Source organism: Tangfeifania sp., assembly GCF_055108615.1.
In genome coordinates this window covers 1-57,671 of sequence record NZ_JBSQIC010000010.1, presented here as the reverse complement: position 1 = coordinate 57,671, position 57,671 = coordinate 1, and the positions used below count along the sequence as shown (strand labels likewise).

General features: G+C 41.4%; 39 protein-coding genes and 1 pseudogene (1 of these 40 running past the window's edge). 24 read left to right on the top strand and 16 right to left on the bottom strand.

Going from position 1 to position 57,671, the window contains the following annotated elements; all coding sequences use genetic code 11:
• A protein-coding gene (locus ACTCNA_RS03895; protein WP_462946584.1) for a hypothetical protein crosses the window boundary here: on the top strand, positions 1-62 show its end. Its footprint begins 244 nt before the window's first position; the window shows 62 of its 306 coding nt (coding positions 245-306); the start codon falls outside the window, past its left edge; the stop codon is at positions 60-62.
• A 67-nt stretch (positions 63-129) separates the two neighbouring features.
• Here ACTCNA_RS03895 and ACTCNA_RS03890 read toward each other — a convergent pair whose 3' ends face one another.
• Complete coding sequence (locus ACTCNA_RS03890; RefSeq protein ID WP_462946583.1) at positions 130-2,748, bottom strand: glycoside hydrolase family 2 protein; 2,619 nt, start codon at positions 2,746-2,748, stop codon at positions 130-132.
• Between the two features lie 287 nt (positions 2,749-3,035).
• On the opposite strand from ACTCNA_RS03890, the gene ACTCNA_RS03885 reads away from it, so the two are divergent.
• Positions 3,036-4,289, top strand: coding sequence for a PQQ-binding-like beta-propeller repeat protein (locus ACTCNA_RS03885; protein WP_462946582.1), 1,254 nt, complete (start codon positions 3,036-3,038; stop codon positions 4,287-4,289).
• A gap of 53 nt (positions 4,290-4,342) precedes the next feature.
• Positions 4,343-5,344: an FAD:protein FMN transferase gene (locus ACTCNA_RS03880; protein WP_462946581.1), complete on the top strand. Its 1,002-nt coding sequence runs from the start codon at positions 4,343-4,345 to the stop codon at positions 5,342-5,344.
• 107 nt (positions 5,345-5,451) lie between these two features.
• Here ACTCNA_RS03880 and ACTCNA_RS03875 read toward each other — a convergent pair whose 3' ends face one another.
• The gene (locus tag ACTCNA_RS03875; protein WP_462946580.1) at positions 5,452-5,688 is read right to left on the bottom strand and encodes a hypothetical protein; all 237 of its coding nucleotides are present in this window, start codon (positions 5,686-5,688) and stop codon (positions 5,452-5,454) included.
• Positions 5,689-5,857: 169 nt separating this feature from the next.
• Between ACTCNA_RS03875 and ACTCNA_RS03870 the strand changes: the two genes are divergently transcribed.
• The 3 genes from ACTCNA_RS03870 to araA all read left to right on the top strand — a co-directional run bounded on the left by ACTCNA_RS03870 (position 5,858) and on the right by araA (position 9,234).
• Positions 5,858-6,130, top strand: coding sequence for an acylphosphatase (locus tag ACTCNA_RS03870; protein ID WP_462946579.1), 273 nt, complete (start codon positions 5,858-5,860; stop codon positions 6,128-6,130).
• Positions 6,131-6,200: 70 nt separating this feature from the next.
• On the top strand, positions 6,201-7,649 hold the full coding sequence (locus tag ACTCNA_RS03865; protein WP_462946578.1) for a pyridoxal-dependent decarboxylase: 1,449 nt from the start codon (positions 6,201-6,203) through the stop codon (positions 7,647-7,649).
• Positions 7,650-7,725: 76 nt separating this feature from the next.
• On the top strand, positions 7,726-9,234 hold the full coding sequence (gene araA, locus ACTCNA_RS03860; protein WP_462946577.1) for an L-arabinose isomerase: 1,509 nt from the start codon (positions 7,726-7,728) through the stop codon (positions 9,232-9,234).
• A 172-nt stretch (positions 9,235-9,406) separates the two neighbouring features.
• Here the strand turns inward: araA and ACTCNA_RS03855 are convergent, their stop codons facing one another.
• Complete coding sequence (locus ACTCNA_RS03855) at positions 9,407-11,935, bottom strand: PBP1 and LysM peptidoglycan-binding domain-containing protein (RefSeq protein ID WP_462946576.1); 2,529 nt, start codon at positions 11,933-11,935, stop codon at positions 9,407-9,409.
• Positions 11,936-12,202: 267 nt separating this feature from the next.
• On the opposite strand from ACTCNA_RS03855, the gene guaA reads away from it, so the two are divergent.
• The 6 genes from guaA to ACTCNA_RS03825 all read left to right on the top strand — a co-directional run bounded on the left by guaA (position 12,203) and on the right by ACTCNA_RS03825 (position 18,867).
• Positions 12,203-13,732 carry a glutamine-hydrolyzing GMP synthase gene (gene guaA / locus ACTCNA_RS03850; protein ID WP_462946575.1) on the top strand — a complete coding sequence of 510 codons (1,530 nt, stop codon included), beginning with the start codon at positions 12,203-12,205 and terminating at the stop codon, positions 13,730-13,732.
• A gap of 78 nt (positions 13,733-13,810) precedes the next feature.
• On the top strand, positions 13,811-15,436 hold the full coding sequence (locus ACTCNA_RS03845; protein ID WP_462946574.1) for a S41 family peptidase: 1,626 nt from the start codon (positions 13,811-13,813) through the stop codon (positions 15,434-15,436).
• A gap of 7 nt (positions 15,437-15,443) precedes the next feature.
• The gene (pnuC, locus tag ACTCNA_RS03840; protein ID WP_462946573.1) at positions 15,444-16,076 is read left to right on the top strand and encodes a nicotinamide riboside transporter PnuC; all 633 of its coding nucleotides are present in this window, start codon (positions 15,444-15,446) and stop codon (positions 16,074-16,076) included.
• A 62-nt stretch (positions 16,077-16,138) separates the two neighbouring features.
• On the top strand, positions 16,139-16,672 hold the full coding sequence (locus ACTCNA_RS03835; protein WP_462946572.1) for an AAA family ATPase: 534 nt from the start codon (positions 16,139-16,141) through the stop codon (positions 16,670-16,672).
• A gap of 105 nt (positions 16,673-16,777) precedes the next feature.
• Positions 16,778-17,704 (top strand): serine O-acetyltransferase EpsC, encoded by a 927-nt coding sequence (gene epsC / locus ACTCNA_RS03830; protein ID WP_462946571.1) that lies wholly within the window; start codon positions 16,778-16,780, stop codon positions 17,702-17,704.
• 20 nt (positions 17,705-17,724) lie between these two features.
• Positions 17,725-18,867 (top strand): THUMP domain-containing class I SAM-dependent RNA methyltransferase, encoded by a 1,143-nt coding sequence (locus tag ACTCNA_RS03825; RefSeq protein ID WP_462946570.1) that lies wholly within the window; start codon positions 17,725-17,727, stop codon positions 18,865-18,867.
• Positions 18,868-18,926: 59 nt separating this feature from the next.
• Here ACTCNA_RS03825 and ACTCNA_RS03820 read toward each other — a convergent pair whose 3' ends face one another.
• The gene (locus ACTCNA_RS03820) at positions 18,927-19,076 is read right to left on the bottom strand and encodes a hypothetical protein (protein ID WP_462946569.1); all 150 of its coding nucleotides are present in this window, start codon (positions 19,074-19,076) and stop codon (positions 18,927-18,929) included.
• Positions 19,077-19,212: 136 nt separating this feature from the next.
• Here ACTCNA_RS03820 and ACTCNA_RS03815 point away from each other — a divergent pair.
• Both ACTCNA_RS03815 and ACTCNA_RS03810 read left to right on the top strand, forming a co-directional pair.
• Positions 19,213-19,752, top strand: a pseudogene (locus ACTCNA_RS03815) (tetratricopeptide repeat protein); the annotation flags it as partial.
• Positions 19,753-20,037: 285 nt separating this feature from the next.
• Positions 20,038-22,056 carry a CHAT domain-containing protein gene (locus tag ACTCNA_RS03810; RefSeq protein ID WP_462946589.1) on the top strand — a complete coding sequence of 673 codons (2,019 nt, stop codon included), beginning with the start codon at positions 20,038-20,040 and terminating at the stop codon, positions 22,054-22,056.
• A gap of 179 nt (positions 22,057-22,235) precedes the next feature.
• Here the strand turns inward: ACTCNA_RS03810 and ACTCNA_RS03805 are convergent, their stop codons facing one another.
• The 5 genes from ACTCNA_RS03805 to ACTCNA_RS03785 all read right to left on the bottom strand — a co-directional run bounded on the left by ACTCNA_RS03805 (position 22,236) and on the right by ACTCNA_RS03785 (position 28,867).
• Complete coding sequence (locus tag ACTCNA_RS03805) at positions 22,236-23,729, bottom strand: tetratricopeptide repeat protein (RefSeq protein WP_462946568.1); 1,494 nt, start codon at positions 23,727-23,729, stop codon at positions 22,236-22,238.
• The gene (locus tag ACTCNA_RS03800) at positions 23,719-24,306 is read right to left on the bottom strand and encodes an RNA polymerase sigma factor (RefSeq protein WP_462946567.1); all 588 of its coding nucleotides are present in this window, start codon (positions 24,304-24,306) and stop codon (positions 23,719-23,721) included. The genes ACTCNA_RS03805 and ACTCNA_RS03800 overlap by 11 nt, the downstream gene beginning before the upstream one ends.
• A 307-nt stretch (positions 24,307-24,613) precedes the next feature.
• Entirely contained in the window at positions 24,614-26,407 is a 1,794-nt protein-coding gene (argS, locus tag ACTCNA_RS03795; RefSeq protein WP_462946566.1) for an arginine--tRNA ligase, read from the bottom strand.
• A 115-nt stretch (positions 26,408-26,522) separates the two neighbouring features.
• On the bottom strand, positions 26,523-27,833 hold the full coding sequence (locus tag ACTCNA_RS03790; protein ID WP_462946565.1) for an OmpA family protein: 1,311 nt from the start codon (positions 27,831-27,833) through the stop codon (positions 26,523-26,525).
• A 233-nt stretch (positions 27,834-28,066) separates the two neighbouring features.
• On the bottom strand, positions 28,067-28,867 hold the full coding sequence (locus tag ACTCNA_RS03785; RefSeq protein ID WP_462946564.1) for an aminotransferase class IV: 801 nt from the start codon (positions 28,865-28,867) through the stop codon (positions 28,067-28,069).
• A gap of 48 nt (positions 28,868-28,915) precedes the next feature.
• Between ACTCNA_RS03785 and ACTCNA_RS03780 the strand changes: the two genes are divergently transcribed.
• Both ACTCNA_RS03780 and ACTCNA_RS03775 read left to right on the top strand, forming a co-directional pair.
• Entirely contained in the window at positions 28,916-29,476 is a 561-nt protein-coding gene (locus ACTCNA_RS03780) for a hypothetical protein (protein ID WP_462946563.1), read from the top strand.
• A gap of 149 nt (positions 29,477-29,625) precedes the next feature.
• Positions 29,626-31,872, top strand: a complete 2,247-nt coding sequence (locus ACTCNA_RS03775; protein ID WP_462946562.1) for a GH92 family glycosyl hydrolase — start codon at positions 29,626-29,628, stop codon at positions 31,870-31,872.
• Positions 31,873-31,893: 21 nt separating this feature from the next.
• On the opposite strand, the gene lgt is transcribed toward ACTCNA_RS03775, so the two are convergent.
• Positions 31,894-32,712: a prolipoprotein diacylglyceryl transferase gene (lgt, locus tag ACTCNA_RS03770; protein WP_462946561.1), complete on the bottom strand. Its 819-nt coding sequence runs from the start codon at positions 32,710-32,712 to the stop codon at positions 31,894-31,896.
• Positions 32,713-32,769: 57 nt separating this feature from the next.
• Positions 32,770-36,090 carry a preprotein translocase subunit SecA gene (gene secA, locus ACTCNA_RS03765; protein ID WP_462946560.1) on the bottom strand — a complete coding sequence of 1,107 codons (3,321 nt, stop codon included), beginning with the start codon at positions 36,088-36,090 and terminating at the stop codon, positions 32,770-32,772.
• Positions 36,091-36,635: 545 nt separating this feature from the next.
• Between secA and ACTCNA_RS03760 the strand changes: the two genes are divergently transcribed.
• From ACTCNA_RS03760 to ACTCNA_RS03740, 5 genes are all read left to right on the top strand, one after another.
• On the top strand, positions 36,636-40,535 hold the full coding sequence (locus tag ACTCNA_RS03760; protein ID WP_462946559.1) for a T9SS type A sorting domain-containing protein: 3,900 nt from the start codon (positions 36,636-36,638) through the stop codon (positions 40,533-40,535).
• An 85-nt stretch (positions 40,536-40,620) separates the two neighbouring features.
• The gene (locus tag ACTCNA_RS03755) at positions 40,621-42,615 is read left to right on the top strand and encodes a cellulase family glycosylhydrolase (protein WP_462946558.1); all 1,995 of its coding nucleotides are present in this window, start codon (positions 40,621-40,623) and stop codon (positions 42,613-42,615) included.
• Positions 42,616-42,627: 12 nt separating this feature from the next.
• Positions 42,628-44,541: a glycoside hydrolase family 44 protein gene (locus ACTCNA_RS03750; RefSeq protein ID WP_462946557.1), complete on the top strand. Its 1,914-nt coding sequence runs from the start codon at positions 42,628-42,630 to the stop codon at positions 44,539-44,541.
• A 15-nt stretch (positions 44,542-44,556) separates the two neighbouring features.
• Complete coding sequence (locus ACTCNA_RS03745) at positions 44,557-45,525, top strand: glycoside hydrolase family 5 protein (RefSeq protein ID WP_462946556.1); 969 nt, start codon at positions 44,557-44,559, stop codon at positions 45,523-45,525.
• Between the two features lie 19 nt (positions 45,526-45,544).
• Positions 45,545-47,167: a glycosyl hydrolase gene (locus tag ACTCNA_RS03740; RefSeq protein WP_462946555.1), complete on the top strand. Its 1,623-nt coding sequence runs from the start codon at positions 45,545-45,547 to the stop codon at positions 47,165-47,167.
• 13 nt (positions 47,168-47,180) lie between these two features.
• Here the strand turns inward: ACTCNA_RS03740 and ACTCNA_RS03735 are convergent, their stop codons facing one another.
• A complete protein-coding gene (locus ACTCNA_RS03735; RefSeq protein WP_462946554.1) occupies positions 47,181-47,894 on the bottom strand; it encodes a head GIN domain-containing protein in 714 nt (237 codons plus the stop codon).
• 115 nt (positions 47,895-48,009) lie between these two features.
• A complete protein-coding gene (locus ACTCNA_RS03730; RefSeq protein ID WP_462946553.1) occupies positions 48,010-48,594 on the bottom strand; it encodes a hypothetical protein in 585 nt (194 codons plus the stop codon).
• An 86-nt stretch (positions 48,595-48,680) separates the two neighbouring features.
• Between ACTCNA_RS03730 and ACTCNA_RS03725 the strand changes: the two genes are divergently transcribed.
• On the top strand, positions 48,681-49,841 hold the full coding sequence (locus ACTCNA_RS03725; RefSeq protein ID WP_462946552.1) for an iron-containing alcohol dehydrogenase: 1,161 nt from the start codon (positions 48,681-48,683) through the stop codon (positions 49,839-49,841).
• Between the two features lie 7 nt (positions 49,842-49,848).
• On the opposite strand, the gene murB is transcribed toward ACTCNA_RS03725, so the two are convergent.
• The 3 genes from murB to ACTCNA_RS03710 form a co-directional block, all read right to left on the bottom strand.
• Positions 49,849-50,865 (bottom strand): UDP-N-acetylmuramate dehydrogenase, encoded by a 1,017-nt coding sequence (gene murB / locus ACTCNA_RS03720; RefSeq protein WP_462946551.1) that lies wholly within the window; start codon positions 50,863-50,865, stop codon positions 49,849-49,851.
• 102 nt (positions 50,866-50,967) lie between these two features.
• Entirely contained in the window at positions 50,968-52,104 is a 1,137-nt protein-coding gene (locus ACTCNA_RS03715) for a glycoside hydrolase family 88/105 protein (protein ID WP_462946550.1), read from the bottom strand.
• Between the two features lie 54 nt (positions 52,105-52,158).
• Positions 52,159-55,059, bottom strand: a complete 2,901-nt coding sequence (locus ACTCNA_RS03710; protein WP_462946549.1) for a glycosyl hydrolase 115 family protein — start codon at positions 55,057-55,059, stop codon at positions 52,159-52,161.
• A 485-nt stretch (positions 55,060-55,544) separates the two neighbouring features.
• Between ACTCNA_RS03710 and ACTCNA_RS03705 the strand changes: the two genes are divergently transcribed.
• Both ACTCNA_RS03705 and ACTCNA_RS03700 read left to right on the top strand, forming a co-directional pair.
• Positions 55,545-56,756: a hypothetical protein gene (locus ACTCNA_RS03705; RefSeq protein ID WP_462946548.1), complete on the top strand. Its 1,212-nt coding sequence runs from the start codon at positions 55,545-55,547 to the stop codon at positions 56,754-56,756.
• 21 nt (positions 56,757-56,777) lie between these two features.
• The coding region (locus tag ACTCNA_RS03700; RefSeq protein ID WP_462946547.1) for a quaternary amine ABC transporter ATP-binding protein at positions 56,778-57,671 on the top strand (894 nt) is incomplete at its 3' end.

The following is a 57,671-nucleotide window of genomic DNA, read 5'->3' as shown; positions in this document are numbered from 1 at the left end:
CAAAAGGAAAACTGCTGATTCGCGACCAGGCAAATATGTATTGTGTTAAAGTGGCTGAGTGAGTTTTATGAATCAGGCATTTAATTATCAGCATCCTATATGCTACTATTAAATGCCTGATTCAATAAATTATTGTTGTTTTGTATTCCACCCTTTAAAACTCAGCAAAGGTTCGCTTGTTCCAATGTCTTTTTTAAACACATAACCGGTTATCTCTCTCTTTTCACCCGGCAAAAGCGACACATAATTATCTTCCCAAAACACAGGAAGCACTGACATTCCCGTTTCTTTATTTTTTAATGAAAGTTCAATGAAAAATGCCAGTTGATCAGATGGATTGTTGAGTGTTACTTTTACCTGAAGCGTATCCTCTATTGACACAAACTCATGGTCCACATCAATTTCAATTTCTTTGAGTTCGTTAATTCCGGTCAAATCGGCATAAGAAGAATTGGGAGTGACAAACCAACTGGAGTTTTTGTAGTCAAGCACATCATCTTTTGTTGAAAGCCAGTAGAAATTCACAGCTACCGATTCATTTTGTGCATTTTTCAGTCGGAGATCGAGAAAGTATGTTTTGGAAAGATTTTTGAGTTCCGGCATATCGAAAATTTTGGCTGCTTGATTTTCACCGATAGCTGTCTGTAATGATTTTGAAAATACTTCAACTCCGGAGGTATTATAAACATGTATCTCAGCTGTTAAATCGTCAAATTTCTGAAGATGGTCATTCGATAAATAAATGTTTTTGTCTTCGTAATTATATACGATATTCAAAGGACGGCAGCCATTTTTTGCACCATAAAAAGCACCGTTGGGCATCAGGTACCAGTCGTACAATTGCCACAGCATTCCGGGCCATGCCGAGTTAAGCATCCACTGAATAACACCTGTTGCATTTGGACGATTAACTTCAAAAGCTTCAAACATCGGTCTCATAGCTTCGTAATTCGCCATTTGGGCTTTAAATGCAAAGGTTTCCACGTTATCCGCTGCACCATATCTTTCATTGAAAGGCTTCATCCAATGGTTGAAATTCTGAAATTCGTTTCTTCCGAGATGGTACATCCACATGCTGTCAACAGGCCACAAATGTCCGGGAGGAATCATTCTTTTAATGCTTTCTACCGGCGATGGCTGGATACCTGGCCCTGTTTCGGTATTGAAGCCGAAAGCGCCGCCATTTCTTTTATCTACATACCAGTAATTGGGGGTTACATAAGAATAAGGACCATTCATTTTAACCCCGCTTTTGCCGGTAATTTCACTCACAGCAGAACCACAACTGTTCAGAATAGGCCGGGTTCCATCATTGGTAGTCAACATTTCATTCAGTTTTGTTTCCAATTCGGGTACCAGCAGCTTGTCACTTCCATAAACCCACAAAAATACACTCGGATGATTCCTGAGCCAATCTACCTGATCCATGTAAGCCCTGGCATGCTGACTGATTTCCTGGGGAGTCCTGATGGCCATATATTCATCTTCCGGCCTTCCGGAATAACCTTCCCATTCCCATTGGCAACTCCAGCCAATCATAATAAGTATTCCATATTCATCGGCACAATCATATATTTTCTGATTATTTCCCCAGAATCCTTCAAGGCGAATGGTGTTGAGGTTCATGTGCTGCACATAGCGCATCTGGTCTTCCACTTTTTGGTCCGAATCGTCAAGGAATAAATCATCGACCCATCCGGCACCTTTGATGAGAATTTTTTTTCCGTTTATAATAAATCCCCGGTGCCCGTTTTCATTCACATAATCGGCCACGTCACGAATTCCGAAACGCACCGGCTTTTTATCCGTTACATGGTTTCCCTGTTTAGCGACTATGTCCATACTGTAAAGATGGGGATCTCCCAGATTATTGGGCCACCATATTTTCGGATTTTCCAGGTTTAAGTCTGCGTAATCCGATGGTCTAAAGATAATTTCTTTGCTCTCTTTGGGAGCCAGGCTAAAATTCTGATTTACAGTAATTCCTTCGATACTGGCTTCCACTTGTCCGGAAACAGCTTTGCCGGAATGGTTAACGAGTTCTGCCGAGATGGTAAGACTGGCTTCCGAAAGGGTTTCGGTATTCAGCCACGGTTTTACAAAAACGTTATTAACAGCCACAGCACCAGTTTTTATCAAATGTACAGGTCGCCAAACTCCCATGTTATTATCTGGCGGCCAGGGGTTCCAATCCACAAATCCGATGGTCAAATCTCCTTTTTTGGGTGGAATGACTTCCACGGCCAGGGTATTTTCTCCCGAATGGAGGTATTGGGTAATATCCAGATCGAACATACGAAAACAACCTTCGATGGTATCGGACGATGCGATTAAACTGCCGTTTAACCAGATGTTGGCTTTGTAGTTCAATCCTTCAAACGAAAGGTTGTAATATGATTCGTCGTAATCAGCGTCAATTTCAAATGTTTTTCTGTACCACCAGGGAACCTGGAATGGTTCATCGGGTATCTTTTTGAGGTTATCGCCGTAAAACAGATCTTTGTAAACCTCATTTCTCACCAGCGCCGCCATAACAGTAGCCGGTATTTCAACAATATATCCTTTTTTAACATTATACGATGAAGTTGAAATGGTTTTTCCATCTGCCTGAATGCCTTCAGATGAAAATACTTCCCAGTTTTTTGTAAAATCGCCGGACGGCAATTTGTTATTTGTTTTTTGCTGACAAGAAAACATGCCAATCATGAATATCCCTAAAAGTAAACCCGTTGTACCGTTTCGTCTCATAGGTATAAGTTTATAAATATTAGTAAATTTTTTAAATTCACTTTTTTGTTTAATAGCTCTTGTGCTATACCATAGCAACAAATTTAAAAAAAATAGTGCAATGGATATGAACTTTTGAAAATTATCCCAAAGATTTCGAATAATCAATCGGGGCTGAAGAGATGGTTATCTTTTTAATACATATTAATTCATCTTTTTGAAATTATGATCAATTTGAATGAAGCAGGAAATTTTCCGGCAAATTTCTTATCTTTTAGGCCTGATTAAAAACTTAAAAAAATAAAACCATGCAAAAACGAATCACACTATCCGTTATACTGATTATTTTCATATTTACAGGTATTTATACCTATGCCCAGGAAACATTTAGCTGGCGACCCGAAAACCGCACAGGAGTTTCGGCGGAAACCGGTCTTTTGAAGCAATGGCCTGAAAACGGGCCTGAATTGGCATGGGAAACCCTGGAACTTGCCAAAGGAAATTCTTCGCCCTCGTTTGGCAACAAAAAAATCTACATCACGGGGACCATCGATGACAATGATATCTTATATGCACTTGACATGAACGGAAATATTCTATGGCAAAAAGTGATGGGCCGGGCCTGGGATGGTTCTTATCCTGACAGCCGCGCCACTCCCACCGTGGAAGGGAACCGGGTATATACCTGCAGTGGCATGGGCGATTTAGCCTGTTTCGATGGAAATTCAGGCGAAATCATCTGGTCGTACAAAGCGAGCGAAGATAACCAGGGAACCTATGGAAACTGGGGAATTGCAGAATCGCTTGTTGTTGACGGCGATAAAATCTATTTCTCCCCCGGCGGTCCGGAAACCAACACGATTGCCTTGAATAAAAGTACCGGTGATATTATCTGGAAATCGGAAAGTCTGGGCGACAAACCGGGATATGTTTCGCCAATTCTCAGGGAATACGCCGGCAAAAAGATGCTCATCAATGTGTCGCTTGACCATGTGTACGCTGTGGATGTTTCCAATGGTGATATTTTGTGGAAAGTGGCCCATATAAATCCACGTGGGGGACGCGACAATATACTTTGCGTCACCCCGCTGTTTAAAGACGGTAAAGTTTACGTCACCGGTGGTTATGACATCGGAGGTTACCAGGTAAAGATTGCGGACAACGGAGAAAGTGCCAAAATTGTATGGACAGATGATGTGCTCGATGTGCACCACGGCGGTGTTGTACTTGTTGACGGGTATATTTACGGTGCCAACTGGCTGAACAATGCCAACGGCAACTGGTGCTGCATCAACTGGGAAACCGGCGAAAAAATGTGGGAAGAACACTGGAATTGCAAAGGTTCAATTATTGCTGCTGAAGGAAAACTCTATATTTACGACGAAAAAAGAGGAAACGTGGGTTTGCTGAACGCTACACCCGAAAAATTCGACCTGATAAGTTCATTTAAAATTGAACAGGGCGCCAACGGGCCATTCTGGGCACACCCGGTCATTCACAACGGTATTTTATATATCAGACATACAACTGCTTTAATGGCTTATGATATTAAGGCCGAATGAGCAATGTTTAAATTCATTTTCTTAATTTCGCCTTCAAGTCAATATCTTGTAAGATGAAATTAAAATTGCTTTTATTTTTCAGCCTTGCTGTAGTTTTCAGTTCCTGCAGCGAAGTGCCTTCAAAATACATTTACAACCAGGGATTTGTGTATGGAACGATGTATCACATTGTTTATGAAAGTCCCAATGGAAAAGATTTTCAGGAAGATATCACAAAAAAATTAAACGAATACAATCAAATCTTTTCCACTTACGAACCCACTTCCACCATTTCCAGAATCAACAACAATGAGCGGATTAAACCCGAACCGTTGTTTCTGGAATGCTATAACCGATCGATGGAAATTTCGGAAATTACCAACGGGGCATTTGACATTACTGCCGGACCAATGGTTAATGCGTGGGGTTTTGGGCCGGAGGACAAGAAAAAAATGACGCAGGAAATTGTGGACAGCCTGAAAGCAATTACCGGTTACAAGAAACTAAAACTTGAAAACGGCCGAATTGAAAAGGAAAATCCCAACATGAAACTCGATATGAGCGCCATTGCCAAAGGCTTCACCTGCGATTTGCTGGGTGAATTTCTGAAAGAGAAAGGCTGCGAAAACTACATGGTGGAAATTGGCGGCGAAGTGGTGGCAAAAGGTAAAAACGAAAAAGGACGCGTGTGGACCATTGGTATCAGTAAGCCCGATGAAACATCTTTTTTTGCTTCCAACGATTTGCAGGCGAAAGTGCAACTGCCCGAAAACGCGCTGGCCACCTCGGGGAACTACCGCAATTTTTACGAGGAAGACGGGAAAAGGTATGCCCACACCATCGATCCCAAAACCGGTTACCCGGTACAACACAGTCTTTTAAGCACCACCGTTTTAGCCGACAACTGCATGACCGCCGATGCCTTTGCCACTGCTTTCATGGTGTTAGGCCTTGACAAAAGCATTGAAATTGCAACACAGCATCCCGAAATTAAGGTTTATTTTATTTATGCAGGCGCGGATGGGAAAAACCAGGTTTACATGTCGGATAGTTTTCAGGAGTACCTGGTGAAATGAGCTTTATTGCAACAAAGTTGCAGGGATATCAAATTCAGAATCTTCTTATAACGATGTGAGATTGAAGTATTCATCTCATTTATCCCGATACGCTACGCTATCGGGATTCATTTAACTTTTATTATTTTAACATCTTTGAAATCTACCTCTTCCCTGGCATTTTTCTGTTCGATTTTATCCTGGGTTTGGTAACAATGAATGCCTTGTTTTTTCAGGTATTTGTTACCCCCCACATGGGTATTCGGAAACTTGCCCCCTTTTTTTAGTAAAATCTGTGTGGAAAGCCCCAGCAACGCAATTGAAACCAGTGCTATTGCAAGCAAAATTATTTTTAAAATTTCCATATTACTCTCCTTCTTTTGGTTTGCAAAAATACACTTTTATTTAAAACCTTTCTAAAAAAATAAACTGCTTTTTATCGCAAAATGTTGAGCAGTGAACTGAATTTTTTATGGATATCCTTTTATTCCCTGCGATTTTTGTAATTTTAATTCACTAATAAAAAAAATAGTAGTGGTACAATACAAAATTGAAATCAGCGGACGAGTGCAAGGTGTAGGATTTCGCTATTTTGTTCAAAAGAAAGCAGACGAGCTAAACATAAAAGGCTGGGTGAAAAACACGCCGCAGGGAAGCGTTGTGGCTATGGCACAGGGGGATGAAACAGCTATTGAAACTTTTATTGATTATCTGCGCATGGGCCCGTCCATGGCACGGGTAAAAAACCTCTCGAAAACCCCAATGCCCGAATTGGAAAATTTCAGCAGTTTTGAAGTAAGATATTGATTATAGAACGAAAAAACCTCCCCAGGTCTGGCCAAAATTCAAAAAAATTGATTATCAAAAAAATATTAAAATGAAGAATTATCACCTTACCCCACAACAATTCAGAGAAGAAGGGAAAAAAATTATCGACTGGATTGCCGATTACTACGAGAACATTGAAAAATACCCGGTTTTGTCGCAGGTTGAGCCGGGGGAAATTAAAGTCTCATTACCCGAACATCCACCACAAAAAGGCGAACCTTTCAGCCAAATTATGCACGACCTGGATGAGAAGATTATGCCGGGAATTACCCATTGGCAGTCGCCCAATTTTTATGCTTATTTTCCGTCCAACACTTCGTTTCCCTCTATTTTGGGTGATTTGGTTTCTTCAGGACTGGGCGTTCAGGGAATGATTTGGGCCACCAGCCCGGCAGCTACCGAACTGGAAACCCGTGTACTCGACTGGCTGGCCGAAATGATGGACATGCCTGAAAAATTTAAATCTACTTCCACCGGCGGCGGAGTTATCCAGGACACCGCCTCCACTTCGGCACTTACCGCAGTGATTGCTGCCCGAGAACGCGCTACGAAATACGAATCCAACAAAACCGGTGTACGGCAAAAACTGGTGGCTTATGTTTCGTCGCAAACCCATTCATCGCTCGAGAAAGCCATTAAAATGGCCGGAATTGGCAGCGAAAACCTGCGAATGATTGACGTGGACGACCAATTTGCCATGCGTCCCGAATTGCTTCAGCAGCAAATTCAGGAAGACAAAAAAAACGGGCTCCTGCCCTTTTTCGTGTGCGCAACAATCGGAACCACCTCCTCCACCGCCATTGATCCTGTGCGGAAAATCGGTGAAATTTGCCGGGCGGAAAATTGCTGGCTGCATGTTGATGCCGCTATGGCCGGAACTGCAATGGCCTGCCCCGAATTCAGGTACCTGAAGGATGGCGTGGAACTGGCCGACAGCTACTGTTTCAACCCGCACAAATGGATGTTTACCAATTTCGACTGCGACGTGTTTTGGGTAGCCAACCGCAACGAACTCATCAATACCTTTTCCATTTTGCCTGAATACCTGAAAAACAAAGCCACCGAAACGGGTGCAGTATTCGATTACCGCGACTGGCACGTGCAGCTTGGCCGGCGATTCCGCTCGCTCAAGCTATGGTTTGTTATCCGGCACTACGGCGCAGAAGGATTGCAATACCACATCCGGAAACATGTGGAAATGGCTCAGAATTTTGCCAACTGGGTTAGAGAATCGGATGATTTTGAAATCGTTGTGGAACCACCGCTCAATTTGGTTTGTTTCCGGCATAAATCAGATGATGATTTCAATATGAAATTAATGAACGCGGTAAACGACACCGGCAAAGCGTTTTTCACACACACCAAACTGAACGACCGGGTTGTGTTGCGCATGAGCATTGGGCAAACCCATACCGAAAAAAAACATGTGAAGGAAACATGGCAGCTGATCAGAGAAACTGCCGATCATCTGCTCAAAACCCAAAAGTCCAATAATTAATAATTTTTATAAGTGTAATTTTTACTTTTAAAGAAGTTTTTTTACATTTAGCTTCAATATTTTTAAACAATAAAACATGATATATTTTAATCAGTTCGAAATCTGGTTTGTTACAGGCAGCCAGCATTTATACGGCGAAGAAACATTAAAACAGGTAGATGCCGATTCGGCAGAAATTGTAAAGGGTTTGAATGCTTCCGGAAAATTACCGGTAAATATTGTATTTAAACCAGTGGTTAAAACACCCGACGAAATTCTGGACATTTGTGTACAGGCAAGTTCCAACCCCAATTGCATTGGTGTTATAACCTGGATGCACACTTTTTCGCCGGCCAAAATGTGGATTGGCGGATTGAAAGCGTTGAGCAAACCCTACATGCATTTGCATACCCAGTTCAACCGCGATTTGCCCTGGAGCGAAATCGACATGGATTATATGAACCTGCACCAAAGTGCGCACGGCGACCGCGAGTATGGTTTTATCAATTCGCGGATGCGCAAAAACCGCAAAGTGGTGGTTGGTCACTGGCTGGATGAAAAAGTACAGGATCAGATTGCCGTTTGGTGCCGCACGGCCATTGGCTGGGCCGATTCGCAGGGACTGAAAGTGGCCCGCTTTGGCGACAACATGCGCGAAGTAGCCGTTACTGAAGGCGATAAAGTGGAAGCCCAAATTAAGTTTGGCTGGCAAATTTCGGCCTACGGCCCCGGGGATTTGGTGGCACAAGTGGAAAAAGTAACCGATGCCGAGGTTGATGAGCTTTACAAAGAATATGAAAAGCTATACGATGTGGCAGAAAACTGCAAACCCGGAAATGAATACCACGAAAATGTCCGGGTTCAGGCACGTTACGAAATTGCCCTGAAACGTTTTATGGAAGAAGGAAATTTCAAAGCCTTTACTACCAACTTCGAAAACCTGACCGGGCTCGACCAGCTGCCGGGACTGGCATCGCAGCGGTTGATGGCTGCGGGTTACGGGTTTGGTGCCGAAGGCGACTGGAAACAGGCTGCCATGCTGCGGATTGTGAAAACGATGTCGGCCGGAATGGAAGGCGGCAGCTCGTTTATGGAAGATTACACCTACCACATGGATCCGCAAAATGAAGCCGTATTGGGCGCTCACATGCTGGAAATCTGCCCGTCGATTGCAGCCCAAAAACCACGCCTTGAAGTTCATCCGCTGGGAATTGGCGGCAAAGATGCCCCGGCACGTTTGGTTTTTGAAAGCACCACTGGAGATGCCATGAATGTTACATTAATAGATATGGGCAACCGTTTCCGCTTTATTGTAAACACGCTCGACGTGATTGAACCACTTGAAAAAATGCCCAAATTACCCGTTTCGTCAGCATTTTGGAAAACGCACCCCAACCTGGCAGACGGAGCAGCGGCATGGATTTACGCCGGCGGAACACACCACTCCACTTTCACCCTGGCCCTGACACCGGAATACATCGAGACTTTTGCCGAGTATGCCGATGTTGAATTTGTTGTTATCAACAAAAACACAAAAGTTGATGAGTTCAAAAAAGAGCTGCGCTGGAATGAAATCTATTACATGCTTGCCAACGGGCTGAAATAATTGTAAAGCAGGGTTTACCAAAATAAAAAAGCAGTTTGCCATTCAACATTATTCTTTTAATTTGAAAGCAACTGCTTTTTGTTTTTATTATGAATGTCCGGAAACCCGATTGTAGTTTCCCGGAAACTTAAACCATCCCCAAACTGATAATTCCGATTAAAAAAATCAAATACTATTGTTGTGCAATGCGGCTTTTGCCAATTATTCTTTTTCGCACCACATCGTAATCGCGCTGGTAATTAATTACCGAAACGCCCTTGTTCATGTAGCCGCCAAAAGGAGATACTTTTTCAAACCGGTAATTTCCCTGAACCAGATTGGTTCGCATGTAAGGAAGGCACGCTTCAAAGTGTTTCCCGTAATTTTTCAGCGCGTTCAGAAAATAAAAAGCAACATCGTAACCCTGCGCACCAAAATTGTCAGGTTCAGTATGAAAATTCGCCTTGAATTTATTAATGAACCGGATGGTTGCCGGTTCTTCGTAATCAATCCAGTAAGGATCAATATAGTGCAGTTTCAAGTTGAAATAATACTCTAAATCGATGCTGCTGAATTGTTCGTACTTGTTAAAGCCGATGAGCGTAATTGAATAATCGCCGGCCATGTTATTTATATTGGAAAGTGCCACGCTAATTTCGCCTTCGTTAAGTGAAGGCACAAAAACAACATTCTCTTTAGTACGCGACAAGATCCGGCCAAAACCAAAAGGCCCTTCGCTGTTAAAATCGTAAACACTAAAGTTAACGCCCTGCTGTTGTCCCCAGTACCCTGACTGATACAATCTTTCTTTTGTCAGTTTAACTACCCTTTCGGCATCCGCGTTATTTTGGTCACCGGCTTCAAAAACAATGAAATTACTGTTAAAATATTCCTCTGCGATAAATTCAGCAGTTTTTTCAGCGAGATAATCACGCGACGGATTTATCTGAAAAAGATACGGATTGCTTTGCAGATCGGACGACTGCGATGCCAGCGGCGACACCATGTGAATGCGGTTTTTAGCGGATATTTCAGAAACCTCCTGCTGTACCTGAGGATAAACCGGGCCAATTATTAAATCGGTTTCCAAAAATTCCTCATTGTAAATAAACTTCCGGATTGAATCCGGATTTTGCTGTGTATCGAAAACATGCAACCGGATATTCATTCCTTCCTGCTCCAGGGAATCAATTGCCAGAAGTACCCCTTCGTAAAACTGAAGGAAATCTTCACTATTCCTGTAAAAGCCGTGAAACATTTCCTGGGTCAGCTCCTGTTCAATTAAAGTGTCAGTCTCTTCCGGTAATTCATCAATTAATGGATTATCAGAAAAAGCAAGGTCGTTCATTTGGGTGGTGTCCGGCATAATAATTTCCCGGTTGAGAGTATCATTCGCATACAAATAAAAAGGCAGAAACAAAGCCACATCGTAAACCTGGCCTACATAACTTTCACTGATCGCCGGAAGACAATAATCCGGTATTTGCCCGGGCAGCTCAACCTCGTAATAATCGGTATCGAACTCCGGTTCTTCAGAAGCAACAAAAACGGAATCTTTTTCTTTCTCTTCCATGAAAGTTGCAATTTCTTCATCTGGTTTTCTCGGAATTAAAATGGTTTCACCAAAAACCAGGTTTCGGTTTTCAAGGGCCGGGTTAAATTTCCGGATTTCAGGAATTGAAATATTATATTTTGTTGCCAATCCAAATAAAGTTTCGCCCCGTGCAACATTGTGCCTGATAAACGCCTCTTCGTTTTTGGGTTCCGGGCTGGTCAGTTCCTGCTCCTCAACCGGAATTTTAATTGAAACGCCTGCCGGAAAACCACTCTCCAACACCGGGTTCAGCCTTTTCAGCTCATCTCCATCAACATTGTATTTTTGAGAAATGCCCCACAGTGTTTCACCCGACACGATGGTGTGTGTAAAATATTTCCCTGAAACACTTTCAATGCCAAATCCTTCACTTTCATCAGGTACTTGTTCATCTTCCTGCAACTGCGAAATAGCTTCATCAGGCCTGCCTGTTTTTTCTGAAACGGTTTGTTCGGTTTGCGGAAGGTAAATAATGCTTCCGGCCTTTAAATCTTTGGCTCCGGGGTTATAAAAAAGAATTTCGCTTCGCGATACGTTATACTTTTTCGAAATTGAATACAGCGTTTCTCCCCTGGCAACTTCGTGTTTAATCAGCTGGTCGCCATCGTCCTGCTCCAAAGGTTTTTCTACGGTCGGTAATTGTCCGGTTTCGTCCGGCTGTTCTTCCGCGACCTGCCAACGCGGAATACGTAATTTTATACCTTTTTTGAATCGCTGTACTTCAGGATTGTAGGCATATATTTCCTCAACAGTTATCCCGTATTGTTTGGCAATAAAATAGGGCGTCTCTTTTCGGGAAGAAATGGTATGGAAAATAAATTTTGAAGGATCTCCTTTCTGGTAAATTGGTTTTTCACTGAGATCAGCTTCTTCGCGGTAAGGAATTTTTAAAATCTCACCTATTTTCAGGCCATCTGATAATTCAGGATTATGGGTAACCAGTTCATTGCTGTCCACATTAAACCGTTGGGTGATGGAATAGATTGTTTCGCCGGTGCGTACCTGGTGTAATATATATTTTTCTCCTTTTATCACCACCAGTTCGTTTTCCTTCAATTGCTGGGCATTTCCCCCGATACTAAAGGCCAAAAAGAAAAAAACGATAATTAACGGCTGAGAAAATTTCATTTTAAAAAACCGGTTTTAAAATTCGTTCAAAAATAATAATAAATGATCATCCCTTAATTGAAAACGCTGTTATTTCAAAATAATTTTAGATTCAGAAACAGTTTAAGTATAATGCTAATAAAAGAAATCCGGTCGAACCCGTTTAAAAGTAGTAATGATGCCTGCATGTTAACACTTTCAACTTTTTCAGCTGCAACGGAATATATTTTACATTGTTATTTTTACTTTTGTTTTTTGAACGGAAGCATTCATTATAAATTATTATCAATGCAGGAAAAAATTCTGATTCTCGATTTCGGATCACAGTACACGCAGCTAATAGGCCGAAAAATCCGTGAGCTCAATGTTTATTGCGAAATCCACCCATTTAACCATTTCCCGGAAATTGACGAGACCGTAAAAGGTGTGATTCTTTCCGGCAGTCCTTTTTCTGTTCGCGACAAAGCAGCTCCAAAGCCTGATCTATCAAAAATAAAAGGCAAAATACCAGTGCTTGGAATTTGTTACGGGGCACAATACATGGCTCACTTTTTTGGTGGCGAAGTGGCACCATCCGATTCAAGAGAATACGGAAGGGCAAAATTAGGATTCATCGATAACGACTGCCCGTTGTTTCACGATGTCAGCCTGCACACCCAGGTTTGGATGTCGCATGGAGATACCATCACCAAACTTCCGGAAAATTTCAAAGTTGTGGCTTCAACCGAAGATGTAAATTTTGCAGCCTATAAAATCGATAACGAATTAACCTACGCCATTCAGTTTCACCCCGAAGTTTACCACACAACCGAGGGGCAGCAGGTGCTGAAAAACTTTGCAGTTGATATTTGTGAATGCGAACAAAGCTGGACCCCCCTGTCGTTTGTAGAAACGACCGTCAAAGAACTTCGCGAAAAACTTGGCAGCGACAAAGTTGTTCTTGGCCTTTCTGGCGGAGTGGATTCGTCAGTTACAGCAGTGCTTTTAAATGAAGCCATTGGAAGCAACCTCACCTGCATTTTTGTGGACAACGGCCTGTTACGAAAAGATGAATTTAAAAATGTTTTGCACTCTTACGAAGATATGGGGATGAATGTAATTGGAGTAGATGCCAAACATAAATTCTGGAACGACCTGAGGGGAATTACCGACCCGGAGGAGAAGCGAAAAATAATTGGCCGGAACTTCATCGAAGTGTTCGATGCCGAAGCAAAAAAAATAAAGGATGTAAAATGGCTGGCACAAGGTACTATTTACCCCGATGTGATTGAATCGGTGTCGGTAAACGGCCCTTCGGCCACAATTAAATCGCACCACAACGTGGGAGGACTTCCTGAAAAAATGCACCTAAAAGTTGTGGAGCCACTTCGGTTGCTGTTTAAAGATGAAGTGAGACGCGTGGGGAAAGCGCTCAATATTAAACAAGAATTATTGGGCCGTCATCCGTTCCCGGGGCCAGGTTTGGGAATCAGAATTCTGAGCGATGTTACTCCCGAAAAAGTGCGAATTCTGCAGGAAGCCGATGCCATTTTTGTTAACGGATTAAAAAACTGGGGATTATATGACAAAGTTTGGCAGGCAGGCGTAATTTTGCTGCCCATACAATCGGTTGGAGTTATGGGCGATGAACGAACGTACGAAAACACGGTAGCGCTGCGCGCGGTTGCCTCAACCGATGGAATGACTGCCGACTGGGTTCATCTTCCGTACGATTTTCTTGCAAAAATGTCCAATGAAATCATCAACCGGGTGAGAGGAATTAACCGTGTTGTTTACGACATCAGCTCGAAGCCACCCGCAACAATAGAGTGGGAATAATCGTTTTTTGAATTAAGAACGTCAGATAGTTTGGCGTGATAATTGAAACTCAAAGTATAAATTAAAACGAAATTTAAGATGACATATCACCGGAATATAAAAAAATGGCATCAGAATTTTTTACTCCTGATAACATTGTTTGTATTGGCACCTGCCCTTTTGAATGCACAGGAATCAGTTCAAAAAAATCAGTTAAAATTTGGCCGTTTGTTGCGGCTTGTTGACAGTTATTATGTTGACACTACCAACATTGACGAACTCACAGAAAAAGCCATAGTGCACCTGTTAAGCGAGTTGGACCCACATTCGGTTTATATCTCGAAAGAAGAAGTGCAAAGAATGAACGAACCGCTTCAGGGTAATTTCGAAGGGATTGGAATTTCATTCAACATATTTAAAGACACCTTGCTGGTAACAACAACAATCCCGGGCGGTCCTTCAGAAAAAGTGGGATTACGCGCCGGGGACCGCATAGTTGAAGTGGACGGCAAAAATATTGCAGGCACAGGAATTAAAAACAGCGATGTTTTTGACCTGCTGCGTGGGGAAAAAGGAACCTCAGTAGAAATTAAAGTAGTACGGAAAAGTTCCGATGAAATGCTCGAATTTAAAATTATCCGCGACAAAATTCCTATAAACAGCCTCGATGCAGCCTATATGCTTGATGAATCAACAGGCTACATTAAACTCAATAAATTTTCGGCCACAACTACCGATGAATTTACCGAAGCGATGAATCAACTTAACCAGCAAAATATTGAAAATCTAATTCTCGATTTACGTGGTAACGGAGGTGGGTACCTTAAAACAGCTATCGAAATATCGGATCAGTTCCTGGAAGATAACAAGTTAATTGTTTACACCGAGGGAACTAATGAACCCAAAAGAGAATACAACGCTACTACTTCAGGCATTTTCGAAAATGGTAATCTGGTAGTTTTAGTTAATGAATCTTCCGCATCGGCAAGCGAAATTGTATCCGGTGCTGTTCAGGACTGGGACCGCGGTCTGATTATCGGGCGCCGTTCGTTTGGCAAAGGATTGGTTCAAAAACCCTATTTTTTAACTGATGGATCAGTCGTTCGGCTCACTACTGCTCACTATTACACGCCAAGCGGAAGATGCATTCAGAAACCTTACGACAATGGTACTGAAGATTACCTCAGGGACAGGTTTGAACGCATGGCCGCCGGAGAGTTTTTCAGTAAAGACAGTATAAATTTGGTCGATTCACTGAAATACAAAACGCTTATTAACGGCCGTACTGTTTACGGCGGAGGCGGGGTGATGCCCGATATTTTCGTCCCCATGGATACATCAAGCTATTTCCGCTACTATAACAGGTTAAGGCGCAATCAGGTTGTTTACAATTTTGTACTCGACTACGTAGATAAAAACCGTTCAAAAATTAAACGGAAATACGCTGAATTTGAAGACTTCAACACAAATTTTGAAGTGACTGACGAAATGGTAAATACAATTGTTGCCAACGGCGAAAAAGAAGGTATTGAAAGAGACCAGGAAAGCCTCGACTTTACCAGGGGGAATATGGAAAGAGAAATTAAAGCATTGATTGCACGCGATATTTTTTCGAGAGATGATTTCTATAAAATCATTAACGAAGACGATGATGCAATCCGCAAAGCTTTAGAGGTGATAAAAAATCAGGAACAATACAATAATCTACTGGTTTCGGCAGAGTAAATAAACCATGGCAGAAACTTTAACCACCTGGTTGTGGAGTAATAAAATTGAATTAATTGGTGCCATACTGGGTTTATTATACATCCTCTTTTCCATCAGGCAGCACATTTTAACGTGGGCCACAGGGCTTTTAACATCGGTGCTTTACATCGTCGTTTTTTTTCAGTCAGGTTTTTATGCCGATATGGGCCTGCAGGTTTATTATGTTTTTATAAGCATTTACGGGTGGTATTTTTGGTTAAAAGGCGAGAAAAAAGCAGCCCGGAACAGCGAACAACAGGTTCCCGTTACCAGGATAAAAAAATGGGTTTTGGTGAAATCCGCAATTGTAACCCTGCTTATTTTCCTGTTTTTAATTTTTATCCTGAAAAGATTTACCGATTCGACAGTTCCGGTAATGGACTCGTTGACAACTGCCTTGAGCATAACCGCCACGTGGATGCTGGCGAAAAAATATATTGAGCACTGGCTTATCTGGATTTTTGTTGACTTCTTTTCAGCCGGGTTATATGTTTACAAAAATCTTTGGCCAACGGTTGTGTTGTTTATAGTTTATGCCATTATGGCAATTGTTGGATACCTGGAGTGGAAGAAGGATTTGAACAAATCAGAATTAAAATCCGGTTTGGAGAAAGCATGAGTTTTTTGCACACGCTGATAAATTTAATCCAACTGTGCGCAAGTGGAGTAAATAATTGAAAGATGAAAGCATCTCAAAAAATAATTGTTATAACAGGAGCCGAATCAACAGGGAAAAGTGTCCTTACAGAATGGCTGGCCAATTATTTCCATGCCCCGTTTTTACCCGAGTTTGCCCGTGAATACATTGAAAACCTGAACAGAAAATATACCTACGATGATGTTGAGCTGATTGCACACGAACAGGTTTCACGCTTAAAAACGATACTAACCAAAAATCCAGGTGAACCCTGCATTTTTCTTGATACCTGGCTGATTATCACAAAAATTTGGTTTGAAGTGGTTTTTAACCATTTGCCCTCGTGGCTCGACGAACAAATTAAAAACACACCGGTAGATTTATTTCTGGTTTGCGACACTGATTTACCCTGGATTCCCGATCCCGTAAGAGAAAACGGTGGAGAACAACGCGAAATCCTTCAGAAAAAATACATCGAAACGATTAAAGCCTACAATTTCAATTTCAAAATTGTAAGTGGAAATAACCAGGAACGAAATAATAATGCATTGCAATACCTGCTTCAGATGAATAGTTAAGGTTAAACTGATTCATTTCAGGATTGTTCGAAAAAATAATTGCATTTATAAAAACATTACCCTATTAAATTCAGATATTGCAGTAAAGAAAAATAGTTCAATATTATGCCAAGACAAAAATTTGAAGATAGAATTTCGAAAACAGTAGAAAGTCTGAGTGACCCCAAAACCTACAATGTTGTTTGTCATGAACACCGGCTGGGAGAACCCCTGCCATCCATTGCCAAACTGCAGAAAGTTATTGATATGGTCAGGGAAATACTTTTCCCCGGTTATTTTGGCAACACATCGTTAAGGCCCAACACCACCCACTACTACATGGGAGTTTATGTGGATGAATTACACGAACTCTTAAGTGAAGAAATCCTTGCGGGAATGTGTTTTGAATGCCAGGACGATAATGCCGAAAAAATTGATAAACACAAAGCAAGGGCAAAAGAGACTGCTGCCATTTTTATTGAAACCCTACCCGAAATTCGACGGAAACTGGTTGCTGATGTGAATGCTACATACATTAACGACCCGGCAGCACGGAACCTCGGGGAAGTCATTTTTTGCTATCCGGGCATCCGGGCAATCACAAATTACCGGGTTGCCCACAAGTTACTGGAGCTGGAAATACCGCTGATTCCGCGTTTTATATCGGAAATGGCGCACAGCGAAACGGGAATCGATATTCACCCGCGCGCCAAAATCGGTGAAAATTTTACGATTGACCATGGCACAGGCGTTGTTATCGGGTCAACCAGCATCATTGGAGATAATGTAAAAATCTACCAGGGCGTTACCCTTGGTGCCAAAAGCTTTCCGCTCGACGATGAAGGAAAACCGATTAAGGGAATCCTGAGGCATCCTGTTGTGGAAGATAATGTTGTCATTTATTCGGGAGCCACAATTCTCGGCCGCATCACAATAGGGGAAGGCTCGGTTATTGGTGGTAATGTTTGGGTTACACGAGATATTCCGCCAAAATCAAGAATTGTGCAATCGCGACCTAAATCAACCACTTTTGCAGATGGCTCAGGAATCTAAATCATCAAAAAACAAATATCTTGGAAAAATATAACTTAATAGCCAAAACATTTTCAGGGCTTGAGCCTGTTCTGGCCAACGAAATCAAAAACATCGGCGGACAAAATATCAACCAGGGCCGGAGAGCAGTATTTTATGAAGGCAACAAGGAATTAATATATAAATCAAACTATTACCTGAGGACTGCGCTGCGTATTCTGAAAGAAATTGATTCGTTTCAGTTTAAAGATGTGGATCAGTTTTATTTGAAATGCAAAAAAATTAACTGGGAGAAATATTTGAACATCAACCAGAGTTTTGCCATTAACAGCACCGTAATTCATTCGAATGACTTCCGAAATTCGATGTTTGCCTCGTTGAAGGTAAAAGATGCCATTGCCGATTATTTTCGGCAAAAGAAAGGGAAAAGACCAAATGTAGATACCCAAAATCCGGAAGTCATAATTCACGCTCATATCAGTCAAAACAGATGCAGCCTTTCAATTGACAGCTCGGGTGAATCGTTGCACAAAAGAGGCTACCGCACCAAACAGGGTGAAGCTCCCCTGAGCGAAGTTTTGGCAGCAGGCATGATTTTGCTTTCGGGCTGGGACGGCAATTCTGATTTTATTGATCCGATGTGCGGTTCGGGGACTCTGCCGATTGAAGCTGCAATGATTGCACAAAATATCCCGGCAGGCAGGTTCAGGAAAAATTATGCATTCATGGAATGGGCGGATTATGATGAGTCATTATTTGAAAAAATTAAGGAGGAACAAAAAATCACTCCTTTTTCAAAACAAATTTTTGCGTCTGACATATCGCGAAGCAATGTTTTAAATGCAGAAACCAATGCACGACGGGCAAGGGTTTATGCCAACATCTCATTTCAAACTTCGGACATAAAAGACCTGGAGATTAACAGCGAAAATGCTACGTTAATCGTCAATCCTCCGTACGGCGAAAGATTAAAGCAGCAAAATATCGATAAGTTGTACAGTTTACTGGGGGAACGCATGAAACATCAGTTTGCAGGCAATACCGCCTGGGTACTGACATCATCAAAAGAGTACCTCAAAAACATAGGCCTTAAACCCGCTCAAAAAAATACGCTTTTTAACGGATCATTGGAATGTTCGTACGTAAAATATCCCTTATTTAAGGGTAAAAGGATAAAAAAATAACGGAGTGCAGGTACAAATCAGCACACATCATTCTTTTAAAACTATGAAAACCAGGTTTTTTATTCCTCGCCAAAATCGAAAATATCTTTTTCGCGGGTATTCGGTTTCACATCACTGCCACCGCGGACCTGCAGCATTTCGTTAGAAGTTAATACGTCAAAACTTTTGAAATTCTTTTTTTCTTCTGTACTTGCAAAAAACTTTTTCATCACAAATTAATTTAAACCGTTAAACTTGAAAAACACACATTCTATATATATATTCCGAAAAATGGAAAAAGGTAACCCTCGAATTGGAAAAAAATTTTAAAAGCGTAATTTTGATGACGGCCAAAACGTAATTATAATGCGAACGAAAATTGTAAAATTTCTTTTATCCCTCCTTTTAATTCAGACCAGCATAAACGCTCAGAATCAAAATCTTAAAACAGATTCATTAAGGGCAGTTGAATTCCGAAATGAGGCATTAAACCACTTCCGAAATTCCCGTTTTATTGAAGCAGAAAATTTTTTCAAAAAATCTTTAAATCTCAATAAAAAACTATTTGGGGAATTTAGTATTGAAACCGGCAGGTTGTATAATGCATTAGGAATTACTTACAGAAATTTAGGCGATTTTGATACTGCTGTCGAATTTTTTCTGTTAGCTGAGAAATCTTATCTATCAAATTCTGAAAGTAATCAAATTCCTCTTGCTAATTTATATAACAACATCGGAAATGTTTATTTAAACTCCTTGGATTACAATACAGCTCTTGACTATTACCAAAGAGCAGCTGCAATATATTTAGAACAAAAAAAAATTGATGAACAAGGTCTTGCTGACATTTATTACAATATTGCCAATATTCATTTTCAGTTAGACAATTACAAAGAAGTTCTACAAATTACAGAAAAATATATTTCACACTCCACCTCCAACACTCGATTATATTTTTTAAGTTTAAACGCTGCTACTCAGCAAGAAATAAATAATTTCAGAAAGGCAAAAAACAGTTATAATGAGGCAATAAACTACGCAAAAGAAATTTATTCTAAAACTAATTTAAATGTAGTTTTTGAATATATTAATTATGCAACATTTTTAATTTACACCAATCAATTTAATGAGGCGGAAAAAATCCTTGAAAAAATTAATCGCATTTTTGAAGAAAAAGATATTAAACAAGGAATGAATCTTGCTTTCTACTTCAAAACCCTTGGCATCTACCACGAAAACCTGAAAGTAGAAACCAAAAACATTGACGAATTCAGGCAGCAAAAATCGGCCAACCTTGAAGAGGCGATAAGAAGTTATGAAAAAGGACTGGAAGCCTTAAATTTCGATTTAAATGCGCTTTCAGGCGACACATTCGATTTGGGGCAAACGCTTTCGCTTACCCAAACCCTGGAGTTTTTAAAGCTGATTGCCGATACGTATGCCCAGATTGCCAACGTTTACGAGGATAAAAAACAGGCGCAATACACGCAGTCGCTTACCAATGCCCTCGATTACTACAAAGTTACTTCCGCCATTATTCAGCAGGCACGCAGGGAGATATATTCTGACGAAAGCAAAATTCAACTCAGCGCGCTTGAAGAGGCAACCTTCAATAAAATTATCCAGACCGCTTTCAAAGCCTATGAAGTAAATAATGAGCAGGACATAGCGGAATTCGCCTTCAATAACGCGGAAAGGATAAAATCCAGTGCCGTTTTCGACCGGATCACCGACCAGCTGGCAAAAGAAAACAGTTTAATTCCTGACAGCCTCACCCAACTGGAGCGCAACCTCAATTTCAGAATTACTTCAAACAATGAGAAGTTGTACAATTTAACTTCATCAGAAAATCCTGATCCCGAAAAAATTGCACAAACCGACTCATTGCTTTTCGAATTAAAAAAGCAACGTGAGGAACTGAACCAGTACCTCGAAAAAAATTACAGCGATTTTTATGAATTAAAATACGCCAGCTCGTCGGCAGTAATATCTGAAATTCAGCAAAATCTGACTAAAAATGAAGTAATTATTGAATATGTTTTAAACGAAACCGATTCAATTCCTGAGCTTTACACGTTTTTTATTTCACCTGAAAAATTCAGCTTTACCCAACAAAACATTTCAGCCGGTTTTATCACCGATATTGAAAGTACTTTCCGCTTCATGTCCAATCCGCGGTATTTATTCACACGAAATGAAGACTCAAAAAAATACTGTGTTTCTGCCCATAAACTCTACAACAAACTGATAGAGCCTTTTTCAGCTTTAATACACGACAAAAAAATTACAATTATTCCCGACGGCAAACTAAGTTATATCCCATTTGAAGCCTTGCTGGTTGAATTACCCGATACATCATCGCAAATACAGTTTGCACGTTTGCCCTATTTCATCCGGAATAATACGGTAAATTATGCTTATTCTGCCAATCTGCATTTTAAATTTAACGACCTGCCACGAAAAGCCAGCAACAAGGTTTTGGCCTTTGCTCCTGAATACAAAACAGATACAGTGGTATTTGAAAATGAAAAAATTAACCTGATTCCTTTGCCCGGCGTTCAGCGCGAGGTTGATTTAATAGCAAAAGAAGTTAAAACAAAGGTATTTAAGGGAAATGAAGCATCTGAACTTAATTTCAGAGAAAACAGTGGCGATTTCGAAATTTTGCACCTGGCAATGCATGCGTTCATTAATGACTCCCTGCCCGCTTTTTCGCGCTTTGCTTTTGCCCAAAACAATAACGAAACCCCTGAAAATGACGGATGGCTGAATACTGCAGATATCTACAATCTCGACCTGAATGCCCGGCTCACAGTGTTAAGTGCCTGTAATACAGGAAGTGGAAGTTTAAAAAAGGGGGAAGGCGTAATGAGTCTTGCCCGGGGATTTTTGTATGCGGGTTGTCCTTCAATTGTTATGACCCAGTGGGAAGTAGAAGACAACGCAGGTACGCAAATAATGAGTTCGTTCTACAATTATCTGAAAAAAGGCCGCCCAACAGATGAAGCGCTCCGGCTCGCAAAGCTGGAATACCTCGAAGAAGCCAATCCGCGCATGGCACACCCCCACTATTGGTTGGGATATATCAGCATTGGAAATACAACGCCCCTATTCAGAAGTTATGATATTTATTTCTTCGGACTTCTAATTTTTGCCATTTTGGGCATTGCAATTGATCAATTTATTCGATTAAGAAAATCGCGTAAATAAGTGTACTGATAGAATGTGTGGTTTTCAGTAACGATTTCTTTCATCTCAATATTTCAAAAATTTCGTACAAACTTTTCAGAATGTGTGGTTCTCAAGTGTACGTTTAAATTTTTGTTGCCAGCATTTTAAAGAACAGTTGTTTTAAAGTAAATGTGTTGAATCAAGTTTAACGGCTTAAATTATTTGAATGAATATTTTAATCTTCGTAAAACGGCTTTTGCATCGTTCTCATAAAAACCTTTCCTGTCAATTATTGCAAGTAATTGTTCTTTTGCTTTATCTTTCGAGTCCAGTTTTATGTAGCACAAACTTCTGTACCACTCAGCTTCTTCAATAAAAATATTATCGCCCTGGGTTATCACTTTTGTGTACTCAGGAACAGCTTTGTCATATTTCTGCATATTTTGCAAGCTGGCAGCTTTGTAAAAATTATACACATATTTTTCGGCGCTTCCTTTCAACGCTTGATTGTAAAGCTGTATAGCCTTTTGGTATTCTCCGTTGGCATAATGGGTGTTTGCTTCCTGTAAATAGCTTACATCGGACGAAACGGTCCTCTGGGGCGACCACTCTGGTGTTTGGTAATACCTTTCATATAATTGTTCCGTTGATGTAAACTCATTTTTAAGCAATCCGGCAAAAGCTATTAAAATTACAACAATGGCAACACCGGCCCTCCACCATTGCATTTTATGGATTTTGGCATCGGGAACAATTGATTTTAATTCCTTGGTTTCAATTTCACGCTTGGTTGCCGAGAGTTTGTCCCTGAGTGTAAGAATACCCTTTTCGCCAATCGATTTATCTACATTTTTCCGCAGGGAAACTTCAGCTTTTAAATCGGTGTTTTCATTCAACTCGTCATTAAAATTCTCCAGTTTTTCCCCTTCAAGGGTTCCTTCAATAAATTCTTCAATATCCTGTTCACTTACATTCCATGAAGTTTCAGTATTCATTAAATTTGAAATTTCATCTCTGAGGTTTAAAACATCCAGCTCTTCGAGGGCATTTTCCAGCTCGCTGTGAATTCTAACCTCCCGTTCCAGGGTGCTGTTAATTTTCAGTTCATTTTCAAACTCTTCCAGCTCTTTTCCGGTTAATTCACCACTAAGGTATTCGTCAATTTCCTCGGTTGAAAACTGCATTTGAACGGTTTGAGAAACTTTGGACAATGTATCGCGCAGGTCCAAAATATCTTTTTCAAGCAGGGCTTCTTCAAGTCCTTCAATCTCAAGATCATCAAAATCTTCATCTAAAAATTCCTCCTCCTGTTCAGCAGCTTTTTGTTCCTTGTAGAACTGGTGGATGTTTTCGTTTGAAATAAGCTCGTGTTGATAAACGTGCACTTTGGGTAGCGAGTCGTAATAATCAAGTAGTTCGTCGGGGGAAACAGAGGAAGTGAGTTGCTGGATGTCTGCAAAACCGTCGAGCATTGCGAAGGAGCCGTTTTTGTTTTTATCATCGGCATGTTTTGCAGCTTTTCCGAGTTTTTCTCTTAAAATTAGAACGTCTTCTTCAGTAATGGCGGCGTGTAAATCTTCTTCGAATTTTACTTCTTCCTGTAATTCATCATTTTTTTTCAGTTCTGTTTCAAATTCGATTTTTTCGGGTTTGTCAAGATTATTTAAGCAATAATCCTCAATCAATTCAAAAAGCTTTGTTTTAGGTACCATCTTCAAGTATTTTTTTAAATTCTGTATCTTGCTTTATCCTGCTAATCAGAATCTCTTTACATTTGAATTTTCGTTTTTTTGTATATTTTTCTCCTTTATACCCCATAATCTGAGCAATTTCCGTTAAGGGGACTTTTTCAAAAAACAACTGTAAAAGTTTCTGACAATCTGTACTCAGGGTTTTAAAATGTTTCTGGTATAAACCATACTTTTCATTTTTATTCACCAGCTCTACCAGGTTTTCGTCGTATAAATCTTCCTGGTACGGCATGGTGTCATTTATTTTCTCTTTTTCTATACGCATTTTTTCAAGCTGCTTGAGCCATAAAAAACGGCATACTGAAAATAAATATCCCTGAAAAGAACTCGCTTCGAAAACTAAATCGTTTTCTTTAATCTTCCGATAAATTACTATTATCGCTTCCTGAAAAACATCGTTAGCATCTTCCTCACTCCCACTATTCTTCTTAATAAAATGATTGACCTTGTAGTAATACTGTTTATAAATGTATTGCAATATCAAATTATCATGTCTCAGTATTCCTTTAAGGATTTGTTCATCAGTGTAACTTTTCATGTCCTTCTATTATATAATTCGGTTTATTTCAAAAAGGTAACCCTCATTTTTATAAAAAATAAAAAATATTTAGCGGGAAAGTATCAACACATTGGTTGATCCGCCTAAATTACAAGGAATTACAATCATTGCATAAAAATACAATCTATTTGTAAATAAGAAAATGGTTTGAGGTATTTTTTGCCAAAACAAAAAAAAATAGATTTTGAGGGTTACCTTCCGGCAAAATACAGAATATTATAATAACAAGGATGCTTTTCCTTTAACCATTAGATCAAATTTTAATAAAAGGGGGTGGTTCCCCTTTTTACATTCTTTCGGGCATTTCAATCCCCAGCAAAGCCATACCGCTTTTTATCACTTTCCCAACAGCTTCGGATAAAACCAGCCTGAAATCCCTTACATTATTTTCAGATGCGTTTAAAATGGAATGGTCGTGGTAAAACTGGTTGTATTCCTTCACCAGTTCGTAACAATAGTTGGCAACTACTGCGGGGCTGTAATTTTTCCCGGCTTCGGCAACAATATCAGGAAACAGCGATATTCGTTTTAATATTAACTTTTCCTTATCGGAAATGCTGATATTTTCATCGGCATCGCTTGCCAGGTTGATGTTTTTTTCTGCTGCTTTACGTAAAACCGATTGTATGCGTGCATAGGTATATTGAATAAAGGGGCCGGTGTTTCCGTTAAAATCAATCGATTCTTCAGGATTAAACAGCATATTTTTCTTCGGATCGACTTTAAGAATGAAATACTTGAGTGCTCCCAAAGCAATTATTTCAAATGTTTTTTCTGTTTCTTCAGCAGTCAGGGCATCAAGTTTGCCCAATTCTTCAGCCATGTTTCGGGCCACATCAATCATTTCTTCCATCAAATCATCGGCATCAACCACCGTGCCTTCCCTCGACTTCATTTTGCCGGAAGGCAATTCAACCATTCCATAAGAAAAGTGGTAAAGATCTTTCCCCCATGCGTACCCCAGTTTATCGAGCAAAACTGACAAAACCTGGAAATGGTAGTTTTGTTCGTTACCCACTACGTAAACCATTTTATCGATGGAATAATCGTTGTAACGCATTTTTGCAGTGCCAATATCCTGGGTCATGTAAACAGAAGTACCGTCGCTGCGTAATAGTATTTTTTTATCGAGGCCATCTTCGGTTAAATCAGCCCAAACTGAACCATCTTCTTCTTTGTAAAAAATACCTTCTTTCAATCCTCGTAATACTTCTTCTTTTCCTACGAGGTAAGTATCCGATTCATAGTAAATTTTATCAAAATCCACCCCCATCTTCCGGTAGGTTTCATCAAAACCTTTGTAAACCCAGCTGTTCATCATTTTCCAGAGCTCCACGGTCTCCGGATCCCTGGCTTCCCATTTAAGTAACATTTCGCGGGCTTCCAAAATTGATGGCGCTTTGGCTTCTGCTTCTTTCGGGGTAAAACCCTTGTCGGTTAATTCTTTTATTTCAGCCTTATAGTGCTTATCGAATTCAACATATAAATCCCCAACCAAATGATCGCCTTTGGTTCCGGTATTTTCGGGAGTTTTGCCCTCTCCCCATTTTTTCCAGGCAACCATCGACTTGCAGATGTGAATTCCACGATCATTTACAATGTTTGTTTTTACTACTTTGTTGCCGTTTGCTTTTTGGATTTCTGAAATTGAATAACCGAGCAGGTTGTTACGAATGTGCCCCAAATGCAAAGGCTTATTGGTATTGGGCGATGAATACTCAACCATGATCAACCTGGAATTCTCACCTACCTGTTTTGTTCCGTAGGTATCATCTTCCCGGGCATTTTTTAAAACACGAATCCAGTAATTATCGGCAATTACAAGGTTTAAAAACCCTTTAATTACGTTGAATGATTTTACTTCATCAACATTTGCCTGTAAATATTCCCCAATTTGTTTTCCGGTTTCTTCCGGGCTTTTGCGCGAGTGCTTCAAAAAAGGAAAAACCACCAGGGTAATATCACCTTCGAAATCTTTACGGGTAATTTGCAACTGTATTGACTTACCCGCCGGTTCAAAATTGTATAGGTTTTTTAATGTTTCTGCAACTGCAGAATGAATTACTTGCTCGATATTCATTGCCTACGATTTTTGTGAGCGACAAAGATAACAATTTACACTTTTGGCAAATGCATGCCATAGAAAAAGCCCTGCCAAAAGGCAAGGCTCTCTTTAAACTATTATTTAAACAATATTATTTTACAATTGTAGCTTCTTCAAATTCAACTCTGCGGTTTTTCCTTCTGTTCTCAATAGAAGTGTTTGGAACAGCAGGATCTTCTTCGCCATAGTAATTTGAACCAACGTAAGTGTTGCTGATACCTTTTGAAAGCAAATATTTAACAACAGCCTGGGCTCTTCTTTCTGAAAGATCCATGTTGTATTCATTTGTTCCGATGTTGCAGGTATGGCCACCAACAACAATTTCATATTCTTTGCTTTCACTCAGGGTTTCAACAAGTTCATCGAGTTCTGTTATTGCTTCAGGCCTCAATTCAGCTTTGTCGAAATCGAAGTAGATTGTCGGAATATCCAGTTCAACTTCAGCAGGGCATCCGTCGTTATCGGCAGGACCTGGTTCAGTCGGGCACCTGTCTTCGCAGTCAATTACATCATCGTTATCAGAGTCAAGCGGACATCCGTCTTCATCAACCGGGCAACCTTTAGGAGTATCGGGACATTGATCTTTATGGTCCGGAACGCCGTCCTCGTCAGTATCAGGACATCCGTTGAATTTAGCCAATCCGGCCGTTTCAGGACAATCGTCGTCTTTATCCGGGATTCCGTCGCCATCTGAATCGGGACAACCATTAAACCTGGCTTCTCCCGGTTCATCCGGACAATCATCCTTATAATCAGGTACGCCGTCGCCATCACGGTCGAGCGGACATCCTTTTTCATCTACTTCAACACCCGGAGGAGTGTCGGGGCATTCATCTAATCTGTCGGGAACGCCATCGCCGTCAGAATCTTTGGCTGCACCAATTGCAAATTCAATAATACCTGAAAGTTTAATAAAGTTATCATTGACAGTTGTTAAAATTTCATCCACATGCCTTTCACCTTCAATACCATGAATGTATCCTGCTTCCAGATAAAGCGAGGTATTGGGGCTGATGGGAAATTTTGAACCGAGTCCGGCATTAAAATTCACCCCTTCTTGCATATTGTCCATAAGGTACCCCGGGCCGGCATACAAATAAGGCTGAATTGAGCTGGTTTCAGATAAAATACTGCCGTTGAAAAATTTAAACCTGAAATTCAGGACAGGATTAAAGTAATCAACACCATCGTCATTAAAACCACCCTGGGCTTTCAACATTAAATCGAAAGAGGGGCTTAAATAGCGGCTAACATAAAAATCGCCCAGAAAACTTAATTCATTTTTTTCCAGGTTTTGCGAAACACCCGGTCCTAATCCTATTGCCCATTTTTTATCTGCATTTTGGGCAAATGCAGTTCCCATTATAAACAGGGACAAAAAGAGAAACGTAAACTTTTTCATAATTATTTAATTTTTGAGATTTTATTTCTAAAAGACCAATTTAACAATTTATTTCATCCTATCAAAACAACTATTATACAATAGATGTAACAATATATACATTTTTTAACAAATTTAGTTATTCTTTTATAATTAGAGTATATTTATTTAAAGTTTTTAATTTAAATATATGTATTGATTTTGAATGTTTTAAAATAATTCACTACTCCTAAATCAATTGAATTTAATGTCGGTTATTTTTTTGAAATGTACTCGAAAGTTAATTTTTCATATCCTTTCATAAGTAACTGTATTACATCGTTTTGAGCATCAAACATCAAGTTGTCTATTTGCGAAACAGGTAAAATTTTGGGCGATGTCCCGGTTATAAAAACCGCCTGATAGTCTGGGATGTCATTCAAAAATATGTTCTCTTCTTTACAATTTATACCTGATTCTGTTGCCAGCTGAATAGTTTTTTGCCTGGTTATTCCCAACAAAACTTCATTTTGGGGTGGCGTAACTACAATGTTATCTTTTACAAAAAACACATTACTCCGGCTTCCTTCAGTAATACGGTTGTATTTATCAACCAACATAACTTCGTAAAAACCTTTGGCTGATATCAGTTCATCAGCCTGTTGCCTCACTGAAGTTTGAAAAACCTTGGCCTGGGGGTTTTGCCGTTCGCCATGTAAAATTCCACATTTCACACCCGTATTATACCAAGAAGCTTTTGGGTACTGGTGTGCAATAAAATAAGCTTTCAGATTAACTTTGCACGAAACAAGGATATTCCCAAACGAAACATCATTCGCATCAATTAATTTCTGAATAAAACTGATGATTTTCTGCTTTTCATAAAGAATTGCCTTGCCTGCAAGTGCTGCCGATGCATAAAAACGCTCCATGTGCTCTTCGGCAAAAAGTGAAATACCTTCCACAACCCTTAAAACTTCATAAATACCCCCCTCGTTTTCTGAAGGAACAAAACCCGAAACAGGCTTTAGTTCACCATTAAAAATAAAATATTTATGTTTTGGCGTTTGCTTCATTTTTGTAATTTAAAGTAAAATTACACAAATGTTTTACCTGATGTGAAAATGGCTTATAAAATTCCACTTCCGCTAACGTTTAACCCACACAAGCACCACTTAGAATTTATATTCCAACAGCTTAAAATCTGGCAAAACAAGGAATGGCCTGCAGTAACAGCTGAAATGAAAGTTATTGGAAATAACCTGATTGATTTATATTACGGAAAATTAAATGTAACCGAGATTTGCAACGAATGTTTATATTATTTTGAAACCCGAAAAATTAATTCTCCTGAAAAATTCCAGGAATGGCTGCAGCCAAATAAATACCGGAAAATTGAGCTTTCCGACAAATCGATGTGGATTATAAAAAAAGGTGCCAGCAACCAGCGATATATCCATATTCACCCGGCAAAAAATTCGCCGTTAACAACCCGGGTAAGGGCAGCCACATTAAAAACTGCAATTGCTATAAAAATTCAGGAAAAGAAATTGTCAAAAACCAACGATTTTAATCTTCAAATTGTTAATCAGGTCAGAACAGAATTCCTGGGACTTTCGCCGGTAAAAAATATTACACGCGGCAAAGGCATATCAAAAATCTGTGCACTTTTTAATTTGTTATAATCCTGTTTTCTTATGAAATATCTTTTCGCTAGCGATCAGGTCCAGTCAACAGCAAAATCTTTTCTTTTTTAAGTTTGGTTTTACTGTTCATATTTGATCCGTTTTATTATTTTTGAACTTTCATTTATTAAACCTATAAAACCTGTTATATGAAAATTTTGCGCATTCCGGCATTTGTACTTGCTGTTGCCTTTCTGGTCAGTTGTTCACAAAAAGAAGAAAAAAATTACCTCCGGCATGTTGATGTGCTCATCGGAACCTGGAAATCAACCACTCCCGCTTCTATCGAGAAACCCGGCGACCACGTAGATTACGGGCAAACCATTCCGGCTGTTACCGCCCCATTTGGAATGACCCAGTGGACTCCGCAAACCCACGCATCAGAAGAAAAATGTATTGCTCCTTTTTACTGGGGAACTCCGGCACTGCAGGGTTTCAGAGCTACTCACTGGACCAGCGGATCGTGTGTTCAGGACTACGGCAGTTTTACATTTTTCCCAACCTCTGTTGCAAGTAATTTCAACTTCATGCCTTCACAGCGCCAAACAACATACATGTACGATGCCGACACCTCATCTCCAGCTTATTACAAAGGAATATTTCCCGAAAACAATATTATTACCGAAATTACAGCAACAAAAAGATCTGGTTTTTTCCGTTTCTCATGGTTCGAGCCTGAAAACGCCGCTGTAATCATTGATGTTAATAGCGACGAAGGAGAAGGTTATATAAAAATTGATAAGGAAAAAGGAGAAGTTACCGGCTACAATCCTGTTCACCGCATATACAACGGGAATGGCAAACCGGCAGGTTTTGCAGGGTATTTTGTAGCGCAGTTCGATAAAGAAATTGCCAGAACAGGCACTTATGCTGAAAATGAATTTTTTCATGATTCTGCAGAACAGGAACAAAAAGAAAATATTGGAGCCTATGTTTTTTTCAACCTGAATGAAGGTGAAAGTGTAAAAATGAAAGTGGGTACATCTTTCACCAGCATTGAAAATGCCCGTAAAAATCTTGCCACAGAAATTCCGCACTGGGATTTTGAAAAAACAAAAACGGAACTTGAAAATACGTGGAATACAATGCTGGCAAAAATTGATGTTGAGGGAGAAAATGAAAATGAACTTTCTAAATTTTATACCGCCCTTTATCACAGCCTTTTACACCCCCGTCTTTTTAGCGATGTGAATGGCGAATATCCCGGTTTTGATGGCGATTCAACAATTCATAAAGCGGAAGACTATGAATATTACGATGACTTTTCAAACTGGGACATCTACCGTGCCCAAATGCCGCTGGTAAGCCTGGTTGCTCCCCAACATTATGAAAATATGGTGAAATCGCTGATTGTTAAAGCTGAACAAGGAGGCTGGCTTCCAATCTTTCCTATGTGGAACAGTTATACTTCAGCAATGATTGGCGACCACAGCATTTCCATTATTTCTGATGCCCTGATGAAAGGTTTCGAATTCGATACGGAAAAAGCTTACCATTTTATGCGTAAAAATGCTTTTGAAACGCCGGAAAACATGGAAGAATACATCGACGGGAAAGGACGCCGTTCACTCACTTCGTACCTTGAGTTTGGATACATTCCAATTGAAGATGAAGTACCTCATGCTTTTCACCTGCGCGAGCAGGTTTCAAGGACACTGGAATATGCTTACAACGACTGGGCGCTTGCGCAGGTAGCAAATAAGTTAGGGAAAAATGAGGATTTCGAGGAACTCTCGGCCAGGGCGCTGAATTACATCAATGTTTTCGACACCGATAAAGGCTGGGTATGCGGTAAATTCTCAGATGGCACATTTACCGATGAATTTGATGCCAACAGTGAAATGTTTTACATTACCGAAGGCACTCCCAAACATTACAGCTGGTACGTGCCACACGATGTGGAAGGACTGACTGAACTGATGGGTGGACAACAGGAATTTCAAAATAAATTAGACGGACTTTTCGCGAATAAAGAATACTGGCACGGAAACGAACCCGGACATCACATTCCCTACCTGTACAATTATTCGGGGAACTGGCAGAAAACCCAGGAAACCGTTAAAAAACTGCTGAAAACAGAGTACAGTGTTGGCCCTGGCGGATTACCGGGAAACGATGATGCCGGACAGATTTCGGCCTGGTATGTTTTCAGCGCAATGGGATTCTACCCGGTTTGCCCTGCAAGTAACGAATACCAACTGTCATCGCCAGTTTTCAAAAAAATTACGCTTAATCTCGATAAGAAATATTACAAGGGAGGAAAATTTATTCTCGAAGCAACGCCCGGAAATCAATTCGGCACATTTTCATCTGTCAAATTGAACGGAGAAGAAATTGACCCGGTAATAAATCACGAGAATTTGCAAAAAGGTGGGAAATTGGAATTTTCAAAATAAAGCATAAAAGAGTTTCCCCTTTTATGCTTTATTTTTATATACTTTTTCAGGAAGTTTTAAAGCCCTCACCACCAAAAATATTCCCAGCAAAATAAACGGGATGCTGAGCCACTGGCCCATATTCAGTGCCATAGTTGCTTCAAATGCTTCCTGGTCCTCTTTTATAAATTCGATGAAAAAACGGGCAGTAAAAATGAAGATGAAAAATACACCGGTAAGTAAACCTTGTTTATTTTTCGATCGGGTTTTCCTGTATAAAAACGTCAGCACAGCAAAAGAGAGCAAATAGGCCAGCGCCTCATAAATTTGTGTAGGATGTTTGGGAACAGTTTCGCCGTTGTGTTCAAAAATGAATCCCCAGGGAAGGTTGGTTTCAACACCATATATTTCGGAGTTCATCAAATTGCCGGTGCGAATAAAGGCTGCCACAAGTGCTGTAGGAACAACAATACGGTCGATGGTCCATAAAACATGCCGTTTGGTTACCACCTTCGAATAAATCAGCATGGCAATTATTATTCCGATTGCCCCACCATGGCTGGCCAATCCGCCATGCCAGATTTTAATAATTTCGCCCGGGTTTTGCGAATAATAATCCCACCCGTAAAAAAACACATGCCCCAGCCTGGCACCAACGATGGTGGCAATAATTATATAAAAGAAAAGTGAGTCGATCCATTTCTGGGGCACTCCTTCTGATCGAAACATTTTTTCGCCAATGTAGTACCCAATTAAAAACCCGGAGGCAAACAGCAAGCCATACCAGCGAACGGACAAAGGTCCCAGGTTAAAAATCTCGGGGCTCACATTCCAGTGGACAAAATTTAATAGGTGTATCATTTTATTTAATTTATTTCAACCTGCAAAGAATTTAATAAACCGGAAAATGAACCCCGACTATTTGGCTCCCCTTCCGTGACAGTGTTTGTATTTTTTACCGCTCCCGCAAGGACAAGGATCGTTGCGGCCAACTTTTTTCTCAACTCGCACCGGCTGAGGCTTGGAGCGTTCACCAGTATTCGTGTTCGCGCCCTCCATCGGATTATCAACGCCTGGCAAATCAGATTTCTGCGTTTTGTACCGGCTCATGTCAATGCGTTTACGCTCTTCGGCCTGTTTTACCTGGTCCGGACTTTGAATTGGAATGTGCCCTTTCATCAGCGTTGAAACCACATCTTTATTCACTTTCTCAACCATCATTTTAAACAGGTTGAACGATTCAAACTTGTAAATCAACAGCGGATCTTTCTGTTCGTATGTGGCATTTTGTACCGATTGTTTCAAATCGTCCATCTCCCGTAATTGCTCTTTCCAGGCTTCGTCGATGGTATTCAAAACAATTTGTTTCTGATATGATTTTACCAGCTCTTTGCCTTTATTTTCATATGCCTTTTCGAGGTTACAAACAATCTGGAAGACCCTTTTACCATCGGAAATGGGAACTACAATATTTTTATAAGTCTGCGATTTTGTTTCGTACACGTTTTTAATTACCGGGAAAGCTTGTTTGGCAATGATTTCAACTTTGCGGTTGTAACCATCAATCATTTTTTCATAAATCTTTCCCGTAATTTCTCCGGGATTCATCTGCTTAAACTCTTCGTCCGAAACCGGCGATTCCATTGAAAGCAACCGCATAAGCTCCAGGTTGAAATCTTCAAACTGGTCGGAGCCGTAATAGCTGTTTACCAGTTCTTCTACCGAATCGTACATCATATTAAGCACGTCCACCTCAAGCCGTTCGCCAAAAAGGGCATGCTTACGTTTTTTATAGATAACTTCGCGCTGCGAGTTCATCACATCATCGTATTCGAGCAAACGTTTACGGATTCCAAAGTTGTTCTCTTCCACTTTTCTCTGCGCCCGTTCAATCGATTTTGAAATCATTGAATGCTGAATAACTTCACCTTCCTGCAATCCCAACCTATCCATTACGCCGGTAATTCGCCCCGAACCAAACAGGCGCATCAAATCATCTTCGAGTGAAACATAAAACTGCGATGAACCGGGATCCCCCTGGCGCCCGGCACGTCCGCGCAGCTGCCTGTCAACCCGTCGTGAATCATGTCGTTCGGTACCAACAATGGCCAATCCACCGGCTTTTTTCACTTCCGGAGCCAATTTAATATCAGTTCCCCTACCGGCCATGTTTGTGGCAATTGTAACAGCCCCGGACCGTCCGGCTTCAGCAACAATTTCGGCTTCGCGGGCATGAAGTTTGGCATTGAGCACATTGTGTTTTATGCCTTTCATTTTCAGCATCCGGCTAAGCAGCTCTGAAATTTCTACCGAAGTGGTACCGACAAGGACCGGTCGTCCTGCTTTATTCAGGTTCACAATTTCATCGCCCACAGCGTTGTATTTTTCCCTTTTGGTTTTATAAACCAGATCCTCCTTATCTTCACGAATAACAGGACGGTTAGTAGGGATAACCACAACTTCCAGTTTGTAAATATCCCAGAATTCACCGGCTTCAGTTTCGGCTGTTCCGGTCATACCCGCCAGCTTGTGGTACATACGGAAATAATTCTGCAGCGTAATGGTTGCAAATGTCTGGGTAGCGGCTTCCACTTTCACCCGCTCTTTTGCCTCAATGGCCTGGTGCAATCCATCGGAATAACGACGTCCCTCCATAATACGCCCGGTTTGTTCGTCCACAATTTTCACCTTGTTGTCGATAACCACATACTCCACATCTTTTTCGAACATGGTGTAGGCTTTCAGCAACTGGTTTATGGTATGAACCCGTTCCGATTTCACGGCGTAATCCTGGAGCAGTTTATCTTTCTTTTCAATAATTTCTTCTTCCGGCAACCCGGAATTTTCCAGCTCGGCCATTGCGCTTCCCATGTCAGGGAGTACAAAGAACTCATTATCGTCAAATCCTTGTGAAATAAGGTCGATTCCTTTGTCGGTCAGTTCAACCGAATTCATCTTTTCTTCAATAATAAAATAGAGCGGATCGGTAACAATGTGCATGTTTTTATTGTTATCCTGCATGTAAAAGTTTTCGGTTTTTTGCAGGATGGATTTCATGCCTTCCGAGCTCAAAAATTTAATTATCGATTTATTTTTCGGTAACCCTTTGTGGGCCCGTAAAAGTAAAAGCCCCCCCTCTTTTCGTTCTTCGTCAGTAGGATTTTCTTTAGTAAGCAGCCGTTTTGCATCGATAAAAATTTGGTTTACCAGCTCGCGCTGTACTTTGTATAGTTTTTCAACATAACCTTTCAGCTCCTCAAACTGCTGATGCTCGCCTTTTGGCACAGGTCCTGAGATGATAAGCGGGGTCCGGGCATCGTCCACCAACACGGAGTCAACCTCATCAACTATGGTATAATGATGCTGGCGCTGAACCAAATCACCGGGGTTTATTGACATGTTGTCGCGCAGGTAGTCGAATCCGAATTCATTATTTGTACCATAAGTAATATCGGCATTGTAAGCTTTTCGTCTTGCCTCGGAGTTTGGCTGATGCTTATCGATACAATCAACTGTAAGGCCATGGAATTCAAAAATAGGCCCCATCCATTCCGCATCTCGTTTGGCAAGGTAATCGTTTACAGTTACAATATGAACTCCCCGCCCGGCAAGGGCATTCAGGAAAACCGGCAGAGTGGCAGCCAGCGTTTTCCCCTCACCGGTTGCCATTTCGGCAATTTTCCCCTGGTGCAATACAACACCGCCAATCAGCTGAACATCGTAATGAACCATGTCCCAGGTAATTTCAGTACCTCCGGCAATCCATTTGTTCTTCCAAAGGGCTTTGTCCCCTTTAATGGAAATGCTGTCGCGCTCAGAGGCCAAATCTTTATCGTATTCCCGGGCAGTTACTTCTACGGTTTCATTTTCAAAGAAACGGCTGGCGGTCTCTTTTACAATAGCAAAGGCCGTGGGAAGTACTTCATTTAAAACTTCTTCAATTTTCTCGTTGATTACTTCCTCTAACTTGTCAACTTGTTCGTATAGCTTTTCGCTTTCCTGTATTTCAACCTCATCAGCTTGTGCCCTCAGGCTTTCTATTTCTTTTTCTTCGGGTTCAATTCTTTCCTGTATCGTTTTCCGAACTTCATCGGTTTCCTCCCTCAGTTCATCATTCGACTTACTGTTCAGGCGTTCATATTCTTTTTTAATTTGTTCAATCAATGGAGATATTTCCTTGATGTCCCTTTCCGATTTATTGCCGAGAATTTTACCCAGTATTTTAGTTACAAATGCCATTTTGCTTAAATTTATTCTTTACTTAAAATGCGATTGCAAATTTAGTTAATTGGACAGGGTAAAAAAACGATTAAAATGTTTTTAACTGAAAATAGATATAAAAATAAAAATGATGAAAAAAAAATACTCCGGTTCAATTTCAGGTTTTAATACCTAATTTCAAACAAATGTTTAATATAGTTTGAGAATTTAGTGCTAACACACATCATTCACTTCAAAAATAATAATTTTAAATTTAATCAAATTGTAATTAGCACAGAGAGGTTTACACTGAAGTACAATTAACATTAATCAATAGTTCTCAAATATACTGAAAGATTAATAGTTAGAAAAATTCTCATTAATTATAAAGTTTATTAAAAGTAATAAGGGATAACAGAAAATCGAAAGGAAAGAAACTTTTCAAAACGGAGTAAGATATGTTGCATTGATGTAATATTTTTTATATTTTTAATAAAACTAATTGACTGATGTATCATAAATAATTTTAATATTTGCTTATAACATATAATGTAGATTTTTTTAACATTTAAACTTTATGTACTATGAAATTAAAACTTTTACTTCTTTTAATGTTGATTGGTGGAATGCTGAATGCTCAGGATACCATTCGATCATTTATTATTACGGAAACCCGCGTGGACCGGAATGACCAGTCGTACGTGGAACTGACCAATGTTGGCGAAGATGATCTCGACATCAGCCAGTTTGAGTTTGGTAAGGTTGGCGCATGGACAACCCCATACGAACCAACCGCAGAAAACTTTTTACGGTTGCCGGAAGTAACCTTAGCCCCTGGCGAAACTTATGTGATGGCTGCTGTTAAAGAGTTTACAGAAGAAATGCACCCAATTAAGCCGGATTTATTCGGACACCGGATCACCAAAAAAGAGTGGTGGGATTTGGCCGATATGGTAATTCACATGCCGGAAGATAATGTTAATTACGCTTCTCCCGGTATTACCGACAGTGTTTCTCCCAACTATGGAATTATGGAAACATGGGGAAGCCGTGAAACGTGGTACATTGAGCAACACTTTGAAAATGGTGACTCGGTAGTTGTGGATCAGGTTGGCGGTTTGTTTGCACAGGATGACGGCACACAGGAGGATTCTCCTACCATTGATGTAGCAGGGGTAACCAATGCCTGGGGAACGCATATTCTGGTACGTAAAGCCAGTATTAAACAAGGAACAACCGATTTCGATGCCGCCCGCGGTATCGACATTGATGATTCAGAATGGATGCCAATTCCGCGCCTGTTCAATGACTGGGAACCCTACCGGGCCGTATTCTGGACCGTTGGATTCCACGGCGATGTGACACTCGACGAAAACACGCTTCAGTCGGATGTACTGGAAGTGGACTGGGCCAATAAAACCATAACTGCTCCCTGGGGAGTGAGAAATAACGATGATTTTATGTTGCAGTTTGAAAAAGTACCGGGACTGGCCTGGCATTATGATTTATCAGAAGCCCGTGCAGACTCAGCCTACAATTCAGCACGCACAGGAGATAAATTGACTGTTTATGCCTGTGGAAACACACTGCAAACCGAAATTTTCGATATTATAGTGGAAGAACCAACGGCCGATGCCAACATTGTAATACCCAAATATGCACCTGACTGGGATCCGGAAGGTAGTTTCTACTCCAATGATATTAACTCAGGAGAAGACGAATATTACTCCGTTACTGTTGATGCACCGGAAATGGACACCATCACCAGCGGACTGTTCGGTATTGGCTTTGCCACACGAACCGACTCTCTGTTCACCTACCTTGAAAAAGCACCCCAGGCAGACTGGGAATTTGTATGGGTAGATGGTGTGGAACGCCCCGACGTTAAAAATGGGGATATACTGAGAGTGACTGCCGAAAACGGCGATGTTAAGGATTATTTTATTAAAGTTGACTATTACCGTCCCAGTCACGATGCATATCTTAGTTCCATTACCTGGCCCGATATTCCTGTATGGATGAAAGATTTGTTTGGCTGGACAGGTGATACCATTCCCGGATTTGGAACCAATGTATTTAATTATACAGTTCAGGTTCCATCTGATGTTAGTGGAATTCCTGCACTCGTAGCAAAAACACAGGATCTCAACTCAACTGTTGACGTTAAGCGTGCAAGTAGCCTAGCCGGTTCCGACGAACAAAAAACTGTAAGATTTACAGTGACTGCTGAAGATGATACCACATTGAATACTTACAGTGTTAAATTAGAAAAAGAAAAAGCGCCGGATGACATTCAACCCTTTGAAGCTGAACCTTTCATTTCTGAATTGATTGTTCAGGATCAGTGGGCAAATGGGTTTCTTGAAATTTGCAACCCGGGCAACCAGCGGCTCGATCTCAGCGATTATATGTTTGTGGGTACTTACAATGACCAGCAGGGTGCTATTACTGATTATTCCGGTGCTGACCAATGGGGTGTAAGATACCGTAAATACGTGCCCGGATACAAATGGGTAGATGAAACAGAATGGGCTGTATCTCCCGGTACTTTAACCGAAGACCTTAATGTGAGTCCGTTTGTTGAAGGTGGTGACGTTTTTGTAATGGGACACATCAATTCTTCCGGTACCAGTGGTTATCCCTGGTTTGCCAGCGAACAGTGCGATGTAATTTTCAATACCGCATACAATCCCTGGGGCGAAGCATACGATGAGTGGGCAAGTGCCTGCCATGAATGGACCGGTGGAAACTATTACGTATTCAAAATACTGAACGATTCCATTAAACAGGGACTTAAACCTGCCAACGATCCCAATGACTTTGAACTGATTGAAGTATTTGGTGACGACGGGGCTGACTACGTGATTGGAGGAGTAGCCGTGGAACAAATTACAAGCTATGTAAGAAAGCCTGAATACTGGCAGGGTAAAACCGGTTTTACAGAGTCCTTCGGAACTACTCCTGAAGATTCAGAATGGACCTGGACTAACAGATCTTACTGGCAAAGCCAGGGATACGGCTGGCCAAATGATATCCTAATGGTTACAAGTGACTTGGGGAAACACTATTTCCAACCGGTCACTCAGTACATGTCCACCATTTCATCTATTGTTTATAAGGTAAGTGAAGGATACGGTAAAGATGGCGCTTTGGAATCAATCAAAGGAATTCTGACAGGAACCACAACAAGTGAATTCCTTAACAATATCATTAAAAAAGACGAAGGACAATCACTGACAGTAAAAGCTACTGAAGATGGCGCTGTACTGGCAGGTGATGAGTTGCTGAGTATGAATGACACACTGGTTGTTCTTTCTGCCGACAGTATCAACACCACAAAATATCTACTCGAGGTATCAGAAGAAGGTCTAAGTTCAGATGCCTACCTCTCATCAGCATTGTATGAAGTAACTGTTGATGCTGATCCTAAAAGTGCTACCGAAGCCGTTGAAGCCGGGTCAGGTACCATAAGTGGTTTTGAATACGGAACCCAGTTAAGTACTGTACTGAACAATGTGGATATTCCTGCCGGAGCAATTTTGCAAACAGTTGCAGAAGACGGCTCATACGTACCGTTGAAACGTCTGAACTTTGACACAACTTATGTTGATGTTACTGTAAACCACTTAACTTACTTTGAAGTTACTGCCGAAAACGGCGTTACACAGATGATATACCAGCTGCTGCCGCAGGCATCTCAATCCTCAGCGTTTGTTACTTCAGATGTGTATAACGTTCAGCAAAGTAATTTACTCATCCAGTTCGTTCCCAGAGGAACCACAGTAGATGCGTTCATGTCTAATATCCTTCCTTCACTGGGATCAACTGTTAAACTCATTGACAAATTAGGAAATGAAAGAATGGCAGGAAACATTGTAGAAGACGACAAGCTGGTTGTTACTGCACCCGATGGTGTTACACAAACAGTTTACTACCTGGCTATGTTACGTACAGAACTTGTACCAGCGCCAAACTACCTGGCCTACGTACTGTCTGATGTTTACACTGTTGACCAGCAGGATATGTTCCTGGTTGGAAGTTCACTTACAGGTAATACGCTTGTAGCTGATTTCCACAACAACATTGAAACGTCATTTGGTGCCACAGCTGTTGTTATGGATAAAGACGACAACGAAAAAACTGATGGCGACCTCGATGATGGCGACTGGCTCAAAGTAGTTTCAGCCGACGGCAAAATTGAAGTGATGTACACGCTCGACCTCGATCTGACATCTGCTGACAAACTTGCCGAGGGTGAAATATTGCTTTACCCGAACCCAACTACCGGAAAAGTGAATATCAACGGTCTTGAAAAAGGAACAAGACTGCAGGTATTCAACCAGGTAGGCGCTATGGTGAACGATGTGAAAGCCAGCAGAAGCATTGAAACCATTTCGCTGGAAAATCAACCCGCCGGAATGTACCTGATTGTTCTCACAAAAGATGCTCAGCTGGTTGGCCAGTATAAAGTGATTCGCAAATAATTTATTTTAATTATTAACATTCTTGATTTGAATAAGAGCCTGTATAAATGCAGGCTCTTATTCTTTCAACCAACAACAAATTGATATGAACCCGAAATTACCCGGAATATTTATTTTCATCCTCACACTTTTTTTTACTTATACTCCAAAAGCAAATGCCCAACTTACGCCTCATGAAGCGGTAGCGCAAATGAGAAAAGGCATAAACCTGGGCAACACGCACGAACCACCAACTGAGGCAGGCTGGAATAATCCCCGGGCAGAAGAGTACTATTTCGATTTATACAAAGAAGCGGGTTTTCAATGCGTGCGGATACCCGTGAGGTGGGATAACTACACTGGTAAAACTCCACCCTACAAAATTGATAATTACTGGCTGAACCGAATAGAACAAGTTGTGGACTGGGGATTGGAACGCGATCTTTTTATTGTGATTAATGCTCATCATGAAGAATGGATTAAAAGCAACTACTCTGAGGCTAATAAAGCCAGGTTCGACAGCATCTGGTCGCAAATTGCCACCCATTTTAAGGATAAACCCGAAAAACTCATTTTCGAAATTATTAATGAACCCTACGGATTAACGAAAACCCAAAATGACGATCTGCATGCCCGGGTTCTTTCAATTATCCGAAAAACAAATCCAACCCGGCTCGTAATTTTTCAGGGGCACAACTGGGGAGGCTCAGACGATCTGCTCAATGCAGAGATACCCGATGATAACTATGTGATTGGCTCCTTCCACTCTTATGATCCTTACCTGTTTGGGCTCGAAGGCGAAGGCACCTGGGGTTCGGCGGCCGACTACAACCAACTTGACCAAAAGTTTAAAGGTGTAGCCGATTGGTCAGAAGAAAATAACATTCCGGTCTTTCTCGGCGAGTTTGGTGCCATAAAAACAGCCGATTACAATTCGCGTATGCGGCATTACCGGGCGTATGTAGAGCTTTCACAAAAATACGGATTTACCCCGGCTGCATGGGACGATGGCGGAGATTTCAGGATAATGGAGCGCGGGCAACGCGACTGGAATGAAATAAAAGATATATTAATCCATACCACTGCAAACTCACCAAAACCATTTGCAGTAGTTTTCCAGGATTCAATAATCCAGGTAAGCTGGAGTCCGAACACTTCCAACCACGACAGCATTATTGTTCAGCAAAAACTGGCTACATCGCGGCATTTTACCACCATTGCCACGTTAGCCCCCGAAGAACAAAAACTAAATATTGTGAAACCCTCGCTTACAAACAAATATTACGATTTCAGGATTATTGCTCATTTTAACGATACAAACAACCTTTTTTCGCAACCCGTCAGGGTATTTTTTCCGACATGGGCGCGCCCCGTGCGGATTCCTTTTAACGACACGCTCGCTGTTATCCCGGGAATAATTGAAGCCGAAGATTTTGATAAAGGCGGAGAAGGATTTACCTATCACGATTCCAATGAATTAAACATTGCAGGCGATTATCGTCCCGAAGAAGGAGTAGATATTTACGATCGGCTGGGCGATGGATTTCATATAGGAAACGTTATGCCGGGCGAATGGACAGAGTACTCGGTAAATGTGCTTACCGAAGGTTGGTACAACATTTCGGCCTATGTGGCTACATTCGATGACGGCGGTACCTTTCAAATTGAGATTGATACGGTTTCATCAGGTCCCGTTACTGTTTCGGCCAGCGGAAGCCGTTTGAATACAATTCCTGTTACAACCAAAATGTACCTTAATGCAGGCAAACAAATTTTCAGATTTACCATACTCGATGGCCCTCAATTCAATGTCGATAAATTTGAATTTGAACTGACCACCTATACAGCACAACCGTCCACTCAAAAAGAATTGGGATTTTCCCTGCACCAAAATCCCACCAATGAACTGGTTATTAACCAAAAACCCGGAACAAAACTTATTCAGCTAAATGTTTATAATCTGAACGGAAAAGTAATCAAGATGATATCAAACCCGGATTCTACCGAAAAAATTTCGGGTTCTGAATTTTCCACCGGATTGTACGTCGTTAAAGGTTTTTCGAAAACTGGAATTTACACTGAAAAAATTGTGATTAAGTAAAATCTTGAAAACATGACTATAAGAACAATCCTGTTCATACTTATAGTATTTTTTCTTTTCCCTGGCTTGCCAAAAGCGCAGCAACCGGTTACAATAACCGTGGCAGCCGGAGCGGAAAAGTCAAAAATATCACCTTTCATTTTTGGGAAAAACAACAGCCTCTCTGACAGTCCGGGCAATCCGGTTTCTGTATCAGAATGGCAAAAACTGAAAGATTTGGGGATTACTATGTTCAGGGAGAGTGGAGGAAACAATTCAACAAAATACAACTGGTGCCGGAAACTTACCAGCCATCCCGATTGGTATAACAATGTATATGCGCACGATTGGCGTTACGCAGCACAATCGTTACAGGAAAATATCCCTTCAGCGCAAGGCATGTGGGCCTTTCAGTTAATTGGTTATGCCGCCAAAACCAGTTCCCATAATTTCAACGACTGGGAATACAACCGCTCGCAATGGTGGAGTGGCGTGCATCAAAACCTGGCAGGTGGCGGAGTTGTGAATCCTGAAGGCGGTTCAAAGGCACTGGAAGAAGGCAATCCGGACCTTTACCTCGAAGAGTGGCCTGCCGATTCAACCGTTAACATTCTCGGACACTGGTTTAACCCGGCCGGTGCAGGGCTCGATTCCACAAAAATAAGGTACTGGGGAATGGATAATGAACCGGAAATATGGAACGGCACCCACGACGATGTGATGCCTGAGCAAATTTCGGCCGAAGAATTCATGCAAAAATATTTTTTAGTAGCAAAAAAAGCCCGGGCACTTTTCCCGGGCATCAAACTTTGCGGCCCGGTTCCTGCCAATGAATGGCAATGGTTCAACTGGAAAGATGATGCAATTTTGTATAACGGGAAGAAATATGTCTGGCTCGAATATTTCATAAAACGAGTAGCGGAAGAACAGGCAGCCACCGGAATTCGCCTGCTGGATGTACTGGATATCCATTTCTATCCGGGTGAAACTGCTCCGGAAGATATTGTTCAGCTCTACCGGGTTTATTTCGATAAAAACTACGTTTATCCGGGAGCAAACGGGGTAAAAAGAATTAATGGTGGTTGGGATAACAGCCAAACCAAAGAATTCATTTTTGCGCGGTGTGAAGAGTGGTTGCAAAAATATATTGGCCCGGATCATGGCGTTACATTCGGAGTTTCGGAAACTTCGGTTAACAGCAATAATCCTAATGTAGTTGCTTCGTGGTACGCATCTGCCCTGGGCGAATTTGCCAAAAACGGAGTCGGTTTTTTCACACCCTGGGATTGGAAAACCGGCATGAGCGAAGTTATTCACTTGTTTAGCAACTATTCCCACCCCTATTTTGCAGAAGGTAATTCATCTGATGAAAACTATGTTTCGGCCTACCCTACTATTAACGAAAATGCTGATTCAATGACCCTGTTTCTTGTAAACCGGCATTTATCTGAAACAAAAACTGTTCAGATCGATGTCAGGGATTTTACAATCAAAAATGCTCCGATAAAAGTTCTGACACTTTCCGGGTTACCCGGGGATGAAACCTTTGTTTCACAAAGTGAAAATGCCCTTAAGCACTCCGAAATTGTTAACCCGGAATTTTACCTGGAAATGGAGCTGGAACCGCTTTCTTTAACAGCTGTTCTTTTGGAAGCTGCTCCTTCATCATTTCATTTAAAAAAAACTGAGGATTTGGAATTTAAGATATTCCCAAATCCGGTAAAAAACAGCTGCTCAGCTGAATTCAACCTGAATGATTGGAGTAAAATTCAAATGGTTTTAAGGACCGGAAACGGACAACGAGTTTCAATTCTTGCTAATGAATTTTTCAACGCAGGCAAAAATGTTGTTGAATTTGACTTGAGCAGCTATCCGCCGGGAATATATTTCGTAACAATTCAAACTGAACATAGCTATTCAACACAAAAAATTTCGTTAATTCAATAATCAAATCAATTAAAAATGAAACCAATAATTCCTGTTTTACTGATACTTGTAATTTCCCTTTCTAATTGTGCTTTAACTACACAACCCGTAAAAGAGCATGGACAGCTGGCTGTTAAAGGCAAATATTTGGTTGATAAAAATAAAAATCCAATCATGCTTTCAGGGGTGAGTTACGGCTGGCACAACTGGTGGCCAAGATTTTACAATGAAGAATCGGTAGCCTGGCTGGCAAACGACTGGGGTTGCAATGTTGTCAGGGCAGCACTGGGTGTTGGGCCTGAAAACAGTTACCTCGACCGCAAAGAATGGTCGAAGAAAAAAATTGAAGCAGTTGTAAACGGTGCCATCAAAAACGATATATACGTCATTATCGACTGGCACAGCCACGAATTTCATCAGCAGGAAGCGATTGAATTCTTTTCAGAAATGGCACAAAAATACGGCGATTATCCGAATGTTATTTATGAAATTTTTAATGAACCGGTGCGCGACTCCTGGGAAAAAGTAAAAGCCTATTCCGTTGAAGTAATTAAAGCCATCCGGGAACACGACCCGGATAATATCATCCTTGTGGGAAACCCACACTGGGATCAGGATATTCACCTGGTTGCGGACTCCCCCATTGAGGGATTCGACAACCTGATGTACACCGTTCATTTTTATGCCGCCACACACAAGCAGAAACTAAGGGACCGCTGCCAGTACGCCATCGATAAAAACATTCCCATTTTCATTTCCGAATCGGCAGGAATGGCCGCCGATGGCGACGGCCCCATAAATTATGAAGAATGGCAAAAGTGGATTAATTTCATGAAAGAAAACAAAATAAGCTGGGTAACCTGGTCGATTTCAGATAAAGATGAAACCTGTTCCATGCTGAAAAAATCAGCCACCCATAACGGTAACTGGAAAACAGAAGATTTAAAAGAATCGGGAAAAAAAACCAGGGAGTTGCTTCGGGAAATGGCCGGATTAAAAAAATAACATTATTAAATTTATCAGAATGAAAAAGTTAATAATACACTCCATTTTATTGATGTTCATTTGCAATGCAACCTTTGCCCAAAGTTTTGAAGCTGAAGATGCAACACTGACCAATGGAGCCTACTCCGTTGCAAGCAGTAGTGCTTCGGGGGGGTATTATGTTGCTCAAAAAGAAGGTGACCTGGAGTTTTCCGTCACCCTCGAAGAAGAGAACTTTTTCAACATTTACATCCGCGCCGCGGCTCCCAACGGAGATAAAATCAACAAATTCATAATTGATGATGCACGTGTGGATTTTTCGCTCTCGCAAAACAACAGCTATATTTCGCTGAAAGTAGTAAGCAACCTGAAACTGGCAGCGGGAGAACATACCGTAAAAATTGAAAAATCGTGGGGCTGGATTAATATCGATTATATTGAATTTGAAATAGCAGATCAGTCTGAAAGGTTTAATGTGGGTGAAAACCTGGTTACACCCGATCCTGCAGATAATGCAGCCAGACTTTACCAGTTTTTGCACGACCACTACGGCAAAAAAATTGTTTCGGGAGCCATGACGCTGAACAGCATGGATGAAATTAACTGGTTGAAATCAAAAACCGGAAAAGAACCGGCACTGATTGGCCTCGATTTTATGCATTGTGGGCGGGGTTACAACTGGTATAACGATGAAGAACCCATTAACGATGCCAGAAATTATTACAACCGACACGGTATTCCGGCTTTTTGCTGGCACTGGCGCGATCCGTTGCGCAAAACGGAAGCATTTTATACTGATGACACGGATTTTGATGTGGCTAAAGTGTTGGATGAAAACTCTCCGGAATACCAGGCAATAATTGACGATATCGACTTCATTTCAGGCTTGCTGAAAAAGCTTCAGGATGATGGTGTACCTGTTTTATGGCGCCCTTTGCACGAAGCAGCCGGCGGATGGTTCTGGTGGGGAGCAAAAGGCCCGGAGCCCTGTAAAGAGTTATACCGGCTTATGTACGACCGCATGGTAAACCACCACGGACTGAATAACCTGATTTGGGTGTGGACCAGCCAGCCCAATGATTATGAGTGGTACCCCGGACATGAATACGTTGACATTGTTGGTCGCGATATTTATGAGGATGGCGACCACAGCTCTCAAATAATTGAATTTAACCAGCTGAATGACATGTTTGATGGTAAAAAAATTGTGGCACTTACTGAATGTGGATCGATTCCAGACCCGGAAAATTTAATTGCCGACGAAGCTGCATGGTCCTATTTTATGCCCTGGTGGGGAGATTTTGTGCGTAACAGCAAATACAATTCAGTTGATTTCTGGAACAAGCTGTTCGGGCATGAATATGTGCTCACACTCGACGAAATGCCGGATTTAAAATCGTATGAAACTACTTCTGCTACGGTGAAAATTCCGATGACAGAAGATAATTCGTTCAGGGTTTATCCCACAATTGTTACCAGTGAATTGCATGTTGAAAATGACAAACCGGTTAAAAACCTGTCAGTTTACAACATTTCAGGTAAATTATTGAAAAACTTTCAATTCAATTCCCCAAAAACGGTAATTTCGTTTTCATCTTATCCCAAAGGAGTATATTTTATAAAAGTAAATAATTATGAAGCCGTAAAAATAATTAAGCAATAAAAAAACGTACTTTTTATTCACGTTTTACCGATCCAAGCCCGTCAATAAACTCGGTGAGTTGGGGATTGCCCCTGTACTTAATTTTTCCTACGCCTTTTATGGTTGCATTTAGGGTTTCGGTGGCATAAACGCTTCCGGTTCCCACCCCTTCAATAAAAAAAGTTACATCCCTCGTTTTCAGCTCATCGGCATCCACATGACCGGCTCCGGTAACTTTCACATCGAGTGATTCGGCAACACCATTGAGTTCAAACATCACGCCCCCCTCGGTTCTGATACCTATGTTCCGGGATTTTGCCTTTATTTCAATTTTTGCTCCCCCTTTAACATCTACCATAAAATCATCCAAATCAAGGTATCCTCTTGTATATAACTTAATGCCACCTTCAATTCTGAGCCGTTCAAAATTTTTGAAAGTAAGGTAAAGTGTTATCCGGCTGAAATCAAAAGGTTCCCTGTCCACATGCAGGTGAAGCCTCCCGTTCCGATTGTCGATATCCAGATAATCGAACGCACCGGAATCCGATGCCCGCACTTCGAGCGAGTTTTCATTTCCCTGAATAAGGTAAACCTTAAAAGCTCCTTCAAGAAACAACTCATTGAAACGTTCAATTTCGTATGTTCTTGTTAAATCGTTCTCCTGAAGCCCCTTTGCCGGATTAGCTTTTGCCAATCCAACTGTCAGGAACAACACCATTGAAAGGCAAAAAAATTGCACGGTTTTCATTTCAGTTTCAGTTTTAAAATATAACGAGAGTAAAAGTAATACTTTGCCGGATTATTTATTTATAAATTCGACGAACAGATGAATTTGGAAGGTAAAATCAGGGTTTGGAATCCGGTTAAATCAACCGGCGTAAAAAAAACAAACCATAAAAAATTAAAAGAAAGAAAGCTACCACCACAAAATGATCAAAATAAGAAAATTGAATCATCGACTGTAAATAAATCCCTACATAAACCACTGACAATACACTCAATGCCAGCAAAATATTCACATTTTCCCGCCCTCCTTTTAGCATTATTTGTGTGGAGAATCCTCCCCAAATCAAGGCAAAAACAAACAAACCAATACCTTCAGCAATATTCCCGGCATTAATCCGGGCAAAACCAAATATCAGAGGCAAGAGGGAAACAATAAGCAGGCTTCGGCCAAGGCTTCTGCGAACTTTTTCCCTGCTGTTTTCATTTTCAATTGTTGGAAATAAACTGCGTTTTAACGGCTCAGCCTGGAATTCGGGATTTACCAAATCCTGCTCTGAATTAATTAGTTTTCGTTCAATAGCTTCCTCCACGGCAATGTCAACTGCTTCTGACTGATAATGTTTCCTTTTTTTCAGAATATCCAGAATCTCTTCATCCGTTTGTTTGTTAATTAATTCTTTTAAATGGCTGTTATTTTCTTCCTGTTTTGATTTTTCGTTCATTTTAAAATACATTTATCATTGAAAAACAAAATAAACCCAAAATTGTCATTAAAAAAAGAAATTAGAAAACTGTAAAAAATAATACCATGTACAACTTTGAATATCAAAATCCTGTAAAAATTATTTTCGGGAAAGGCACTATACCAAAAGTGGCCAACGAAATTCCTGCCAATGCCAAAGTACTTCTTATATACGGAGGTGGAAGCATAAAACGAACTGGTGTTTACGATAAGGTTAAAGATGCCTTGAAAAATATGGATTTGCTTGAATTTGGTGGCATTGAGCCCAACCCGCATTACGAAACCTGCATGAAAGCGGTTGAACTCATCAAAAAAGAAGATGTCAACTTTCTGCTTTCAGTGGGTGGTGGCTCAGTACTCGATGCCACAAAATTTATTGCCGCGGCAGCATTATACAAAGGTGATGATCCGTGGGATTTTCTCTCGCACCGGTTTGAAATTGAAGTGAAAGAAGCACTCCCGCTTGGCGATGTTTTAACACTGCCGGCAACTGGTTCCGAAATGAACGGAAATGCAGTGATAACGCGCGAATCGACACAGGAAAAACTGTCTTTTGACAGCCCAAAAGTAATGCCGCAATTTTCCATTCTCAATCCTGAATGTATTTTCACACTTCCCGACAAGCAGGTTGCAAATGGTATTGTCGATGCTTTTATGCATGTACTGGAACAATACCTGACATTCGCAGTGAATTCTCCTATTCAGGATCGTTTTGCCGAAGGTATTTTAACCACGTTAATCGAGGAAGGCCCGAAAGTACTGGCCAACCGTAACGATTACGATGCCGCTGCCAATTTAATGTGGAGTGCCACAATGGCACTGAACGGATTAATAGGTTCGGGAGTTCCGCAAGACTGGGCCACACACATGATAGGCCACGAACTCACCGCATTCCACGGCATTGACCATGCACGCACGCTGGCCATTGTTTTGCCTGGCATGATGAACATTAAACGCGAAAACAAAAAAGAAAAGATACTGCAATTTGGCGAACGTATCTGGGGAATTACCGATGGTACTTACAACGAGCGAATAGATAAAGCCATTGCAAAAACAGTTGAGTTTTTCGAGTCGCTGGGAGTGCCTTGTACACTAGCCGATTACGATGTGCCTGCTGAAACGATTGAAAAAATAAAAGCCCGTTTCAAACAACGTGGAAGCAAACTGGGCGAAAAAGCTGATATCGATTATAATGAAGTTGAAGCAATTTTGCAGGACAGGATGTAATATCGGGTCAAACGCAATTGACTTCAGTTTCAAGCTCGATATCAAACCCCTTTTTTACTGAATTTTTAATTTTTTCAGAAAGATTAAAAATATCCTTTCCGGTGGCATTGCCGTAATTAACCAGCACAAGGGCTTGTTTTTCGTGTACTCCGGCATCGCCATCGCGAAAACCTTTCCAGCCGGCTTTTTCGATTAACCAGCCGGCTGCTACTTTCATTTTTTCATCACCTGCAGGGTAAACCGGTAATTCAGGAAACTCCGATTTTAACCGGTTGGCCTTTTCTGCGGGCACTACAGGATTTTTAAAAAAACTGCCTGCATTGGGCAGTTCCTCCACCTGTGGCAGTTTTGAGTTGCGGATATCGATTACAGCCTGGCGGACATTCTTCAGATTTACTTCTCCGAGGGTTTCAACTTTTTGCAAAACACTGCCGTAATCCAGGTTGAATTCCGGAAACTTATTAAGTTTGAAAACCACCGAAGTAATGATGAACCGGTTTTTAAACTTCCTCTTAAAAATACTGTTGCGGTACGAGAACTCACATTCTTCTGCAGAAAATTCCTTTTCCTTGTTTTCCATTAAATCAAAGCCTTTTACAGTTTCAATGCAATTGCCGGCTTCCTGCCCGTAAGCACCGATACTTTGAACCGGTGCAGCCCCCACATTCCCCGGAATAAACGAAAGGTTTTCGATACCACCCAGTTCGTAATCAACAGTGTACTGAACAAATTCATCCCAGTTTTCACCTGCTCCGGCTTCAATCCAAATATGCTGACGGTCTTCTTTCACAGGGTAAATCCCTTTGCTGTTGGGGTGAAAAACCAGCCCGTCAAAATCACCTAAAAACAGTATATTGCTTCCGCCTCCCAGAACAATCATCCGGTCCTCTTTCCACGAATCATTGGAAGCTACAAACGTTTTCAAATCTTCCGTTTCGGTAAATTCAAAAAAGTAACGCGCTGAAACGTCAATACCAAATGTATTCAGCGTTTTCAGGGAATAATATTCAAAAAAGCGTATCATAAAATTTTTTGCAATGATACAATTTACCGGGCAATTTTGCCTGAATTTGTTAAAACAAAATTGCTGAATTCTTCAGGTGAAAATTTATAGTTTCAGAAATGTTCAGTCTGCGTCTTCCATTTTGTACACTTCCGTTCCGGCAAGCAGGAAACAGCCCAGTCCGTAGTCTTCAAAATCGGGCACTTTATCGTACGTTACCGGCTGGCCGGCACTCGGTTCTTTCCCGGTCCCCTGCACGTAACCAAGAAAACCATTTTCATGCAGGCAATCATTTACCAGCCCGTTCCAGGCTTTTGTTATCACTGGCATATACTTCTCACGTTCGAGTAAACCGTTATTGATTCCCCAGGCCATTCCATACACAAAAAGTGAGGTTCCTGTTAGTTCTTTTCCCCCGTAGTTGGTCGGGTCGTGCAGGCTGGCATTCCAGAAACCATCTTCACGCTGAATGGGAACAAGCGCCTCCATCATGGCCAGGTAATCGTTCATGTATTGTTCGCGGTGTTTTTCATTTTCAGGAATTGTGTTAAGAACGCGTACCAGCGCAGCCACCACCCAGCCGTTTCCGCGGCTCCAGTAGCAATCCTCACCATTTGGTTCGGTGTAGGGCGGGTCGAAATCGGCATCGCGCCACCACAGTCCGTCTTCTTCGTTAAACAGTCCGTTTTCACCATGTTCGTTGCGGGTAAACATGTACATTTCATACATTTTGTCGAAATACTTTTCATCGTTATAAACTACGCCCAGTTTGGCAAACACCGGCATCGCCATCTGGATGGCATCTATCCACCACCAGTCGTCGTTTTGCGGTGTGTTCACCATCATGTCCATGCAAATTTTAATGTTTTTAATGCGCGTGGGGTCGGGTAAAATGTTGTACAAATCGATGTAAGTCTGGCCACAGCACTGGTCGTCGGCATTGCGGGTAGTGTTTCCGTTACGCATACCCCAGTTGTGGAATTCGGCCCAGTCAACCGCATAATCGTAAAATTCCTTTTTCGGAAAAATCTGGTGCAGCGCCATCAGGCCTTCGTAATACACGCCGCGTGTCCAGATGTTGCTGGGGCGTTCTTTGTCGGTTACCAACGTTTTACCCACATTGGGATTTTTGGTCATGAAATATTTGTTGGCAAGCAGCATGTCGCTCAACACTTTTTGTCTTTGCGTCAAATCCTGAGCAAAAGATGAAAATGTTGAAAAAAGGGCAAAAATGAAAAGTAAAATTCCAGTTTGTTTCATGGTTTGTTTCGTTTAGTAAAATATGGTTGTTTTAAACTTTCTGTAAAAATAGAATTAATTCACGAAACCCGTTTCCGGTGGTTTCAGGTAAGTTGGTTTTTCCTGGCCCGAGCGAACCACAACTTTCTGAATCACCAGCCCTGCATCCACCATCCAGATTTTCACGGTATGTTTCCCGGGTTCCCGAATGTTGTGTTTTGTTGACGTTTCAATACTGTTGTTGCTTACCCAACGCTCCCAGTCCTGCAACGTTTCATTTTCGTGAAGGTTGATGATTTGCGGCTCTTCGTCATCCACCGAAACGGCAATTTTGCGGGTTTCGTCGTTGGTGTAGTAGTTCAGTGTGGGCGAAAGCAACACGTTCAGTTCAACCTCACCTGGTTCAAAAAGAAAGATGTCGTATTCCAGCCGCGGACTGTCATCGTCCGGCTCAATTCTTTCGGCAGTTACCGGTTTTACAGTCACCCCGCTAAGCGTTCTTCCAAGCCCCGGAATCACTTCCCAGGTAATATTTTTGGTTTCAATTTTACGGTTAAAATGTTCGGCTTCGATGGAAACATAGCCTTTACATTCGGGAAAAGTTTCGGCGAGTTCGTTTTCGGAAACTGTGGGTTTAAATACCCGTGCAATGACTGTAACGGATTGCCCATTGCCGGAAATTTTCACAGGAACTTCATGGGTACCTGCCGGAACTAAATCACGATTCACACTTGCCCACAAACGCACCTCGTCCTCCACCGTTCCGTTTGCCGGATGAAAAGTGAGCCAGTCTTCATCCACTTCAACACGATAAAAAAATGGCTCCTCACCACGATTAAATATTTCGATATAAACCGAATTTCCACAAACGGTGCTGATTTCGGGCAGCGACACATCGGCCACGCCGCTGATCCAGAATTTTTCCGAACCTTCGATGGCCAGGCCCATTTCCGCTTTTTCAGGAACAGAAATCGTTTCAACCTCCGGCATTGAATTTTCGGGTGGTTGCTGCCAGTAGGTGTACCCAATGTGTGTTTGCGCCATCATGTGGTTCCATTTTCCGTCCGCCAGTTCGGTGTGGTAATAGTCAGTTATTTCGGCATCCTTTTCAAACAACTTTTCAACCCGGCTGGCCATTTTATTGGTCAACGAGCGTCCCTGACTGGCATACAGCCGGTTTTTGGCGGTAGTTACATACAAATCGTTGAGGTTGGCGCAGGCAATTATGGGGTGCAAAACCAACTGATAAAAAGCATCTTTCTTTTCAGAAGGAATTTTTTCATACAATTTTTTTGCCCGTTTTGCTAATTGATTGTAGTCATTTCGGATGCGTTCAGCTTCGTTAAAATGGATCAGGCTGTATGTTTCGGGCGACAACAATTCCGGTTTGCGGCGTCCGTTGTATTTGGTGTAGAGGCGGAGCATTTTCGCAATTTCGGTGCTGTGTTCGCTGCCGAATTGTTCTTTAGCCCACAATTCAGTGTATTCATTCAGCCGATCGGCCGGCCAGGCATCCGGGTCGAAAGCAAAGTCGAGAAAGAATGAAATGGGCAGTTCCATGGGTTTCAGGTCGCCCACATTCACAATCCAAATCCGGTCAACTCCATGGCGGTAAGCCAAATTCATCTGCTCCCAAACCCGTGGCAGCGGACTGGTATTTAGCCATTTGTAATTTCGAGGCCCGCCCACATAGTCGAAATGATAATAAATTCCGTAGCCGCCTTCGCGTGGCAATTCGTCCGGCTCCGGCAGTTTGCGGATGTTGCCCCAATTGTCGTCGCACAACAACAACGTAACATCATCGGGCACGCGCATTCCCTTGTCGTAATAATCCTGCACTTCTTTGTACAATGCCCAAAGCTGGGGCGTTTCCGAGGCATCTTTACCAGTCACATCTTCTATAATTTCGCGCTGGTCGGCAACAATCCGCTCGAGCAGCTCGATGTTGGTTTCGTCGGTCATGGCCATGTCACCATTGCCGCGCATGGCAAGTGTAACAATGCTTTCGCGGTCATCCATCCGCTCAATTCCGCCTCTCCAGAACTCTCTTAAAATTTTCGCATTTATTTCGTAATTCCAATCGCCCTCGCCGCCAGCTTTCCACTCGGTGTGGGCGCGCATCATGGGTTCGTGGTGTGTGGTTCCCATCACAATTCCCAGTTCATGGGCCAGTTCAGCATTTTGCGGGTCGTCGCTGTAAAAACCGGCCCACCACATGGCCGGCCATAAGTAGTTTCCTTTCAGCCGGAGAATCAGCTCAAAAACCTTTTTGTAAAAAAGATGGTTGAACCCGCCATAATTTTCAACAGCCCAACGACCGAGAGCCGGTTCCTCATCGTTCAGAAAAATGCCACGATATCTCACTTTTGGCGTACCCAGGTTATATCTTCCTTTTTTTACAAATAATTCGGATTTAGTTTTCGGCGTAACATCGCTCCAGAAATGCCATGGCGACATTCCTATCTGTCGCGAAAGGTCGAACATGCCGAAAATGGTTCCCCGTTTATCACTTCCTGCAATTACCAAAGCTTTCGGAATATTTGGAAAAGGATTTTCAACCACCTGAATAAGCGAGGTCTCCCATTTTCCTTTTAAATCGTCAACACTGATTTTACCCGACTTAACCAGTCCGTCAATCATCTTGCTTTTCCCTATTGTTCCGATAATTACAACCGGCTCACCATACGGAAACTGGTCGAGAATAACCCGCGGCTTTGTTCCTGTAACTTCATAAATATCATTTTGGACCATGCGTGCCACTTTTATGACACCCGAAAATTCATAACTATCCAACACTATCGGTGCAGATATACCGGATTCAACAAGCGTAAAATCTTCAGGCGAAGGATGTTTTGTTAAATACGAAACGGGGGACAAATTTCCTTTACCATCTTCTGCATTCGCCTTAAAAACGGATAAAAAACTCAGGACAAACAAAGAAAAGAATACAAAAATTTTGAATTTATTATTAATCATTTCCCAACAGGTTTAAACGTTTAATGATTTACAAAACCAATATACTCTTTTCCTGAGAAATAACAAGTTTACAATGAGTTAACATCGATTTCTCCAAAACATTAAAACACTAACAATGAAAAACTTACAACTTTTAAATTCAAAATGTAAAAAGGACAATTTTTAAGGTAGCTTCATTTTTTGTTTCTTTGCACCGGATTATGATAATTTCAATAACGGAAGCGTCACAAAATACAATTGAAATTGCGAATGGCCTTTCAGAACTGAAAAGCCCGGAAGATCACCCTGAACCCAAATTTAAAAACCACAAAATCAAATCATTGCCTCAGAACAATAACAATTTGAAAATGTTATTAAAGAAGTTTGTAACAAATTTAAGTTGAACGAAACCAACAAAAAATGAAGACATAAAAATGTTTTGTTGAACCATATATAGAAAGAAAAAAAACAGTTTTAGAACCATTTAAAAATTATTGTTTATGATTATGAAACGAAAATTACTTTTTATTGCATTACTATTATCGAGTTTTTTAACTTTTGCACAAGATGAGGAGAAAGAAGACGGTTTTACGTTTGGCGGTGCCATGCGTTATAACATTATTTCGACAAATTACGAAAGTGGATCTAACAATTTGAACCCTCAATTTACGTGGGACACATGGCGGTTGAATGTTGACGGTTCGATGGCCGGGATCGACCTCAGTTTTGAGTACAGGTTTTACCCCACCTTCGGGTCACACTTTATCCATCACGGATTTCTGGGTTATGCCTTTTCTGACAATGTTTACATGGAGCTTGGTGTAACACAGGTGCCTTTTGGCATCACTACTTATGCCTCGCACTCATGGTGGTTCCAGGGTCCTTACTATGTTGGACTGGAGGATGACTACGATATGGGTATTAATTTCGACATTAACACCGGAGAAAACGGTATTTTGTCTCTGGCCTATTTTCGCCAGGCAGAACCTGAAGGGCCACGTGCCGGTGGTGATGTAACCTACGGAAACGCAGGTCCCGGTCGCTATTCTTACGACATTGTTCCGGGAACCGGTGCAATTGAGAACAACGGCGAAACTGCAACAGTGGCAGCACATATCCGCGAACTCGGACAGTTTAATGCCCGCTATGCCTACAATGTAGCCGAGGGTTGGGAGCTCGGAGCTTCCGCCCAAATTGGTGGAATTTACAACTCTGTTTTAGATGAATCTGAAACTTCTACCGCATTTGCAGGGCATGTTGTCGGAAATTTTGGTAACTTTAACCTTAAAGCTGAGTATGTTAATTATAACTACAAAGCTAAAAGCGATGACGGACAGGAGCTCGACGTGATTCAGATGGGAGCCTACGGCGATATTTATTACGGTGGCGATAACTACACAGGTGGTGTAGCATCCAAAGCCAACATGTATGTTGCCGGATTAGCTTACACCATTCCGGTTGAATGGGGTCCCATTTCAAGTATTCAACCGTATGTTGACTACACGTTAATTGACAAAACAAATGAAAACTTTCACGACACCGAACATTTAGTTCCCGGATTCCTGGTAAGTGCAGGAGGTATTTATGCCTATTTCGACTATGCAATGGGTAAAAACCAACCCTGGCTGACTGATGATTTTGGTAAAGGATTAGGTTCAGGTGTTGCCGATCCGGATTGGAACAAACGTTTCAACATTAATATTGGATACTATTTCTAAAAACAATTAACTAAATAATTTATGGCCGAAGAAAAAGATATCAGAATTAAAGTGGAGAACCTGACCCTCATTTTCGGGAAACGAAAAAAAGAGGCGCTGGAACTTCTCAATCAGGGTTACAGCAAGACTGACATCCTGAAAAAGACAAAATGCACCGTAGGTGTAAACAAGGCCAGTTTCGAAATTAAAAAGGGAGAAATTTTTGTTATCATGGGGCTGTCGGGCAGCGGAAAGTCAACACTTATCCGCTGCCTTAACCGGCTCAATGACCCGACCGATGGCAGAGTGTATTTTAAAGAACACGATATCACCCGTGATTCGAACAAACAATTGCTCGATACCCGCCGCACCGAAATGAGTATGGTCTTTCAGAAATTTGGCCTGCTCCCACACCGGACTATCCTGGAAAACGCAGCTTTCGGTCTCGAAATAAGGGGCGAGCCCAAAGAGCAACGGGAAGAAAAAGGCCGCAAAGCACTGAAGACCGTTGGGTTGGAAGGTTATGAAGATCAGTACCCCGCGGAGTTGTCCGGAGGAATGCAACAACGTGTTGGCCTGGCAAGAGCTTTGGCCAACGACACTGATGTGCTCTTGATGGACGAGGCATTTTCGGCACTCGACCCGCTGATTAAATCCGATATGCAGGATGAGTTGCTGCAAATCCAGAATAAGTTGCATAAAACCATCGTGTTTATTACGCACGACCTGGCTGAAGCCATGAAAGTGGGCGACCGGATTGCCATTATGAAAGATGGCGTGGTGGAACAAATTGGTACAGCCGAGGAAATTCTTACTAATCCGGCAACCGAATATGTTGAGGCATTTGTGGAAAAAGTGGATCGGAAAACCATTATTACAGCCGAAACACTAATGTTCAACAAACCGACAATTGTCAGGTTCAAAAAAGACGGCCCC

Excerpts from the sequence above, each read along its gene's own strand:
- ACTCNA_RS03890 (WP_462946583.1), bottom strand. The coding sequence starts at position 2,748 with ATGAGACGAAACGGTACAACGGGTTTACTTTTAGGGATATTCATGATT.
- ACTCNA_RS03885 (WP_462946582.1), top strand. The coding sequence starts at position 3,036 with ATGCAAAAACGAATCACACTATCCGTTATACTGATTATTTTCATATTT.
- ACTCNA_RS03880 (WP_462946581.1), top strand. The coding sequence starts at position 4,343 with ATGAAATTAAAATTGCTTTTATTTTTCAGCCTTGCTGTAGTTTTCAGT.
- ACTCNA_RS03875 (WP_462946580.1), bottom strand. The coding sequence starts at position 5,688 with ATGGAAATTTTAAAAATAATTTTGCTTGCAATAGCACTGGTTTCAATT.
- ACTCNA_RS03865 (WP_462946578.1), top strand. The coding sequence starts at position 6,201 with ATGAAGAATTATCACCTTACCCCACAACAATTCAGAGAAGAAGGGAAA.
- araA (WP_462946577.1), top strand. The coding sequence starts at position 7,726 with ATGATATATTTTAATCAGTTCGAAATCTGGTTTGTTACAGGCAGCCAG.
- ACTCNA_RS03855 (WP_462946576.1), bottom strand. The coding sequence starts at position 11,935 with ATGAAATTTTCTCAGCCGTTAATTATCGTTTTTTTCTTTTTGGCCTTT.
- guaA (WP_462946575.1), top strand. The coding sequence starts at position 12,203 with ATGCAGGAAAAAATTCTGATTCTCGATTTCGGATCACAGTACACGCAG.
- ACTCNA_RS03845 (WP_462946574.1), top strand. The coding sequence starts at position 13,811 with ATGACATATCACCGGAATATAAAAAAATGGCATCAGAATTTTTTACTC.
- pnuC (WP_462946573.1), top strand. The coding sequence starts at position 15,444 with ATGGCAGAAACTTTAACCACCTGGTTGTGGAGTAATAAAATTGAATTA.
- ACTCNA_RS03835 (WP_462946572.1), top strand. The coding sequence starts at position 16,139 with ATGAAAGCATCTCAAAAAATAATTGTTATAACAGGAGCCGAATCAACA.
- epsC (WP_462946571.1), top strand. The coding sequence starts at position 16,778 with ATGCCAAGACAAAAATTTGAAGATAGAATTTCGAAAACAGTAGAAAGT.
- ACTCNA_RS03820 (WP_462946569.1), bottom strand. The coding sequence starts at position 19,076 with ATGAAAAAGTTTTTTGCAAGTACAGAAGAAAAAAAGAATTTCAAAAGT.
- ACTCNA_RS03810 (WP_462946589.1), top strand. The coding sequence starts at position 20,038 with ATGAATCTTGCTTTCTACTTCAAAACCCTTGGCATCTACCACGAAAAC.
- ACTCNA_RS03805 (WP_462946568.1), bottom strand. The coding sequence starts at position 23,729 with ATGGTACCTAAAACAAAGCTTTTTGAATTGATTGAGGATTATTGCTTA.
- ACTCNA_RS03800 (WP_462946567.1), bottom strand. The coding sequence starts at position 24,306 with ATGAAAAGTTACACTGATGAACAAATCCTTAAAGGAATACTGAGACAT.
- argS (WP_462946566.1), bottom strand. The coding sequence starts at position 26,407 with ATGAATATCGAGCAAGTAATTCATTCTGCAGTTGCAGAAACATTAAAA.
- ACTCNA_RS03790 (WP_462946565.1), bottom strand. The coding sequence starts at position 27,833 with ATGAAAAAGTTTACGTTTCTCTTTTTGTCCCTGTTTATAATGGGAACT.
- ACTCNA_RS03785 (WP_462946564.1), bottom strand. The coding sequence starts at position 28,867 with ATGAAGCAAACGCCAAAACATAAATATTTTATTTTTAATGGTGAACTA.
- ACTCNA_RS03780 (WP_462946563.1), top strand. The coding sequence starts at position 28,916 with ATGGCTTATAAAATTCCACTTCCGCTAACGTTTAACCCACACAAGCAC.
- ACTCNA_RS03775 (WP_462946562.1), top strand. The coding sequence starts at position 29,626 with ATGAAAATTTTGCGCATTCCGGCATTTGTACTTGCTGTTGCCTTTCTG.
- lgt (WP_462946561.1), bottom strand. The coding sequence starts at position 32,712 with ATGATACACCTATTAAATTTTGTCCACTGGAATGTGAGCCCCGAGATT.
- secA (WP_462946560.1), bottom strand. The coding sequence starts at position 36,090 with ATGGCATTTGTAACTAAAATACTGGGTAAAATTCTCGGCAATAAATCG.
- ACTCNA_RS03760 (WP_462946559.1), top strand. The coding sequence starts at position 36,636 with ATGAAATTAAAACTTTTACTTCTTTTAATGTTGATTGGTGGAATGCTG.
- ACTCNA_RS03755 (WP_462946558.1), top strand. The coding sequence starts at position 40,621 with ATGAACCCGAAATTACCCGGAATATTTATTTTCATCCTCACACTTTTT.
- ACTCNA_RS03750 (WP_462946557.1), top strand. The coding sequence starts at position 42,628 with ATGACTATAAGAACAATCCTGTTCATACTTATAGTATTTTTTCTTTTC.
- ACTCNA_RS03745 (WP_462946556.1), top strand. The coding sequence starts at position 44,557 with ATGAAACCAATAATTCCTGTTTTACTGATACTTGTAATTTCCCTTTCT.
- ACTCNA_RS03740 (WP_462946555.1), top strand. The coding sequence starts at position 45,545 with ATGAAAAAGTTAATAATACACTCCATTTTATTGATGTTCATTTGCAAT.
- ACTCNA_RS03735 (WP_462946554.1), bottom strand. The coding sequence starts at position 47,894 with ATGAAAACCGTGCAATTTTTTTGCCTTTCAATGGTGTTGTTCCTGACA.
- ACTCNA_RS03730 (WP_462946553.1), bottom strand. The coding sequence starts at position 48,594 with ATGAACGAAAAATCAAAACAGGAAGAAAATAACAGCCATTTAAAAGAA.
- ACTCNA_RS03725 (WP_462946552.1), top strand. The coding sequence starts at position 48,681 with ATGTACAACTTTGAATATCAAAATCCTGTAAAAATTATTTTCGGGAAA.
- murB (WP_462946551.1), bottom strand. The coding sequence starts at position 50,865 with ATGATACGCTTTTTTGAATATTATTCCCTGAAAACGCTGAATACATTT.
- ACTCNA_RS03715 (WP_462946550.1), bottom strand. The coding sequence starts at position 52,104 with ATGAAACAAACTGGAATTTTACTTTTCATTTTTGCCCTTTTTTCAACA.
- ACTCNA_RS03710 (WP_462946549.1), bottom strand. The coding sequence starts at position 55,059 with ATGATTAATAATAAATTCAAAATTTTTGTATTCTTTTCTTTGTTTGTC.
- ACTCNA_RS03705 (WP_462946548.1), top strand. The coding sequence starts at position 55,545 with ATGAAACGAAAATTACTTTTTATTGCATTACTATTATCGAGTTTTTTA.